Below are 56,417 nucleotides of genomic sequence, written 5' to 3' on the forward strand. Positions count from 1 at the left end.
CGCGCGCTTTCTCTTCCGGCGCGCCGTCAATCTGGTCATACGCCTTGAAGTCACCAAAATACTTGGTGATCGCTGCGGTCAGCGTCGTCTTACCATGGTCAACATGCCCAATCGTGCCGATGTTGACGTGCGGTTTTGTACGCTCAAACTTTTCCTTTGCCATGATGGCCTCCTTTTTCTGTAATGAAGGGAGCCCCGGAACGGCGCTCCCTCAAATCGTCGCTTATGCGTATTTCGCCTGGATCTCGTCCGAGATGTTTTGCGGAACCGGATCGTAGTGGTCGAACTGCATGGTGAACTGGGCACGGCCCGACGACATCGAACGCAGGGTGTTGATGTAGCCGAACATGTTCGCCAGCGGAACAAACGCGTCGATCGCGATTGCGTTGCCGCGGGATTCCTGACCCGACACCTGGCCCCGACGCGAAGTCAGGTCACCGATGATACCGCCGGTGTATTCTTCCGGGGTGATCACTTCGACCTTCATGATCGGTTCCAGCAGCTTCGCGCCAGCTTTGCGCATGCCTTCACGCATACACATACGGGCCGCGATTTCGAACGCCAGAACGCTCGAGTCTACGTCGTGGAACTTACCGTCCAGTAGGGCAACCTTGAAGTCGATTACCGGGAAGCCAGCCAGAGGGCCGCTGTCCATGACCGAGTTGATGCCTTTTTCAACACCGGGGATGTATTCCTTAGGAACGGCACCACCCACGATGCGGCTTTCGAACGAGTAACCTTCGCCTGCCTCGGTGGGCTGGATCTCCAGCTTGACTTCAGCGAACTGACCCGAACCACCCGACTGTTTCTTGTGGGTGTAGGTGTGTTCGACCGGCATCGAGATGGTTTCACGATAAGCCACCTGAGGCGCACCGATGTTGGCTTCGACCTTGAACTCGCGCTTGAGACGGTCCACCAGGATGTCCAGGTGAAGTTCGCCCATGCCCTTCATGATGGTCTGACCCGATTCCAGGTCGGTTTCCACGCGGAAGGACGGGTCTTCGGCGGCCAGACGGGCCAGACCCTGAGACATCTTTTCCTGGTCGCCCTTGGTTTTGGGCTCGACCGCGATCTCGATCACCGGATCGGGGAAGGTCATGGTTTCCAGAACCACCGGATCCTTCGGATCGCAGAGGGTGTCACCGGTGGTGGTGTCTTTCAGACCCGCCAGCGCGATGATGTCGCCTGCAAACGCTTCTTCGATCTCTTCCCGGTTGTTGGAGTGCATCATCATCATACGACCGATGCGCTCTTTCTTGCCTTTGGTCGAGTTCAGGATCGAGTCGCCCTTCTGCATGGTGCCCGAATAAACGCGGGTGAAGGTCAGCGAACCGACGAAGGGGTCGTTCATGATTTTGAACGCCAGACCCGAGAAGGCCATGTCGTCATCGGCACGACGTGCGATGTTACGAACTTCTTCCTCGTCGCCGGGTTTGAAGCCCATGTAATCAACAACGTCCAGCGGGCTGGGCAGGTAGTCGATCACAGCGTTGAGCAGCGGCTGAACGCCTTTGTTCTTGAACGCCGAGCCACCCAGAACCGGAACGAAATGCAGCGCCAGCGTACCTTTGCGCAGCAGTTTGCGCAGGGTCGGAACGTCGGGCTCTTCGCCTTCCAGATAGGCCATCATCGCGTCGTCGTCTTCTTCGACGGCCGCTTCGATCATCTTGCCGCGCCATTCGTCAGCCATGTCTTTCAGGCTGTCACGGATCGGAGCTTTGACCCAGCTTGCACCAAGGTCTTCGCCCTGCCACAGCCACTCTTCCATGGTGACGAGGTCAACCAGGCCTTCCAGCTCGGTTTCGGCACCGATCGGAATACCAACCGGAACAGCACGTGCGCCGGTGCGGTCTTCGATCATGCGAACGCAGTTGAAGAAGTCTGCGCCGATCTTGTCCATCTTGTTGACGAAAACCATACGCGGAACCTTGTAGCGGTCAGCCTGACGCCACACGGTTTCGGTCTGGGGTTCAACACCGGCGTTTGCGTCCAGAACGCAGACGGCACCGTCGAGAACCGCCAGCGAGCGTTCAACTTCGATGGTGAAGTCAACGTGGCCGGGGGTGTCGATGATGTTCAGGCGGTGCTTAGGCGTGTCAGCATTCTGACCGTCTTCGGTGCGTTCCCAGAAGGTGGTAGTTGCAGCCGAAGTGATGGTGATGCCGCGTTCCTGCTCCTGCTCCATCCAGTCCATGGTGGCTGCACCATCGTGCACCTCACCGATGTTGTGGGATTTACCAGTGTAATACAGGATACGCTCCGAGCAGGTGGTCTTACCTGCGTCGATGTGCGCCATGATACCGAAGTTACGGTATAGTTCGAGCGGATATTCGCGTGCCATTTGGATAAGCCTCTGGGATTACCAACGGTAATGGCTGAAGGCTTTGTTCGCCTCGGCCATCTTGTGGGTGTCTTCGCGCTTCTTCACGGCGGTACCGCGGGACTGTACAGCGTCCAGCAGCTCACCGGCGAGGCGTTCTTCCATGGTGTTTTCATTGCGGCCGCGCGCAGCGGTGATCAGCCAGCGGATGGCCAGTGCTTCGCGGCGCTCGGGGCGGACTTCGACCGGAACCTGATAGGTTGCACCACCAACCCGGCGCGAGCGAACCTCGACCGACGGTTTGATGTTGTCGAGTGCTTCGTGGAACACTTCGACGGGCGCGCGCTTGATCTTGCTTTCGACGCGGTCAAAGGCGTTGTAGACGATGCGCTCGGCGACCGACTTCTTGCCGTCGATCATCAGGTTGTTCATGAATTTGGTCAGAACCTTATCGCCAAACTTGGCGTCAGGCAGGACTTCGCGTTTTTCGGCGGCGTGACGACGTGACATATCAGCCTCTCCTTCTTACTTGGGACGCTTCGCGCCGTATTTCGAACGGCGTTGCTTACGGTCTTTGACGCCCTGAGTATCCAGAACACCGCGCAGGATGTGGTAACGCACACCGGGAAGGTCTTTCACACGGCCGCCACGGATCAGAACAACCGAGTGTTCCTGAAGGTTGTGGCTTTCACCGGGGATGTACGAGATGACCTCGAACCCGTTGGTCAGGCGCACTTTGGCAACCTTACGCATAGCCGAGTTCGGTTTCTTCGGTGTGGTGGTGTAAACACGTGTGCAGACGCCGCGTTTCTGCGGGCACTGCTCCAGGTGCATGGACTTCGAGCGTTTTACTTTGGGCTGCCGCGGTTTGCGGATCAGCTGTTGAATAGTTGGCATTCCGGTTTCTTCCCCGTTTGCAACACACATGACATGCACGCAACTGGCGTGCGGCTAACTTCGCTGCGCTGATGCGTCCACAAGCGCAAAACCCACGAGCGTTCCCATTCCGAGGTGAACGTCGCGGTTGTTTCTCAGAGGGCGCGAACTGCAAAATTGTCCGGGCCTTGACCAGCTCATTACTGGAATCGGCTATGGGGCGGCCCCCGGCACCGAGATGACGCGCGTAATAGGGGGAGTCGGCCCGAGTGTCAACAGCACGATACCGGTTGCCCGGCAATTGGCTGATCCGGGCCGTGCCGATATGGGTGCGCAGGCTCAACCGGGTTCATAAACCGTCCTGCACCAGAAGCGCCAATGTTGAGCTGAACCCGCAACCGGAGGCCGGGTTTCGCCTTCGGATAACCAGTGTTCAGAGCTTTGTCACGCAGGTTCACGCCGCTTCCCGACGCGCGCGTTCCCGGAACAGCGTAAACAGTCCGGCGGCCACGATCAGTGTCGCACCCAGCATGGTCAGGCCGTCGGGCCATTCATCGAATACGGCCCAGCCCAACCCCAGGGCCCAGATCAGGCTGGAATAGCGAAACGGCGCGATGAACCCGACATCGCCCTGACGCATGACCATGACGCTGAACAGATAGCCCATCAGGACGAACACGGCCGCCGCTGCAACCAAAGAACCCGCAGCGCCGGAAACCGGAACCCATCCTTCGAACACCGAAGCAATCGCGGCGGCCACCGTGATGGAAAGAGACGTCGCCAGTGTCACCACCATTGACGGAACTTGGGGCGACATGCGTCGCGTCACCAGATCGCGAACCGTGATCGAAGCCACTGCGATCAGCGCGTAGATGGAATACAGGCTGAAGCCGTCAGGACCGGGTCTGACGATCAGAACCATGCCGCCAAAACCAATGGCAATCGCCAATATGCGCCGCCAGCCGACCTGTTCGGAAAAGACCAGCGCCGCGCCCAGCGTCACGGTCAGGGGCAGCGCCTGCAGAATGGCCGTCACATTGGCAAGCGGCATGTTCTTGAGCGCTGTCAGGAAAAAGAAGGTGGCCGACAGTTCGGTCAGGCTGCGCAGCGCAACCAGCCACCGGTCGTGGTTTGAGAAATTGAGGTGCAGCGCCCCCAGATAGCGGGCAAGACCGTAGACAAGGAAAACGGCCAGTACGCCCCGCATGGCCACCAGTTGGAACAAAGGCAGTTCCCGAAGCGCGACCTTGACCAAAGTGTCGTTCAGGGTGAAGGCCGCCATGCTGCCCATCATCAGCAAGGCACCTTTGGTGTTTGGGTTCATGTCAGATATGGCCCTGCGCAGAGTGATCGGGCCATTGGCCCAATCGGACAGCCGCCTGTCAACGCATCAAATCAGATCAGCGCAAGAATTGCGCTCTGACGCGTGCGGAGCGTGTCGAAACCGCCCGCTGTGCCCGTATCAAAGACCGGAGACCCGACCGCCTCCGATACCTTCCACAGCCACCCCGGCGCTGAGCGTGTGCGTTGCAATCAACCCACCGGACATGTCCAGAACGCCAAGCTGGTTGCCGTTCTGAAGGGCGACATAAAGCTCGCGGCGTTTGGAGTTGATGCCAAGGCCAAAGCGTTCGATCTGCACCGCTGCGCCGACCGATGGATTGGTCGCGCGGATCGTCCTTAGAACCGTGCCGTTCAAATCCACCTCGGCGATCAGGCGATTGCGGATGAACAGTACATAAAGCGTGCCGGTCGTTTCATCAAAGGCCAGCCCGCCAATCGGCCCCTGTGGCTGGCTGAGGGTTATGTTGCGCACGAATTGGCCGTCGCGGGTCAGTTCCGCGATCATCACCCCGTTCGGATGGTCGAGGAACAGATGGCCGTCGCTGCCCCGAATGGCCAGCCCGCATTCCTTTATGGGGAACTCGTCAGGTGTGATGCCACCGCATCCGGCCGGAACCCGCTGTGCCGCAAAGGTACGCAGGACACGGCCATTTCGGTCAAGCTCCTGTAGCTGGGTACCGGGAAGATTGCGCAGAAAGATCCGCCTTCTCGGCTCATCATAAGCCAGCCCGACGATCGAGCCGGATATCGGGATCAGGCGCGTCGTGCCGTTCGGGATCACGATCTCACGCGATGGCTGGCCCGGCGGCATCCCCACATAGGCATAATCCGTGCAGGCGGCCATCAGGCCCAGACCGAAAACCGAAAATACGCGCGACAGCTTTGTGACAGCTCTCATCATCCACCCCCGTCACCTGTGTGAATTCAAGGCGGATGGTAGCACAGTTTAGCCTAAATCAGAAAAACCCTGCTGTTATTGTAGGTCTCATACGGCAAGCGCGATATGCCAGTGGTCTGGAACTGCCCTAAGCGTGGCGTGCGTTTCAACCCTGAAAAAAAAGGCCCCGCGAAATCGCGGGGCCTTCCTTAACTTGTCAATCGGGCGATTACTCGCGGCTTTCGGGTGTTTCCACCAGAACATCCAGCTCATCCCCGACCAGATCATCATCCATGATCGGCGCAGCCAGGGCAGCGGCCGCTTCGGCCTCTTCCCGGCGGGCTTCGATCACCACATTGTCGCGCGACTGCGCGATGTGGCGGACGGCCTGTGTGGCCCCACCTGTACCGGCAGGGATCAGGCGACCAACGATGACGTTCTCTTTCAAACCAACCAGCTTGTCCTTTTTGCCCTGCACGGACGCTTCGGTCAGTACGCGGGTGGTTTCCTGGAACGACGCGGCCGAGATGAACGAACGCGTTTGCAGCGAGGCCTTGGTGATCCCCAGAAGGATCGGCTCGCCCTGTGCCGGACGACCACCGCGAGCGATGGTCTTTTCGTTGGCTGCGTCGAACTCCTGCTTGTCGACATGTTCGCCTTTCAGCAGGGTGGTGTCGCCTGAATCCAGGATCTCCCACTTCTGCAGCATCTGGCGCACGATGACTTCGATGTGCTTGTCGTTGATCTTCACGCCTTGCAGACGATACACATCCTGCACTTCGTCGATCATGTAGTTCGCCAGCGCCTCGACACCCATGATGGACAGGATGTCATGCGGAGCCGGGTTACCGTCCATGATGTAGTCGCCCTTCTGTACGAAGTCGCCTTCGACAACAGGGATGTGCTTGCCCTTGGGTACCATGTACTCGATGGGCTCCAGTGACTCGTCAGCCGGTTCGATGGTGATGCGGCGCTTGTTCTTGTAGTCGCGGCCAAAGCGCACGTAACCATCGGCTTCTGCGATGATCGCGTGATCTTTCGGACGGCGGGCTTCGAACAGTTCGGCCACACGCGGCAGACCACCGGTGATGTCCTTGGTCTTGGCACCTTCACGCGGAATACGCGCAACAACGTCACCGGCTTCGATCTTCTGGCCATCTTCGACCGACAGGATCGCATCCACCGACATCGGATAGTGAACCGGGTTGCCCGCATCGTTGCGGACCGGTTCGCCATCGTCACCGACCAGAATGATCTCGGGCTTCAGGTCGCTGCCACGGGGGGCCGCGCGCCAGTCAATCACGATCTTCTGGGTCATGCCGGTTGCTTCGTCGGTCTCGTCACGGACGGCAAGGCCCGAAACCAGGTCGACGTATTTGGTGGTACCGGCTTTCTCGGCGATGATCGGCAGGGTGTAGGGATCCCATTCGAACAGCTTGTCGCCACGGGACACTTTCGCGCCTTCCTTGACGAACAGCTTGGAGCCGTAGCCCAGCTTGTGGTTGGCACGCTCTTCGCCGTGATCGTCCTTGATCACCAGCTTCATGTTCCGGCCCATGACGAGGCTTTCGCCTGCGGCATTCACCAGGATCTGCGGGTTCTCGAAGGATACGTTGCCGGCTTGGCTTGCTTCCTGGAACGACTGCTGACCACCTTGCGCAACACCGCCGATGTGGAAGGTCCGCATCGTCAGCTGTGTACCGGGTTCACCGATGGACTGGGCGGCGATGATGCCGACAGCCTCACCCGTGTTCACCATGGTACCGCGAGCAAGGTCACGACCGTAACAGGTGGCACAGACGCCTTCCTCGGACTCGCAGGTCAGAGGCGAGCGGATACGGGTCGACTGAACGCCAGCCTCATCGATGATGTCCGCCATCCGTTCGTCGATCAGCTGACCCGCGGCCACGAGCACCTCTTCCGTGCCCGGACGCAGGATGTCATCGGCAGCCACGCGGCCCAGAATACGCTCGGCCAGCGAGGCGACAACTTCACCGTCGTTGACCGCAGCTTCGGCCGTGATCGCGCGTTCAGTGCCGCAGTCGATCTCGCGAACGATGCAGTCCTGTGCCACGTCCACCAGACGACGGGTCAGGTAACCCGAGTTCGCGGTTTTCAGAGCGGTATCCGACAGACCTTTACGGGCACCGTGGGTCGAGTTGAAGTATTCAAGAACGGTCAGACCTTCCTTGAAGTTCGAGATGATCGGCGTCTCGATGATGTCACCGTTCGGCTTGGCCATCAGGCCCCGCATACCGCCCAGCTGTTTCATCTGAGTGACCGAGCCCCGCGCACCGGAGTGAGCCATCATGTAAACCGAGTTCGGCTCCATGTCCGACCCGTCTTCGGCCTTGGCGACGTTCGAGATGGTGCTCATCATCGCCTCGGTCACGCGGTCGTTACACTTCGACCAGGCATCGACAACCTTGTTGTACTTTTCGCCCTGAGTGATCAGGCCGTCCATGTACTGCTGTTCGAAATCTTTCACCTGATCGCGGGTGTCATCAACGATGCCCCACTTGTCATCAGGAATGACCATGTCGTCCTTGCCGAACGAGATGCCCGCCCTGAACGCTTCTTTGAAGCCCATCGACATGATCTGGTCACAGAAGATAACCGACTCTTTCTGACCGCAGTAGCGGTAGACGGTGTCGATCACCTGCTGCACTTCTTTCTTCCGCAGCAGGCGGTTGACCAGATCGAACGGCGCCTTGTTGTTCATCGGCAGCAGGGCCCCCAGACGCAGACGGCCCGGAGTGGTTTCATAGCGCTTCTGAACTTCGTTGCCTTCTTCGTCGATCTGCGTGATCCGCGCGGTGATTTTGGTGTGCAGATGCACCTCACCCGCGTCCAGCGCGTGCTGAACTTCGTCGATCGAACCAAAGACCTTGCCTTCGCCCGGCATGCCGGCACGTTCCAGCGACACATAGTACAGGCCCAGGATCATGTCCTGCGACGGAACGATAATCGGCGCGCCGTTTGCAGGCGACAGAACGTTGTTCGTCGACATCATCAGAACGCGGGCTTCCAGCTGTGCCTCAAGGCTCAGCGGGACGTGAACAGCCATCTGGTCGCCGTCGAAGTCGGCGTTGAAGGCCGAACAGACCAGCGGGTGCAGCTGAATGGCTTTGCCTTCGATCAGAACCGGTTCGAACGCCTGAATGCCAAGACGGTGCAGCGTCGGCGCACGGTTCAGCATGACAGGGTGTTCGCGGATCACCTCGTCGAGAATATCCCACACTTCGGGACGCTCTTTCTCGACCAGCTTCTTCGCCTGTTTCACGGTCGAAGACAGACCCTTGGCTTCAAGGCGCGAGTAGATGAACGGCTTGAACAGTTCCAGCGCCATCTTCTTGGGCAGGCCACACTGGTGCAGCTTAAGCTCCGGACCAGTCACGATGACCGAACGGCCCGAGAAGTCGACGCGTTTCCCCAGAAGGTTCTGACGGAAGCGGCCCTGCTTGCCTTTCAGCATGTCCGACAGCGATTTCAGCGGGCGCTTGTTGGCGCCGGTGATCACGCGGCCACGACGGCCGTTGTCAAACAGAGCGTCCACGGATTCCTGCAACATCCGCTTTTCGTTGCGGACGATGATGTCAGGCGCACGCAGTTCGATCAGACGCTTGAGGCGGTTGTTCCGGTTGATCACGCGACGATACAGATCGTTCAGATCCGAGGTCGCAAAGCGGCCACCATCCAGCGGAACCAGTGGGCGCAGTTCCGGCGGGATGACCGGGATCACGGTCATGACCATCCATTCAGGTCGGTTGCCCGACTCGAGGAAGGATTCAACAACCTTCAGACGCTTGATGATCTTCTTGGGCTTCAGTTCGCCTGTGGCTTCGGCCAGATCAGCGCGCAGCTGCTCGGCTTCGGCTTCCAGATCGATCTGGGCCAGCATCTCACGGATGGCTTCGGCACCGATATTGGCGGTGAACGCGTCCATGCCAAAGGCATCCTGCGCGTCCATGTACTCTTCTTCGGTCAGCATCTGGCCGTAGGTCAGGTCGGTCAGACCGGGCTCGATAACGACGTAGTTTTCAAAGTACAGAACGCGTTCCAGATCGCGCAGCGTCATGTCCAGCATCAGACCGATGCGGGACGGCAGCGATTTCAGGAACCAGATGTGTGCAACGGGCGCGGCCAGTTCGATGTGGCCCATACGCTCGCGGCGGACTTTTTGCAGGGTGACTTCCACGCCGCATTTTTCGCAGACAACGCCGCGATACTTCATCCGTTTATATTTGCCGCACAGACATTCGTAATCTTTGATCGGGCCAAAGATACGTGCACAGAACAGACCGTCACGTTCAGGCTTGAACGTCCGGTAGTTGATGGTTTCGGGTTTCTTGATCTCACCATAGGACCAAGACAGGATCCGTTCGGGCGACGCCAGCGAGACTTTGATTTCGTCAAAGACCTTCGGGGGCGTCAGCGGGTTGAACGGGTTGTTGGTGATTTCCTGGTTCATTTTGATACCTCAAATTTTGCGGAAGGGGGGACGGGAGGAAGGGCTGAGGCCCTTACTCCTCAACCTCCGCATCCAGGAGTTCCATATTCAGGCCGAGGCCGCGGACTTCTTTCACCAGAACGTTGAACGATTCCGGTACGCCCGCTTCAAAGTTATCCTCGCCCTTGACGATCGACTCATAGACCTTGGTCCGACCGGCGACGTCATCCGATTTCACCGTCAGCATCTCTTGTAGGGTGTAGGCGGCGCCATAAGCTTCCAGAGCCCAGACTTCCATCTCACCAAAGCGCTGACCACCGAACTGCGCCTTACCACCCAGCGGCTGCTGGGTCACCAGGCTGTAGGGCCCGGTCGAACGCGCGTGGATCTTGTCGTCCACAAGGTGGTGCAGTTTGAGCAGGTACTTGATGCCCACGGTGACCGGACGCGCAAATTGCTCGCCCGTACGACCGTCGAACAGGATCGACTGACCGCTCTGTGAGAAACCGGCACGCACCAGCGCGTCGTTGACGTCAGCCTCTTTGGCACCGTCAAAGACCGGGGTTGCGATCGGAACACCGCGGGTCACGTTGCCCGCTGCTTCGACCAGCGTCTCCTCGTCCATGCCGGTGATGCCTTCTTCGTAGACATCTTCGCCATAGGCCAGCTTCATCGCCTCGCGCACCGGGGTCAGGTCGCCGGACCGGCGGTACTCACCCAGAGCCTCATCGATGTTCAGGCCCAGACCGCGCGCGGCCCAACCCATGTGGGTTTCAAGGATCTGACCAACGTTCATACGCGAAGGCACACCCAGCGGGTTCAGACAGAAGTCGACCGGCGTACCATCGGCCAGGAACGGCATGTCTTCCATCGGAACAACCTTGGAAATCACACCCTTGTTCCCGTGACGACCGGCCATCTTGTCGCCCGGCTGCAACTTGCGCTTTACGGCAATGAAGACTTTGACCATCTTCATCACACCCGGCGGCAGGTCGTCGCCACGGCGGACCTTCTCGACCTTGTCTTCGAAACGGGCGTCCAGAGCGCGCTTTTGCACTTCGTACTGCTCGTTCAGGGCCTCGACGATCTGTGCGTCCTGCTCGTCTTCCAGAGCCAGCTGCCACCATTGACCACGGGTCAGGGTGTCCAGCAGCTCCTCGGTGATCACCGACCCTGCCTTGACACCTTTCGGGCCTTTGACCGCAGTTTTACCCAGGATCAGACCTTGCAGACGCGCATAGATGTTGCGGTCAAGGATCGCCAGCTCGTCGTCCCGGTCACGGGCCAGACGTTCGACTTCCTCACGCTCGATCTGCAGCGCACGCTCGTCTTTCTCGACGCCGTGACGGTTGAAGACGCGCACCTCGACGACCGTACCGTAATCGCCCGGCTTCACGCGCAGCGAGGTGTCGCGCACGTCAGATGCTTTTTCGCCAAAGATGGCGCGCAGCAGCTTTTCTTCCGGGGTCATCGGGCTTTCGCCCTTCGGAGTGATCTTGCCGACCAGAATATCGCCCGGCTCGACATCCGCACCGATGTAAACGATGCCCGCCTCGTCGAGGTTGCGCAGCGCTTCTTCACCGACGTTGGGGATGTCGCGGGTGATCTCTTCCGGGCCCAGCTTGGTGTCACGGGCGGCGACTTCGAATTCCTCGATATGGACCGAGGTAAAGACGTCATCACGCGCGATACGTTCTGAGATCAGGATCGAGTCTTCGTAGTTGTAGCCGTTCCACGGCATGAACGCGACGACCACGTTCTTGCCAAGGGCCAGTTCACCCATATCGGTCGACGGACCGTCGGCAATGACCTCGCCCTTCTGGACGGTGTCACCCACCTTTATCAGCGGACGCTGGTTGATGCAGGTGTTCTGGTTCGAACGCTGGAATTTGCGCAGACGATAGATGTCAACGCCAGCGTCGCCCAGTTCCAGATCCTCGGTGGCGCGGATAACGATACGCTGGGCATCGACCTGGTCGATGATACCGGCGCGTTTCGCCTGGATCGCAGCGCCCGAGTCGATCGCAACCTTTTCCTCGATGCCCGTCCCGACCAGCGGTGCCTCGGCCCGCAGCAGCGGAACCGCCTGACGTTGCATGTTCGAGCCCATCAGAGCGCGGTTGGCGTCGTCATTTTCAAGGAACGGGATCAGCGATGCAGCAACCGAGACCAGCTGCTTCGGCGACACGTCGATCAGGTCCACATTCTCGCGCGGGGCAAGGGTGTAGTCGCCTGCCTGACGGGTCGAAACCAGATCGTTGATGAACTTGCCGTTCTTGTCCAGTGTCGCGTTCGCCTGCGCCACGGTATGACGCATTTCCTCGGTCGCGGACATGTAGTGAACCTCATCAGTCACCTCGGCGTTCTTGACAACACGGTAAGGTGTTTCGATGAAGCCATACTTGTTCACGCGGGCAAAGGTGGCCAGCGAGTTGATCAGACCAATATTCGGGCCTTCCGGCGTTTCAATCGGGCACATCCGTCCATAGTGGGTCGGGTGCACGTCGCGTACCTCAAAGCCCGCACGTTCACGCGTCAGACCACCGGGGCCAAGCGCCGAGAGACGGCGTTTGTGGGTGACTTCCGACAGCGGGTTGGTCTGGTCCATGAACTGCGACAGCTGCGACGAGCCGAAGAATTCGCGCACAGCAGCAGCAGCCGGTTTCGCGTTGATCAGGTCCTGCGGCATGACGGTGTCGATCTCGACCGACGACATACGCTCTTTGATCGCGCGCTCCATACGCAGCAGACCGACGCGGTACTGGTTTTCCATTAGTTCGCCGACCGAACGCACACGACGGTTGCCGAGGTGGTCGATGTCGTCCACGTCGCCCTTGCCATCGCGCAGTTCGACCAGAGCCTTGACGCAGGCCACGATGTCTTCGCGGCGCAGGGTGCGCAGGGTATCCGGTGCGTCCAGTGCCAGGCGCATGTTCATCTTCACGCGACCAACAGCGGACAGGTCATACCGCTCGCTGTCGAAGAACAGGGTGTCGAACAGAGCCGACGCCGCTTCGACGGTGGGCGGCTCACCTGGACGCATGACGCGGTAGATATCCATGAGCGCGGTTTCACGGCCCATATTCTTATCTGCGGCCATGGTGTTGCGCATGTAGGGACCAACATTGACGTTGTCGATGTCGAGAACCGGGATATCGGTGATGCCCGCGTCGATCAGTTCCTTCGCGGTACCGCCGATCAGGTCGCCGTCCTTGTCATATTCCAGCGTCAGTTCGTCACCGGCTTCGACATAGATCGCGCCGTTTTCTTCGTTGATGATGTCCTTGGCGACAAACTTGCCAACGATGTGATCGAACGGAACCAGCAGTTCGGTGACGGTGCCCTCGTCGATCAGCTTTTTGACCGCGCGCGGGGTGACTTTCTTGCCTGCCTCGGCAATCACCTCACCTGATTTCGCGTCGATCAGGTCATAGGTCGGGCGGGTGCCGCGAACACGCTCGGGGAAGAACGGCGTGACCCAGCCCTTCTTCTTTTCCAGCTTGTAGGAAACGGTGTTGTAATACGCGTCCATGATCGCTTCCTGATCCATACCCAGCGCATAAAGCAGGGTTGTCACAGGCAGTTTGCGGCGGCGGTCGATACGGGCGAACACGATATCCTTGGCGTCGAACTCGAAGTCCAGCCAGCTGCCGCGATACGGGATGATGCGGCAGGCAAACAGCAGCTTGCCCGAGGAATGGGTTTTACCCTTGTCGTGATCAAAGAACACGCCGGGCGAACGGTGCATCTGGGAGACGATCACACGCTCGGTGCCGTTGACGACAAAGGTGCCATTCGGGGTCATCAGGGGCATATCGCCCATGAAGACATCCTGTTCCTTGATGTCTTTTACCGATTTCGCGCCGGTGTCCTCATCGACATCGAACACGATCAGGCGCAGGGTAACCTTCAGCGGTGCGCTGTAGGTCATGTCACGCTGCATGCACTCTTCGACGTCGTATTTGGGTTTTTCCAGATCGTATTTCACGAACTCCAGAACGGAGGTTTCGTTGAAATCCTTGATCGGGAAAACCGACTGGAACACGCCTTTGATGCCTTCGCCGTCTGTGGGCTGTTCTGCATCGCCGGAGCGCAGGAAAAGATCATAAGAAGATTTCTGTACCTCAATGAGGTTCGGCATCTCCAGCACTTCGCGGATTTTGCCGTAATATTTACGAAGACGTTTCTGGCCAAGGAACGTTTGAGCCATGTCAGATGTCACCTTTCGATGTTCTCAGCGGGCAAAGACACCGTCGGGCCCCGGCATCTTGCACAATCGAGACAACACGTCCGGATCAATTCGTGGCCACCGTCCCGAAGGCGGCCTCCCGATCCGAAAACCGTGTCTTAGAAAACTCCCCATTCTGTGAGGCCCTTTCTAAGACAGGTTCGGCTGGACCCGGATTTCTCCGGATCCAGCCAAAATTTTCGGCGCATCAGCGATGCGCCTGAGACCAGGCTTAGGCCAGCTCGACTTCGGCGCCAGCTGCTTCCAGCTTGGCTTTGACGTCTTCGGCTTCGTCTTTCGACACGCCTTCTTTGATCTTGCCGCCAGCTTCGACCAGTTCCTTGGCTTCTTTCAGGCCCAGACCGGTGATGCCGCGAACTTCTTTGATCACGTTGATTTTCGAAGCGCCGGCGTTCTTCAGAACGACGTCGAATTCGGTTTTTTCTTCCTCAGCTGCGCCACCGGCGTCGCCACCAGCTGCTGCGACCATTACGGCGCCGCCAGCTGCGGGCTCGATGCCGTATTCGTCTTTGAGGATGGTTTTCAGTTCTTGTGCTTCCAGCAGGGTCAGACCCACGATGCTTTCTGCGAGTGCTTTCAGATCAGCCATTTTATCAGCTCTTTCCGTTTACAATGTGTGTTCCAACGTCAGGGTAGGTACCCTACGCAGATCATTCAGTGCCAACCGCTTACGCAGCTTCCGCCTTCTCTTCGATGGTGGAAAGGATGCTTGCGATATTGCTTGCAGGTGCGCCAATCGCGCCGGCGATGTTCGAAGCAGGTGCGCCAATGCAGCCCACGATCGAAGCAATAAGCTCCTCGCGAGACGGCATTTTCGAAACGGCTTCAACGCCTTTGCGGTCCAGAGCGTTCTCGCCCATAGCACCGCCGAGGATTTCAAATTTCTTGTTATCCTTGGCGAAGTCCTCGGCCACCTTGGCTGCTGCCACGGGGTCCTCGGAATAGGTCAGAACGGTCATCCCTGTCAGCAGGTCGGCCATGCTTGCACACGGCTTACCCTCGAGGGCGATTTTGGCGAGCCTGTTCTTGGCAACACGCACGGAGCCACCCGCGTCACGGGCACGTGCGCGAAGGTCCTGCATCTCGGCAACTGTCAGACCGGCGTAGTGAGCAACCACTACGACGCCAGAGCTTTCGAAGATTTGGCCGAGTTCCTCGACCACTTTCTCTTTCTGGGCTCTATCCACAGTTCTCTCCAAGTTAGGGGTGAGATCTCACCCCGGCTCATATTTGCCGCGGCTTGCGCCCCGGCGTTCAGGTCCGTTGTTACGGGATTGGCCAAAATTCGCCCGAGGGTGGGACCCTCAGAATTCTTTGGTCTTACCCGTCTCAGGCAGGGAATTAAGGGGCCATATGGCACCACCCACCGTCTTGGACGAAACAAAATAAAGCGCACGACGAATCGCACGCTTTATTCCGCAGGTCTACTTAGGACAGATGGCCGGGGTTTCCAAGAGGTAAATTGTGATAAATCAAACGCAACAAGGGATGACCAAGACAACAAGATAAAGTGCGCTGACGAGCAATTGATTAGGTCGAATTACAGGGTTGAGCGCAAAATAGTTCGTGACATTGTTCCAACTTCAAGACTATAACCCGACAATTTTTCTCAGAAACAAGACGAAGCAGAAAAAATGTGTAGAATTGCCGCCTATTGCGGACCAAGTATTCCGCTTGAAAACATCGTCATCCGGCCCCAGCATTCATTGCTGGAGCAAAGCCAGCACGCGGCCGAGGCAAAGCTTGCCGTCAATGGCGATGGCTTCGGTATGGCATGGTACGCGGATCAGGATCGTCCCGGCCTGTACAGGGATGTCCTGCCCGCGTGGTCGGATGGTAACCTGGTCGATCTTTGCAGGATGATAAAATCCTCGCTGTTTTTGGCCCATGTCCGCGCGTCGACATTCGGCGAAGTGTCGCGCGCAAACTGCCACCCTTTTACATTTGGCAAATGGTCCTTCATGCACAATGGTCAGATCGGAGAGTTCGGGCGTTTGCGCAGACGGCTAGAATCCTCACTGCCGGACGAGCTTTATGCGGCGCGGCGCGGGTCGACGGATTCAGAGCTTCTGTTTCTGCTGCTGCTGGCCAACGGGCTGGATGATGCGCCGCAGGACGCTGTTGTCGCAACTCTGCGTCAGATCGATGCGCTTGACAGTCATCGGACGCAACCGGATCGCATGGCCGTCGCCTTTTCGGATGGACAGAGCCTGTATGCGTTTCGATATTCCAGCGACCAGCGCAGCCCGTCCCTGTATTTCGGGGAAGGGCTGGACCACGGCGGCAAGGTCATTGCATCCGAACCTCTGGACAAGGGCACAGGAAAATGGACGCCCATTGAAGACCGGAGTTTCTTTACCCTGACCGGCGAAACAGCCAGCCATACCGCGTTGCCGTTCAGCTAATCGAAAACGGGCGGTCCGATTGGACCGCCCGCAACATTGCTTTGGCGTGGATCAGGCTTATTCGCCCGAAGCTTCTGCCACATCAACGGTCACACCGGGGCCCATGGTCGAGCTCAGCGCGATTTTCTTCATGTAGGTGCCTTTGGCGCCCGACGGCTTGGCCCGGGCAACAGCCGAGACGAAGGCGCGAATGTTTTCGGCCAGCTTGGCGTCATCGAACGATGCTTTGCCAACGCCTGCGTGCACAACGCCGCCTTTTTCCGCCTTGAACTGAACTTCACCGCCTTTGGCTGCTTCCACGGCTGCTTTCACATCCATGGTCACGGTGCCAACCTTGGGGTTCGGCATCAGGTTACGGGGGCCCAGAACCTTACCCAGACGACCGACGATCGGCATCATGTCCGGGGTTGCAATGCAACGATCGAATTCGATGGTGCCGCCCTGAATGGTTTCCATCAGGTCTTCTGCGCCAACGATATCCGCGCCTGCTTCTTTCGCTTCGTCAGCCTTCGCGCCACGTGCGAACACAGCAACGCGCATGTCTTTGCCTGTGCCGTTCGGCAGGCCGACAACGCCGCGCACCATCTGGTCTGCGTGACGGGTGTCAACGCCCAGGTTCATTGCGATTTCAATGGTCTCGTCGAATTTCGAAGTTGCATTGGCTTTGACCAGAGCAACAGCTTCGTCCACCGACAGGTTTTCCTTGCCAGCGACGGCTTCGCGCGCAGCGCGGGTACGTTTACCGAGTTTTGCCATCTTACTTCACCTCGATGCCCATGGAGCGGGCCGAGCCCAGGATGATCTGCATTGCGCCTTCGATGTCGTTGGCGTTCAGATCTTTCATTTTGGCTTCGGCGATTTCACGAACCTGCTTCGAGGTCACGGTTGCGATCGTTTCACGACCGGGATTCTCCGCTCCACGAGGGCGGTTCCGCTTGCCAACCGGCTTCAGACCAGCTGCTTTTTTCAGGTAATAAGACGCCGGCGGCGTCTTGATGTCCATGGTGAAGGACTTGTCCTGATAGTAGGTGATCACGGTCGGGCACGGCGCGCCGGGCTCCATATCTGCGGTCTTGGCGTTGAACGCCTTGCAGAATTCCATGATGTTGATGCCGCGCTGACCCAGCGCCGGACCAACCGGCGGCGACGGGTTCGCCTGACCTGCAGGAACCTGCAGTTTCATTGTACCAGCAAGCTTCTTGGCCATTTGGTTTTCCTTTCAACTAAGGTGAAACGCGTCTCACCCGGATTATGTTGCGTGGTCCGGCCCGGGATCGCGATCCCGGTAACCTCCCACGAGAGAATCTCGCCCGAAGACGATGGGGCGGCGTTTACAGGGGATCATGGGGGTTGGCAAGTGGCCCGCCATTCAATTCGGGATCACCGAATCGAGTTTCAAATCGATAAACACCGGCGTCGACGCGCCATGGCGGGAAATTGCTGGTCATTCCGGTCAAACCCAGGAAATCCCAGGTGGCCTGTAAAACGAGGTTTCGCGCTGTATTAAGGGTTTATTTTGCTTGAAAAAACCGGAGCGAACCCGGCGCCCGACCGACAGACTGCTGTGGCTTCGTTCCTTGCGCCGCATAAATAACCGCGCCATGCTGTGGCTGTGCTATAATCGGGGAAAACAAATTTGTTCGGAGGTTCGTCATGATTATTCGTTTATTAACTATGCTTGTCGCCGCACTGTCTTTTGCGGCGTCCGTTCCCCAGACCGCACGGGCCGATGCGGGCGACTTCATCGGCGGCGCTGTCGTTGGCGGGGTCGTCGGATACGCGATCGGCAAGGACCAGCAAAAGAAAAAGTCCCGGTCTTCAAGCCAGACCTACCGGTCAGGCATTCCGTCCACCTCGCAAGGGGCGCAGACACAGACCGCGCTCAACTATTTCGGCTATAATGCCGGGCGTGTCGATGGGCAGGTCGGGCATGGGACCCGGTCGGCGATCGAACGCTATCAGGTGTCCATGGGCTATCCTGTGAATGGCTATGACTTCCAGCCCTATCAGTATGACTTTCTGATGCAGGCCTATTACTGGGCGACAAGCGGTGGGCAGGCGGCAACCCAGCTTTCGGGTCAACCGCTTTTGATGGCCTATCGGCAACAGGTGCAAACCGGCTCTGCCTTGGCGGCGGCGCCTCAGACCCAGGCCCCGGCCATCCCGGTTATCACGCCTCAACAGGCCGAACCCGCAACAAGCGCCGCTGAAGCTACGACAGCCAGCCTGCCGAGCCTGTTTTCCGGCGGTACCGGAGGCCCGTCGCTGGCCAATCGGTGCAGCGGGGTCATGCTGCAAACGTCGACCAATGGCGGCTATACGACCCTGTCGAACATGTCCGATCCTGACTTTGCGCTCAGCGAGCAATTCTGCCTTGCCCGCAGCTATGCGATGGCACAGGGTGAAGAACTGATGCAGGACATCCAGGGCCTTACACCCGATCAGGTCGCAGCCCAGTGCGCCGCCTATGGCGACATGCTGGCACCGCAAGTTGACGCGCTGTCTATCAACTCGAAATCAGAGGCTGAAACCCAGGTGCGCAAGCTTGCCTTGGATTCGGGTCTAAGCCCTGCTGATCTTGCCGCGACCAGCAAGGTCTGCCTTGCGATGGGATATCGTCAGGACAACATGGATACCGCGGTTGGCTCCGCGCTGATGCTGGTTGCCATGGGTGAACCCGCATACGGAGAACTGGTCGGTCACCACCTGCGCGAAGGCTTTGGTGTCCAGGCGCGCCGCGACCTTGCGATGCAGTGGTATGATGCAAGCCTTTCGGCGCTGGATTCCGGGTCGCAGGCGGTTTTCCTGCCATCCCAGACCGACCGCCCGCAGCTTTTGCGCGCAGCCATGGTTCAGTCGCAGTAAGCCCATTTGAAAACTGTATCGGCCCGTGTAGGGCTGAAACTGAAAACGCCGCGATGCTTTGACATCGCGGCGTTTCGAATTTCTCTGGCAGAACGCTTAGCTTTGCTTGGTGACCTGCGTGAAGTCCAGCTCGACCGGGGTTTCGCGGCCAAAAATCGACACCGAAACCTTCAGCTTTTGCGCTTCGTCGTCCACGCCTTCGACCATGCCGTCGAAATCCTCGAACGGGCCGTCGTTGACCTTGACCTTTTCGCCGATCTCGAAGGTGATCATCAGCTTGGGCGCTTCTTCGCCTTCCTGAACGCGGTTGAGGATCTGGTTCACCTCGGCGTCGCGCATCGGCATCGGGCGACCCTGCGGACCCAGAAAACCGGTGACGCGGTTGATCGAGTTGATCAGATGATAGCCCTGATCCGACATTTCCATATGCACCAACACGTAACCCGGCATAAAGCGGCGTTCGGTGGTGACCTTCTTGCCCCGGCGCACTTCGATCACCTCTTCGGTGGGCACCAGAACTTCGTCGATATCGTTCTCAAGGCCCTGTTCAGCCACCGACGTGCGGATCTGCTCTGCGATCTTCTTTTCGAAATTCGAAAGAACGCTGACCGAGTACCACCGTTTCGCCATGAACCTGTCGTCCTTGTTTGTCTTCGGGGCATCACATCTTGCGGACACACCCGTCATTTAAATCCTGTCACGTCATCCGGAATAAAAAGCGGCGCGTGACCCGAATCGCCACACGCCCATTCCGAATATGCGTCACCTACTCTGACATCGCGCGAGGTGCAAGGGGCAGTCGTATTTGCCCCCGCCTGAACCGGCTTAGCCGAAAGCGCCCAGAACCAGCTGAAGGCCGCCCCGGATACCCAGATCGACCAAAGCAAAAAACACAGCTGTCAGCGCCGCCATGATGAAGACCATGACCGTGGTCAACAGCACTTCGCGCCGGGTCGGCCAGACGACCTTGGAAACTTCGGCACGGACTTGCTGAATGAACTGGATCGGGTTGGTGGTGGCCATTTGGCGTGTTCTCTCTGCTTGCGGATGGGCCGGACATAGCCGGGCATTGCGGCAATTTCAAGGGCGCTTGGATGAACTCTGCGCATATCGGGCGATTGGTCAGGGTTTGGGTTTGTCGTCCCACTCGTCACTCAGGATGCGGCGCGCGTCGCCATCGGGGTCTTCGTACTGATTGGAACGAACGGTATAGATAAAGGCGACCAGACCAACGCCCCCCAGAAACAGGGATATCGGGATCAGATAGGCAAGCACTTCCATCAGGGTTACCTCAGCCGCAATGCGTTCAGCGATACGGTAATTGACGAGGTCGACATCGCCAAGGCCGCGATCAGCGGTGTTGCCAGTCCGATCACGGCCAGCGGAACGGCAATCACGTTGTAAACGGTTGCGATCTGGAAGTTCTCGCGGATGCGACGGGTGGCCTTGATGGCCGTATCGCAGGCATCCGCAATGGGCAGAAGGTCATTGCCCAGAAGAACGATGTCCGAGGCAACCCGCGCCGCATCCAACGCCGAGGCCGGAGAGATCGACACATGTGCCGCCGCCAATGCAGCCGTGTCGTTCAGGCCGTCCCCCACCATCAGAACTTTGCGGCCCTGATCCCTGAGGTCCTGAATGCGCTGTGCCTTGTCCTGCGGCAAAGCCTCGGCGACCCAATCCGTTATTCCCAGCTTCTCGGCCAAAGATTGCACGGCGCCCTTCGAATCCCCCGAGATCAGCAGCACATGCTTGCCTGACGCCCGCAACGCTTCCACCGCCTCGGCCGCGCCTGGGCGCAACGCGTCCGAGAAGCGGAACGCCAAGGGCGCATCGTCGCCAATTGCAAGCCAGGCAGACGTTTCCGCGCCCTGCTGTGCGCCGAGCCATGCGGCCCGGCCCAAACGAACGCGTTGACCGCGGTATTCCCCTTGGGTGCCGTATCCCGGCACTTCGGTTATGTCCCGAACATTTGCAGGCTTGATCCCGGCCTGTCGCGCGGCTTTGGCCAATGACACGGACAAGGGATGCGCAGAGGCCTCGGTCAGGGCCAGCGCAACCTCGACCTGCGCGCGGGCGTGATCGCCAAGATTGACCAGTTCCGGCGCACCCGAGGTCAGCGTGCCCGTCTTGTCGAACACCACGGTGTCGGTCTCGGACAACCGTTCGAGCGCGGTTGCGTGCTTGATCAGCATACCCTTGCGGAACAACCGGCCCGAGGCAGCGGTGGTCACTGCCGGAACAGCCAGACCCAAGGCGCAGGGACAGGTGATGATCAGAACCGCCGCGGCGATGTTCAGAGCGGTGCGCAAATCGCCCGAATAGATGTACCACCCCACAAAGCTGAGCGCCGAAAGGATGTGGACACCGGGCGCATAAAGCTTGGCGGCCTTGTCGGCCAGCGAGGTATAGCGGGACCGCCCCGATTCAGCGATGGCCACCAGATCCGCCATCCGGTGCAGCGACGTATCCTGCCCCACTGCTGTGGCGCGCAGGGTCAGCGGACCTGTCAGGTTGACCTCGCCCGCGCTGACCAACTGGCCGGCTTCGGCAAACACCGGCAGGGTTTCCCCCGTCAACAGCGAACGGTCCAGTTCGGATTGGCCAGACACAATCTGACCGTCCACCGGCATTCGGCCACCGGGGCGCACAAGGATCAGATCACCAACCTTCAGATCGGCCACCGCAACTTCGGCCTCTAGCCCGTCCACGATGCGAATGGCGCGCGGCACTTCCAGAGCGGTAAGCTCTTCTGCCGCGGATCGGGCTGCGGCGCGGGTGCGGTAGTCCAGATATCGGCCCGCCAGCAGGAAGAATGTCAGGGTCAGCGCGGCATCGAAATAGGCATGCTCTCCGCTCAGTGCGGTCTCCCACAGGGATGTGACCAGCGCCAGCAGGATCGCCAGCGTGATCGGCACATCCATGTTCAGCCGCCGCACCCGCAGGGCGCTCCAAGCGTTGGCAAAGAACGGTTGCGCCGAAAAGGCAATGGCGGGCAGCGCGATTGCAGCGGAGATCCAGTGGAACATGTCACGCGTCGCGTCTGTTGCGCCGGACCAGACCGACACCGACAACAGCATCACGTTCATGGAAGCAAACCCGGCGACGGCCAGTCGCATCAGCAGGTCACGTCCCGCCTTGTCCGCCTGTGTTGCCGACAAAGCGCCGGGGTCAAGCTCGTGCGCTTCGAAACCTGCCCGTTCAAGCACCGGGATCAGATCGGCCGCTCGGGTTTCCGGCGCGGCTTTGATCATCGCCCGTTTCAGAGTCAGGTTGACCCGCGCGTCTTCGACACCGGGATGGGCGTTCAGTTCACGTTCGACCGTCGTGATACAGGCCGAGCAGTGGATGCCCGGCAAGGACAAGGCAATCTGCACATCTTCCGGAATCGGGCGCGCGGGTTCTGCTGGTGCTGCCAGACACCCCGGGCAGGCCGCCGTACCGGATGAAAGCTGCGCCGTCATCGGCTACCCTTTCACATACAGCGGAACGCGCTGCGAAAACTCGGCACCATTGCCGTCACGCGCGACCAGCCGGATATTCCAGTTGCCCTTGCCCAGCGTGGCCGGAGTGGCATAGGCCGCGCCATCAAAGGTGAAATCCGGTGCGAAATCGTCCCGCACATGGGTTGCGCGGCCAACCACCGCCTGCAATTCGCTGACCTGAACCGGCGCGCCGGTCGCGTCCGTAATATGCAGGATCAGAAGGCCACCTTTGGTTTCTGCCCGAACCGTCCAGCCCAATGCCTGCTGCTCTTTCAGGCGATCGTTGAACTCCTGGCTGGCAACGTAGGAATTCTTGACCTCCAGCCCCGGAAACGTCTTCACCGCATTATAAGCCAGCACGAGGTTCACCGCGATGATCACGCCAAAGGCACCGACAAACACCGCCAAAGCGTGCTTTCCGGTGAATTTACGTTCGGCCATGATCAGTTCCCCCGTCCGTTGAACGTGGTGTCTTTGTAAGCACGTTCGCCGCTGCTGAGGTCTTCGACCCAGATCCGCACTGGCGTCGCTTCTGCTGCCGCCGGACCGCTGTCACGGGATGCCACGATATATACACGGGTCAATTGTGCCGTATCCGCCGTGACATTCACAGTATCTATCTTGGTTCCCTCAATTTCCAATCGCATCGACGGATCGCCCGCCAGAGACAATTTGAACAGGCGGTCTTCACCGTGCTTGTTGCGCAGCCTGACGTCATAGGTGTTTCGAATGGTGCCATCCGACAGGGTGACAAAGGTCGGGTTGCGCACGGGTGCTACGGTCAGATCGATGTCAGAGCGAATGAACAGGGCGAACAGCAGCGCAACCCCCACCAGTGACCACAACGAGGTGTACAGGATCGTACGGGGCCGGAAGATGTGTTTCCAGACATTCTTGGGCGGTTGTCCCGAGCGTTCACGCGGCTCGTCGCTGAGCGCCATATAATCGATCAGCCCGCGCGGTTTGCCGATCTTGGCCATCATGTCGTCACACGCGTCGATACACAGGGCACAGGTGATACATTCAAGCTGCTGACCATCGCGGATATCGATTCCGACAGGGCAGACATTGACGCAGGCCATGCAGTCGATGCAATCCCCCAACTCGGAATCAGCTGTCCGCTTGCCTTTGCCGCGCGGCTCACCACGCCATTCGCGGTATCCCACGACCAGCGTGTCTTCATCCATCATCGCGGCCTGAATGCGCGGCCAAGGACACGCGTAGATACAAATCTGTTCGCGGGCGAACCCGCCGAAAAAGAAGGTCGTGCCAGTCAGAACCAGCATCGTCGTGTAAGCGACGGGATGCGCGTTGCCCGTCACAAGATCGCGGAGCAACGTCGGCGCATCCGCAAAATAAAACACCCAGGCACCGCCGGTGGCCAGGCCGATCAGGAACCAGGTCATCCATTTCGTCAACCGGAGCCGAGCCTTGCGGAAATCCAGCTTTTCCTGACGATGCAGGCGCAATCGGGCGTTTCTGTCACCTTCGATCCAGCGCTCGACCAGAATGAAAAGGTCAGTCCAGACCGTTTGCGGGCAGGCATACCCGCACCAGACCCGCCCCAGCGCAGATGTGAATAGAAACAGACCCAGCCCCGCCATGATCAGCAGGCCCGCCACGAAATAGAATTCGTGCGGCCAGATTTCGATCCAGAAGAAATAGAAGCGCCGGTTTGCCAAATCCAGCAGGACGGCCTGATCCGGCAAGCTGGGGCCGCGATCCCATCTGATCCAGGGCGTTACATAGTAAATGCCCAGTGTCACGATAAGGATGATCCATTTCAGGTTCCGAAATGGCCCAGAAACGCGCCTTGGAAAGATCGGTTCTCGTGCGGCGTATAGGCTGGGGGTGGGGTTGGAATCGCTCACAGGCTGGCTCCGGTACTGGCTCTTCTGAGTGTGTGTTCTTCCAGATCACGCGCATAGCAACTTTGACATGGGTCAAAACGCGCATCGTACAGACACCTTTTATCACATTTCCCGTGCCTGACGCCTCAACCACGTCACAAAAGTTCTGACAGCTGGTCTAAGTGGCGAATTTGGCGTCACAATATGGTATCCGCGCGTATCCGGCTCTGCATAAAGCTCAACGATGCGACCGGCCTTGATGTCAGGCTCGACGAAATGTCGCACCGTGACAGTGACCCCCTGCCCGGCCCGCAGACCGTCCAGTACCAGGTTTCCCGGCAGCTCGGTCCGGCCCGCACCGCGTTCAGGACCGGCACCATGTTCGGCCAGCCAGGTCGTCGCCTCGGTGGTGCCGATTTCCTCGAGCCAGGGCAGTTGGGCCAACTCGGTCGGCGTCCATGACGTCTTTTCACCCAGCAGTTTCGGAGCGGCGACGATGACCACCGGCGACTGCAACAGCATCTCTGATTGCACACCGGTCCAACCGCCGGGGCCGTACCGAATGGCAATGTCGATCCCACCCGGTCGCAGTTCAACAACTTCGGCAGTGGGATCGAGGATCAGGTTCACCTCGGGATGGGTTTCGCGAAAAGCCGGTAGACGCGGCATCAGCCAAGAGGCCGCAAAAGAGGATGTCAGCGACACGTGGACCGGGCGGTCCTGACCAGACCGCACCAAATCCCCCACTGCCGCCTCGATCGCGCCAAACCCAAGTTGCAGGGCTCGGGCCAGATGTTCACCATCGGCGGTTAGGGTCAGGGCCTTGCCTGTTCGATCAAGCAAGGCAGCACCCAGATGGTTCTCAAGTACGCGCAACTGCTGGCTAATCGCCGCATGGCTTACGTTCAACGCAGCACCAGCTTCGACGACATTGCGTTTTTCAGCAAATGCCGCAAACGCCCTCAGCGCGGCCAATGGGGGAAGCGACAACCAATTCATATGTAACCCTGACTTACACTATGGAATGGTATTTGAGTCGCATTCAGCACTTCAAAGGTCAATCTTTATTGCAGAGATACCCTTGCAGAGGAGACCAACCATGCTGACCGTTTTTGCCAGATCTTTCATGACCGCAACCCGGATCAATGCGCCGCATATTCGCGATGTGCCAAAACCGGGTCGCCACAAACGCCGTTGGCTGCCGGAAGGTCATTGGTGGATTAAAAACCCGCGCGAGGTGGATCCGAACAACTTTTGACGCAGGTAACAGTAAACCTGAATCTGGACCACAGGTTTAAGTGGCCTTATTGTGGGAAAAAAGCACCGGCTGTTCAGGAAACGCGCGAACAGATGGAACAGCCGGTGCCCCAGCCTTCGGGCGGCGAACCGCCCGAAGGTGTTCTTTAGATCTTACTGACCGCCGCCCAACTGGTGGACATAGGCAGATACGGCGCGAATCTGCGCCTCGGTCAGGCGGGTATCCCAGTTCGGCATGACACCAAAGCGGCTGTAAGTTACGGTTTCCGTCAGCATTTCTTCACTGCCACCGTAAAGCCAGATCGCGTCAGTCAGGTTCGGCGCACCCTGGAAGATATCGCCTGTGCCATCCTCGCCGTGGCAGGCCGCACAGTTGTCTTCGAAGACAACTTTACCTGCCTGCGCTGCCGCATCGTCGGTCTGGGCATTGCTCAGCGACATGACGTACTGGACCACCTGCGTGATTTCCTCATGTTCGAGGATTTCGCCAAATGCCGGCATCTCGGAATAGCGCGCATCGGCGCTTTCTTCGTTCCGGATACCGTAGCTGACGGTGTAAACGATATCGTCCAGCGTTCCGCCCCACAGCCAGGCATCATCCAACAGGTTCGGGAAACCCGGCGCACCCTGCGCACCCGAACCATGGCATTGTGCGCACCAGGTCCGGAACACCGCACCTCCCGAGTTCACGGCATATTGCTGCAGTTCTGCATCCTTGGCGATGTCTTCCAGCGAAGTTTCCACCAGCTTGGCGTTCCAGGGCGCGTTTGCCTCTTCGAAGGCAACCATGTCCTGCTGAACGTTTTCTCGGGTTGACCATCCCAGCACACCGGCTGTCGCGCCGTGGACCAAGGGCCAGGCCGGAAACATGATCGTATAGATCACGCCCCAGAAGATGGTGGCGTAGAAGGTCCATAGCCACCAGCGCGGCATAGGATTGTCGAATTCCTCAATCCCGTCCCAGCTGTGCCCGGTTGTATTTGGATCGCCCGGCTGTTTATCAGGTGTCTTGCTCATTGCCGCGCCTCCTTGGGTGTGGCGGGTTTGTCTTGATGCCGGAAGGGGATGTTGGCAGTGTCCTTGTATTCCTTGCTGGCACCGGGGCGGAAAACCCAGATCACGATGCCAACGAAGAAGGCAAACAACACAAGCAGCATCCAGCTATCCGCGAACTGTCGAAGAAGTGTGTATTCTTCCATCCCACCCTCCTGTTAACGGCTTGCATCCGGGGTAAAGGTCGAGAAATCGACCAGCGTACCCAGCATTTGCAGATAGGCGATCAGCGCGTCGGCTTCGGTCAGTTCAGGCTGACCATCGAAGTTGCGTACGTTGACCTTGTCACCGTACCGCTCCAGCAGACCGTCGTAGTCACTGTCCGGGTCGGCCTGCGCGCTGAAATCGGCAACCGCGTTTTCCAGCATCTCGTCGGTATAAGGGGTGCCGACAACCGCATTGGTCGCCATGATGTCACCGATATACTTGCCGTCGATCTTGCGATGTTCGAGGAAGCCGTATTTGGGCATCACCGATTCAGGCACCACAGACTGAGGGTCGCGCAGGTGGTCCATCTGCCACTGATCCGAATAGCGGCCACCGACACGCGCCAGATCAGGTCCGGTACGCTTTGATCCCCACTGGAACGGGTGGTCATACATCGATTCAGCCGCCAGCGAGTAGTGGCCATAACGTTCGACCTCGTCCCGCATTGGGCGGATCATCTGGCTGTGGCAGACATAGCAGCCTTCGCGGATGTAAATCTCACGCCCTGCCATTTCGAGAGGGGTGTAAGGGCGCATGCCCTCCACCTTCTCGATGGTGTTCTCAAGATAGAACAGCGGGGTGATCTGCACCAGGCCACCGATGGTCACGACCAGAAAGCTGAAGATCAGCAGGAGGGTCGCGTTGGTCTCGAGGATCTTATGTTTGTCGAGAATTGCCATTACTCCGGCCCTCCCTCTATTCAGCAGGGACCGCGACGGTCAGGCTGGCCTCTTTGGCCGGCGCTTTCCGCACAGTCATCCACAGGTTGTAGCACATGATCACGGCGCCAGCGACGAACAGAACGCCACCCAGAGCACGCACCACATACATCGGGAACTTGGCGGCCACGGTGTCAGCGAACGAGTTCACCAGGAAGCCATTTGCATCCACTTCACGCCACATCAGGCCTTCCATGATACCGGTGACCCACATCGACGCGGCATAAAGCACGATGCCGATCGTGGCGAGCCAGAAGTGCCAGCTGACCATCTGCAGCGAGTACAGACGCTCGCGCTTCCAAAGCACGGGCACCAGGAAGTACAGCGCGCCAAAGGTGATCATGCCGTTCCAGCCCAGCGCGCCCGAATGCACGTGACCAATGGTCCAGTCGGTGTAGTGGCTGAGGCTGTTCACAGCACGGATCGACATCATCGGACCTTCAAAGGTGGACATGCCGTAGAAGCCGACCGAGATGACCATCATGCGGATCACCGGATCGGTGCGCAGCTTGTCCCAGGCACCCGACAGCGTCATCAGACCGTTGATCATACCGCCCCAGGACGGCATCCACAGGATCACCGAGAACACCATACCCAGCGTCGACGCCCAGTCAGGCAGCGCAGTATAGTGAAGGTGGTGTGGACCGGCCCAGATATACAGGAAGATCAGCGCCCAGAAGTGGATGATCGACAGCTTGTACGAAAACACCGGACGCTCGGCCTGTTTCGGGATGAAATAGTACATCATGCCAAGGAAACCCGCAGTCAGGAAGAAGCCCACAGCGTTGTGGCCATACCACCACTGGATCATGGCATCCTGCACGCCTGACCAGACGATGACCGATTTCGAACCCCAGATGCTGACCGGGATGGTCATGTTGTTGACCAGATGCAGCATGGCAACGGTGACGATAAAGGCCAGGTAGAACCAGTTGGCCACATAGATGTGGGGTTCTTTCCGCTTGATGATCGTACCCAGGTAGACCGCCAGATAGGCGACCCAAACAATGGTCAGCCACAGATCGACATACCATTCAGGTTCGGCATATTCCTTGGACTGCGTTCCGCCCAGCACATAGCCGGTTGCGGCCAGAACGATGAACAGCTGGTAGCCCCAGAACACGAACCACGCGAGGTTGCCGCCCCAAAGCCGCGCTGCGCTGGTACGCTGAACCACATAGAACGAGGTTGCGATCAATGCGTTACCGCCAAAGGCAAAAATGACCGCCGAAGTGTGCAACGGACGCAGACGACCAAAATTCAGATAACCCTGCGCCCATTCGAAGTTCAGTACCGGAAACGCCAGCTGAAACGCGATAAACGTCCCGGCGAGGAACCCGATCACGCCCCAAAAGGCAGTTGCGATCACGCCATAGCGGATCACGCCATCCATGTATTCGCCCGAGCGGTCGATCTGAATATCTGGCTCGTCAGTGTTTCGAAGCGTCCAGATGAACAGGCCACCGGCGATGAGCATCACCAGCAGCGCATGTACCTGATACGCCAAATCGCGTGCATAATTGGTTCCGATCGCTGCAAACAGCGCGATCAGACCAAGCACGATCAGCTTGATGTAATTCGACATATTGCGTCCCTTTGCCATGCTCCGCGCGCTTTTGATTCTTATGACGCGCGAAACCCATTTGACTGGCTGCCGTTCTGAAGCACGGCCACCTTCATTGCTTTGATCTGTATCAAGACAGTCCAGCGTTTTCTATGACACGCATGGTAGTAGAAAAGGGCTAACAGGTCACATGAGACCAATTGCCCGAACCATGAGGTCAAAATGGCGTACAAATCTCTTCTCACAGTCATGACCGAAACGCAGACTGCACAGGCTGCTTTGGCGCAGATTGTGGCCCTGGCCGAGGCTCAGGATGCCCATGCCGAAGTCCTGTGTCTGGGCGTCGATCGCAGTCAGACAGGTTACTATTATGCGGGTGCCAATGCTTTGATCGTTCAGGAAACGCTGAACCGGGCCAATGCCGAGGCACAGGATTTGCTGGCCTTTGCCAATGACTATCTCGGCAAATCCGGCGTGCGTTGGTCCGCCGAACACGGCGTTGCACAAATTGCCGATATCGGGCGCCACGTCGCGCACCGGGCCCGGTTTTCCGACCTTGTGATCCTGCCACATCCGTATGGTGAAGGTCGGGGGGCCGAGGCCGAGCCCATTATCGAAGCGGCCATGTTCGAAGGACATTGCCCGGTTCTTGTGGTTCCCGACAGCAGTGCGCCGTTGAAAGCGCCGGGCAACATCATGATCGCCTGGAACGAAAGCGTCGAGGCCATGTGCGCCATCCGGCGGGCCCTGCCCTTCCTCAAACGGGCCGAGATCGTCCGTATTGTGGTTATTGACCCACCACAGCATGGGCCAGACCGGTCGGACCCGGGTGGGATGCTGTCCCAGATGCTGGCCCGTCATGGTGTCAAATGCGAGATCGATGTGCTCAGCAAGACCATGACCCGCGTCTCGGATATCCTTAATCGCCACGCGACGGATACCGAATCGGACATGATTGTGATGGGCGCTTATGGCCACTCCCGCTTTCGCGAAGCCATTCTGGGCGGGGCGACCCGGAACATGCTGGAACAATCCTCGGTTCCGGTGTTCTTGGCGCACTGACCTAAACAAGCAAAAAGCCGCCTCGACAGGCGGCTTTTTTCACCCCCGACGAATGAGGCCGATCAGGAACAACAGGATCACGGCCCCAATTGTTGCGAAAAGGATCGACGACAACAGGCCCCCGCCAACAGAAAATCCTAGCGCCGGAAAGATCATGCCCGACAGGAACGCACCGACGATGCCGACGATAATGTTGCCGATCAGGCCGAACCCACGGCCCTCCATGATCTTTCCCGACAGCCATCCGGCGATTGCGCCAATGAACAGCATTGCCAACAGACTGCTGAACCCCATGCCACACTCCTATGTTAGTTCGTGAACCGACCGGATGGTCGCGGTAAGCGAGTTCTGCCGAGCGAAAGACCGGTCAGACCAGAAACCCGCCATCGGAATCGTCGCCTGCTTCTTCCATGAGCCGGCCAAGATCGGGGATGGTCACGTGACGTTTGCCTTCCAGCAAGATCAAACCGTCCTTTTTCAGAGCTGAGATCTGGCGGCTGACCGTCTCAAGCGTAAGTCCCAGATAATCCGCCATGGCCTCTCGGGTCAGGGGCAGATCGAACACGATCGGTCCCGACAGGCCCTTTTGACCAATCGACGCATCCCGGCGGGCAATGATCGATATCAGGCTGGCGATTTTTTCGCGCGCTGTCTTGCGACCCAGAACCAGCATCCATTCACGGGCAGCATCAAGCTCGTCCAACGTCATCTGTAGCAGGCGATGCGCGATGTGTGGCGTTTCGTCCATCAGCTCTTCAAATGGTTTCTTGCGGAAACAGCACATCACGACATCCGTTGTCGCCTGCACATCGTAAGGCGCAATGTCGCGCCCCGGGCGACCGACGAAATCGCTGGGCAAGAGAAGACCAACCATCTGGGTGCGCCCGTCTTCCATCGTTTGTGTCAGCGACGCGATTCCCGCGACGACTGAACCGACAAAATTCATCTGGTCGCCCGACCAGATGATGGTCTGACCCGCTTCGAAACTGCGGTAATACTTAATGGCATCAAGCGCTTCCAGCTCGTCAGCGTCACAGCGGGCGCAGACCGCGCGATGTCGTATCGGGCAGTCTGCGCAATTTGAATGATCGAACTGTGCTTTTATTGTCATCTGCGTTTCCACTTGATCTCCGTCAAAGCACCTAAGTCGCCTGCCCCCTAAGGGTATCGTCATGATAGTGAAACCACAATTGGCAAAGCTTGGACTTTTTGACGCGAAAGTACCGCGTTACACAAGCTATCCCACAGCGCCCCATTTCAACAATGACGTGGGGGCGGACATGTTTGGCGACTGGATTTCGGGAATCGAGCCCGGCAGCGCCATATCCCTTTATATCCACGTCCCGTTCTGCCGCAGGCTGTGCTGGTTCTGCGCCTGCAGGACGCAAGGCACACAAACCGACAATCCGGTGATTGCATATGTGGATGTTCTAAAAGCCGAGCTGGACCTGCTGGCGGCGCGCCTGCCCGCGGATGTGGTGCTGTCGCGCCTGCACTGGGGCGGCGGTACGCCAACGTTGTTGAACGCCCAGCTGATGCGCGATCTGGCACAGCACATTCTGGGGATCATCCCCATGGGGCCGGACGCCGAGTTTTCGGTTGAAATCGATCCGAACGAGATTGACGAGGCGCGTCTGGATGCGCTGGCAGAGGCAGGCATGAACCGCGCCTCGATTGGAGTGCAGGATTTCGACGATGAAATCCAGAAAACCATTGGCCGCATTCAAAGCTACGATACAACGCGCGACGCGATCGACATGATCCGCGCACGTGGCATTGCCAGCCTGAACGCGGATATCCTTTACGGGCTGCCCCATCAGACCAAGGCCCGGATGACGGAAAGCGTGCAGAAGCTTTTGTCGCTCAGCCCGGACCGCGTGGCGCTTTATGGGTACGCCCATGTGCCGTGGATGGCCAAACGGCAGCAGCTGATCCCGTCGGACGCACTGCCAACGCCCGAACAACGGCTGGAACTGTTCGACACCGCCCGCCGCCTGTTCCTGTGGGACAACTACGCCGAGATCGGCATCGACCATTTTGCCACGCAGGATGACGGGCTGACTCAGGCCCTGCGCGCGGGTCGTCTGAAGCGGAACTTCCAGGGTTATACCGACGATCAGGCCGATGTGTTGATCGGTGTCGGGGCCAGCTCGATCTCGCGCTTTCCACAAGGCTATGCGCAGAATGCCCCGGCCACATCCGCCCATACAAAAGCCATCCGCAACGGGCAGTTTTCGACATCCCGCGGGCACCTGTTCAAAGGTCAGGATATTCTGCGCGCCCGTCTGATCGAAGCGCTGATGTGCGATTTCCGGATCGATTCGGCTGAAATCCTGCGCGATCACGATATCTCGGCCGCAGCGCTGAATGAGATGTATCGTGCCGCCAACGCCTCATTCGACGGGCTGCTGCAAATCAGCGAGGAAGGGCTGTTCATCCCCCCCGAGGCGAGGGCGCTGACCCGGATGGTTGCCCGCAGCTTCGACGCATACGACCTCAGCAAAGCCGGGCACAGCTCGGCGATCTGACCTTTTTTTCGGGCAACATTCAGCCCGTTGAGTACAAAACACATCGGGGGCTTGACGCACGCCTGCGGTTTTTTCCACACTCAAGCTGTGGGGTGATGTTTCGCCCTGCGGCCTGAGGCGGGCAAATTACAGACAGTCCTAGCTGACGCGACTGCGTCGGACGGCCCTTTTCGTGCAGCCATTCTGCAACCTGAAAGAGGGACAACACTCATGCGCGTATTCACCGTCCTCGGGCCCAGCCAGTCGGGCAAATCTACCCTGGTCGAGGCCATCAGCCGCCTCGACGGGCGCCCGACCACATTCGATGTTTCCGGAACCGTGCACTTGCACGGTTTTTCTTACCTGGACGAGCCCTGGTGCGCGATCGACGTGGATGGGGGTGGCGATTCCCTCGCGTATGTCGGCCCAGCCATGGCGATCTCGGATGCTGCCGTTATCGTGGTACCGCCCGATCCAAATGCCGCCGTGCTGTGTGCGCCGTATCTTCGGCTGGTGGAAGAGGCAGGCATTCCCTGTTTTCTTTTCATCAACCGCATGGACAACCCCAATGGCCGCATCCGCGACATCATCGCGGCGCTGCAAACCTACTGCACGCACCACATCGCCCTGCGTCAGGTTCCGATCCGCGAGGGCGACACGATCATCGGCGCGGTCGATCTGATCTCGGAACGGGCGTGGAAGTATCAGGAGGGCCAGCCGTCGGCCCTGATAGAGCTGCCCAAATCTGTCGAGGATCGCGAGCAGGAAGCCCGGACCGAGTTGCTTGAGACACTTTCCGATTTCGATGACCACCTGCTGGAACAGTTGATTGAAGACAAACAGCCCCCAAGCGATGAGGTTTATGAGCTGGCCGCGCAGGTTTTGCAGAATCATCAGTTGATCCCAGCCTGTCTGGGCGCCGCAAGCCACGGCAACGGGCTGACGCGCCTGATGAAAGCGCTGCGTCATGAGGCCCCCGAGTTTGATATCGCCGCCGGACGAGACGAGGCCGCCGAAAACGCCCGTGCCATCGCGGGCTTTGCGGATGTCAAAAAGCATATCGGAAAGATCATCGTTCTGCGCGGCCTTGGGGACGGGGTAAAAGCCCATGAGGCGTTGGGCGGTGAAACGGTCGGCAACCTGACAACACTGGACGCCAAGACCCAGATCGCCGCGCTGGAGGCCGGGCAGATCGGACTGGCGGTCAAATCCGATCACCTCAACCCCGGATACATTTATGACAGTTCCTCTGCGACAGAGTTGCCGGAATGGGCGTCTTCTCATCCGGTTGCGCATCGTCAAGTCGTCTCGCCCGCGCATGAGCGGGACGATGTGCGCCTGTCAAACGCCCTGAGCCGTCTGGCCGAAATCGATCCGGGCCTGCATCTGCAACAGGATGAGATGAGCGGCCATTCGATTCTGGGCTCGCAAGGTCCGCAACATATGCGCCGCGTGACCGCCAAGCTGGCAGAGGATTTCGGGATCGAGATCGAGGCGGAACAGGTGGAAACCGCCTATCGCGAAACCATCCGCGCAACGGTTGAGCATCGCCATCGCCATCGCAAGCAATCCGGCGGCGCGGGGCAATTCGCGGATGTGGTAATATCGGTCGCGCCATTGCCGCGCGGATCGGGGTTCCAGTTCGATGAGGTGGTCAAGGGCGGTGCCGTTCCCAAGAACTACATCCCGTCTGTGGAACACGGAGCCAAGGACGCATTGGAACAAGGCCCCGAAGGCTTTCCCGTAGTTGATGTCAAAGTGACCCTGAGCGATGGCAAACACCACAATGTGGACAGTTCGGATTATGCCTTCCGGACCGCAGGCAAGAACGCCGTGCGCGAGGCATTGCCGCAAGCCAAACCTGTGGTCCTGCAACCGATCCTGAGCGCCGAGATACACTTACCCTCGGCCTTTGTGGGCGATCTCGTACCAACGATCAGCACCCTTCAGGGGCAGGTTCTGGGATTTGAGGGCAACCCGAATGCAACGGGCTGGGAGATATTCAACGCCCAGTTGCCCGCCGTTGCCGAGGACGAGCTGCACCGCACCCTTGCCAGTGCCACACGTGGAACTGGGTGGGTCAAGCTGAGCTTTGATCACTATGAAGAACTGCGCGGGCCTGTGCCCCAGTCATCGGCGCGAGAAAAAGCCAGCGCCTGACTCACGACACCGGGCGGGCTGTTCTCAGCCCGCCGCTGCGATCAATTCGCGGGTATAGTCGGTCTGGGCGTTTTCGAACAAATCCTCTGCCGCGCCCATTTCGACCACATCGCCGTTTCGCATGACGATCACGTTGTGCGACATGGCACGGACCACTTTCAGGTCATGGCTGATGAACAGATAGGCCAGCCCGTATTTCTGTTGCAGATTGCGAAGCAGATCGACGATCTGAACCTGAACGGTCATATCCAGCGCACTGGTCGGCTCGTCCAGAACCAGCAGTTTGGGACGCAGAACCATCGCGCGCGCAATGGCGATGCGCTGACGCTGACCGCCAGAAAACTCGTGCGGGTATCGATCCATCGTCGCCGGATCAAGCCCCACTTCGGTCATCACCTCGGCCACAAGTTCGCGTGGCGCGCGGTCCGGGTCGACTTTGTGAATGGCCAGACCTTCCGCAATGATCTGCTGGCAGGTCATCCGCGGGCTGAGGCTGCCAAACGGGTCCTGAAACACGATCTGCATGTCCTTGCGCAACCGGCGCAGTTCCCGCGTGGACCATTTGCGCACGTCCTGATCGCGAAAGGTGATGCCACCCTCGGACGCGATCAGCCGCATCATGGCCAGCGCCAGCGTGGTCTTGCCTGACCCGCTTTCGCCAACAATCCCCAACGTCTCACCCGCGCGCACGCTAAGGGTCGCGTCGTTCACCGCTTTCACATATCCAACCGTTCGCTTCAGAAACCCGCGCTGGATCGGAAACCAGACCTTAAGGTGGTCGGTGCGTGCGACCTCTTCCGCATCTGAGGCAACGGGTTCAGGCCGACCCGACGGCTCCGCCGCCAGAAGTTTGCGGGTATAGGGGTGCTGCGGGTTTTCGAATATCTCGGCCGTCACGCCGGTTTCGACAATCTCGCCGTCTTTCATCACACAGACCCGGTCGGCGATGCGGCGCACGATGCCCAGATCATGGGTGATAAACAGCATCCCCATGTTTTCCGATTTCTGCAATTCAGCCAGCAGTTCGAGGATCTGCGCCTGAATGGTCACATCCAGAGCCGTTGTCGGCTCATCCGCGATCAGGATGTCCGGTTTGTTGGCAAGGGCCATTGCGATCATCACCCGTTGCCGCTGACCGCCCGACAACTGATGCGGATAGCTGTCCAGCCGGTCTTGAGGATCGCGGATACCGACCTTGGTCAGCAACTCGACAATCCTGTCCCGCGCCACATCGCCCGCCACACCCTGATGCAGGGCCAGCGATTCAGCCATCTGTTTCTGGATCGTGTGCAACGGGTTCAGCGAGGTCATCGGCTCCTGAAAGATAAAGCTGATGTCGTTGCCCCGCACATCCATCAGACGCTGTTCCGAGGCGCCAATCATCTCTTGCCCGTCATAGGTGACCGAGCCGTCGACCAACGCGCTGTCGCCCAGCAGGGAAACGGTCGATAACGCCGTCACGGATTTTCCTGATCCGGATTCGCCCACCAGCGCGACGGTTTCACCCCGGTCCACAGTGAAGGACACGCCTTTGACCGCCGCGTTGACCTGCCCATCCTGACGGAACGAGACCTTGAGGTTTTTCACATCCAGCAAGCTCATGAGAAGGTCTTTCTGGGATCAAACGCATCGCGAACGCCTTCGAAGATGAAGACCAGCAGCGACAGCATAATGGCAAAGGTGAAGAAGGCGGTGAAGGCCAGCCACGGGGCCTGAAGGTTCTGCTTGGCCTGCAAGGTCAGCTCTCCCAGCGAGGGGGCCGAGGACGGCAGACCAAAGCCCAGATAATCCAGCGAAGCCAGCCCGCCGATGGTTCCGGTGACGATGAACGGCATGAAGGTCAGCGTGGCCACCATCGCATTGGGCAGCATATGACGGAACATGATCGTCATGTTGCCAACACCCAGCGCCCGCGCGGCGCGCACATATTCAAGGTTCCGCGCCCGCAGGAACTCGGCGCGCACCACGCCAACCAGCCCGGTCCAACTGAACAGGATCATCAGCGCGACCAGCAACCAGAAACTTCGCCCCAGCACCGCAAACATGATGATGATGACGTAAAGCGACGGGGTTGCGGACCAGATTTCGATGATCCGCTGAAAGATCAGGTCCAGCCACCCACCAAAGAACCCTTGTATGGCCCCGGCGAAAATCCCGATCAGGCTTGCCGCGCCCGTCACAAGCAGCGTGAACAGGATCGACAAACGAAAGCCGTAAATCACGCGGGCCAGCACGTCGCGCTTGGTATCATCGGTACCCAGCAGATTCTGGCCGTTGGGCGGCAGGGGCGCCGCGCCGGGGCGGTCCACCGAGGTATTGAAGGAATAGGGGATCAACGGCCAGAGCGACCAGCCGCGTTCAAAACCCTCAGCCTGGAACGTTCCGGCGTCGATCTGTTCGATGATGCCTTCGGGATCATCGAAACAGTCTTCCAATCCACCGCTGTCGATCAGGCACTGAACTTCGGGGTCTCGATAGATCGCTTCGGTCTGGAAATCGCCGCCAAATTCGGTTTCGGCGTAGAAGTTGAAGATCGGCGTAAAGTACTCTCCCCGATATTTCACAAGGATGGGTTTGTCGTTGGCGATAAACTCGGCAAAGAGCGACAGGCCAAACAGGATCGAGAAGATGATCAGCGACCAGAAGGCCCGTCTGTTGCGGCGGAAGTTGCTCCAGCGGCGCTGGTTCAGCGGGGACAAAGCCATTTACCCCTCCCGCTTTTCGAAATCGATGCGCGGGTCGACCAGCACATACATCAGGTCGCTGATGATGCCGACGACCAGCCCCATCAGACCGAAGATGAACAGCGTGCCGAAGATCACCGGATAATCGCGCGCAACGGCAGCCTCGAACCCTAATCGGCCCAGACCATCCAGCGAAAAGATCGTCTCGATAATGATCGACCCCCCGAAGAACACACCGATGAACACGGCCGGGAACCCTGCGATCACGATCAGCATCGCGTTTCGGAAGACATGATTATAGAGCACCTTGCGCTCGCTCAACCCTTTGGCGCGGGCAGTCATGACGTACTGTTTCTTGATCTCGTCCAGAAACGAGTTCTTGGTCAGCAAGGTCAGCGTCGCAAAGGCCGAGATCGTCAACGCAATCGTCGGCAGCGCTATGTGCCAGAAATAATCCGTGATCTTGCCAAAGAAACTCAGGCTGTCCCAATTGTCCGACGTCAGACCGCGCAGCGGGAAGATTTGCCAATATGATCCGCCAGCGAAGAGCACCAGCAGCAGGATCGCAAACAAAAAGCCCGGAATGGCATAGGCCACAATAATCGCCCCGCTTGTCCAGGTATCGAATTGCGATCCATCCTTGACCGCCTTTCGAATACCCAGCGGGATCGAGACCAGATAGGCAATCAGGGTCGACCACAGCCCCAGCGAGATCGAGACCGGCATCTTTTCAAGCACCAGATCGATCACGCTGATCGAGCGGAAATAACTCTCGCCAAAATCAAACGTCAGATAGTTGCCCATCATATTCAGGAACCGTTCCAGCGGGGGCTTGTCGAAGCCGAATTCTTTTTCCAGCTCGGCAATAAACTCGGGCGGAAGGCCGCGTGCGCCGACATATTTGTCGTCGAAGACACCGCCCGCCGGTTCGGAACCCGCTCCGGCGTCGCCCCCCCCGGCAAACCCGGCGAATACGTCACCTTGACCTTCGATTTGCGCGATGATCTGTTCGACCGGCCCACCAGGTACGAACTGGACCAGCGTGAAGTTGACGATCATGATACCCAGAAGAGTCGGAATGATCAGCAATAAGCGTCTTAGAATATAGGCGCCCATGTTATCGCAGCGCGCCTTTCGCTTTCAACGCAGCCTGTTTTTCCGGATTGATCCACCACAAATCCAGATAACCCAGCGAATAGGGCGGCAGGTTTTCCGGGTATTCGTACATATCGTAATATGCTGTCCAGTATTCTGCGATGTACCCCACGGGGATTACGAAAAACTCGTACCTCAAGGCGCGATCCAAAGCCATTAACGCCGTGTCCTGATCGGCCTGATTGTCAGTTTCAAAGGACGCCTCGATGATCGCGTCGACCAAGGGGCTGGCCAGACCTGCCGGATTGAACAGGCTAAAAGCCGCTTCTTCCGATCCGTACATCTGGCTCAGACCGCCCCCGGTAGACAAAAACGACCCGTAGCGCGTGGAATAGACCATGTCATAATCCCGCTCGCGGCTGCGCAACGTGTATTGCGCCGGGTCAACTTTCTCGGTCGAGGCATCCACACCGATGGATTGCAGGTTTTGGACATAGGTTTCGATCATCGTTGCGGTCGAGGTCGGCAGGTTTGAAGGATATGGAATATTCACCTTCAAAGTCTGCCCTTCGGTATTGCGGCGAATATTGCCTTCGCCGACGGACCAGCCTGCCTCGTCCAATAACCTGGCAGCTTTGCGCAGGTTTTGTCGGTCATTCAGGCGTGCAGGGTTTGATTCGTGCGCCACTACAGCGGGTTCCGTCAGGACATCTTCGGGAACGACGCCGCCCAACGCCTGCAGGAACGCCAGCTCAGCCCCTTCGGGCAGGCCTTGCGCCTCGATCGGGGTTCCTTGCGTGAAAGAATTCCGCGGCGTGTTCAGGCCGAACAACAATGACTCGTTCGTCCATTCGAAATTGAAGGCCAAGGCCAGGGCCTTGCGGACATTCTTGTCGGCGAATTGCGGTTTCCCAAGGTTGAAGACAAAGCCCGAAGGTGTCGGCGGGCTGCCATCTGCGATCTCATCCCGAATAACGGTGCCTTCATCCAGCTTCGGGAAATCATACCCGGTCGCCCAAAGCTTGGGATCACTTTCAATCCGAAATGTATATTCACCCGCCTTGAAACCTTCGAACGCTGCCGTCTGATCGGCGAAATACTCGACCCGAATTGTATCGAAGTTGTTGCGTCCGACATTGAAAGGCAGGTCCTTGCCCCAATAATCGTCCCGGCGTTTGTAAACGATGCGGCGATTGATGTCGTAGCTGTCGAGCTTGTAGGGGCCAGAGCCCACCGCCACTTCCAGCCGTGGTTCATCCAGGCGCCGTGTCTCATCTGCCTCAAACCATGCTTTTGAGAAAACAGGAGTTGAGCCGACGGTTTCGATCAGGCTGCGGCGAGTGACTTCGGGATTGAATGTAAATTTTACGGTATGGTCATCCAACGCCTCGGCTCCTGTCACCATACGGCCAACGGCCTGCGCGTAAGATGGCAGGCCCTGTTCGATGAACAAACGGTGGCTGTAGACAACATCTTCCGCCGTGACAGGCGTGCCATCCCAAAAAGTTGCTTCGGGGCGCAAATGGAAAATGACGTAATTGCGCCCTTCGTCATATTCCAGACTTTCCGCAACTACGCCGTAATACTGCCCGACACTGTCTTCGGCACTTTCAAACAGACGGTCATATTGCAATGTGGTCAGCGCACCGGCGCGCCCTTTGCGTGAATAGGGGTTGAGGGAATCGAACGTTCCAGAGGCTGCCAGCGAAAGCTCGCCGCCTTTGGGGGCGTCGGGATTCACATAATTCAGATGCGCATAGTCCGCCGGGTAATCCAGATTTCCGAAATACGAATACCCGTGGCTGCGGGTGACGCCTTCATCCAGCGCCTGTGCTGCATGCGGAGCAATCAGAGCGGCACAGAGCCCCAAAATGCCAACCCATGGCCTTACCTCGAGATCACGTGCAGCAGGCATCAGGGATTTCATGTGGCTCATCCTCTCGGTCATTGTCACCGTCAATGTCGTAACCGCTAGCTAAAGTGCCAGCACGTGCAGATTCAAGTTTAGAATGCGTGAGCACTTTGTGAAGGTTTCTTCAGACAAAAAAGCCGCTGCGTTGCGGCAGCGGCTTTGAATGGTTCTGATCGCTCAGGCAATCAGTTGCCGATTGTCTGCAGATAGGCAATCACGTCGGCGCGATCCTGCGGCTTTTTCAGGCCGGCAAAGCTCATCGATGTGCCCGAGATATAATTGCCCGGCTTGGTCAGGAAGGCATCCAGCGCTTCGGGTGTCCAGTTGCCGCCATGCGCCTGCATACCGGCCGAGTACCCGGTGAAACCGTTGGCCGAGGCGACCGGGCGATTAACCACACCGTACAGGTAGGGGCCGGTGCCGTTTGCGCCGTCTTCCAGCTTGTGGCACGCGGTGCATTTGCGGAACACTTTTGCGCCGCTCTCGATGTCTGCGGCGGCCAGCAGGTCTTCGAAGACCACTTCTTCACCGTCGGCGCTTTCGCCCGAGCTTTCGGTTTCGATAATGTAGGCGGCCTCAGCCGAGCCATGGCCACCGGAATAATAGAGGACATCCGCCCCCCACTTGGCCAGAAGCAGCACCAGGAATGTGCCGAACAGGCCTGCGGCGGCCTTGGTTACTGTCATCGTGTCGAACATTGATCGCGAGTCCATTTCAGCTGTCTGGGCAGCTGTCTAAGGCTTCCCCTTGCGAGAGGCAAGGTATAGACACCGCGACGAAACGACCAAATCGCGAACTTGTTGCATGGAATCGACCAAATGACCAATCGCATTGCCTTTCAGGGGGAACCCGGCGCCTACAGTCACGAGGCTTGCCGCAACGCTCGGCCAGATATGGAAGCCCTGCCCTGCCGCACTTTCGAGGATGTGATCGAATCGGTCCGCTCGGGAGCTGCGGATCTGGCAATGCTTCCGGTCGAGAACACGACCTATGGACGGGTGGCCGATATTCACCGGCTGTTACCTCACAGCGGGCTGCATATCATCGATGAGGCCTTTGTCCGTGTGCACATCAACCTTCTTGCCGTACCGGGTGCAAAACTGGAAGACATCACCGAGGCGCATTCGCATCTGGTACTGCTGCCGCAATGCGCGGGCTTTCTGAAGGAACACGGCATTCGCGGCCGCGTCAGCCCCGATAACGCCCGCGCCGCCCGCGAAGTGGCTGAGGAAGGCAATCCGCATTCAGCCGCGCTGGCCAGCGAGCTGGCCGCTGAGATCTATAACCTGAACGTTCTGGCCCGCCATATCGAGGATAATGACGACAACACGACCCGCTTTCTTGTCATGTCGCGCGAAACGGATTTGTCCCGCCGGGGCGATCATGGAATGATCACCAGCTTTGTGTTTCAGGTCCGCAACATCCCTGCCGCGCTTTACAAAGCGATGGGCGGGTTTGCTACCAATGGGATCAACATGACCAAGCTGGAAAGCTATATGGTCGACGGCTCCTTCACCGCGACGCAGTTTTACGCGGATATTGTCGGGCATCCCGAAGACCGCAACGTGCAGCTGGCCATGGACGAGCTTGAGCATTTCACGACCAATGTCGAGGTTCTGGGCGTCTATCCGGCAGCACATCCGCGCGGATAATCACGGTTCGCGACGGCATTCCTTTGGGCTTGATGCGTTGTTGCCCGTTTTTTCGAAGCTGTTTGGCAATGCCGGTGGCCTGTTCACTCTTCGCGCCGCTGCGCCTGGAATCGTCGCTCTCTAGCGGTTAATCCGGTAGACCTTTGACACAGACCCATCTTGTGTGCGGTACGTCCGGAAACCCATGGCTTCGTAATAGGTCAGACCTTCAGTATTACCTGCGCCAATTGTTGCATCGATAGCGGTAAGACCGCGCGCAAGGGCCGCGTCCAAAGTGTGCGCGAAAAGTGCGCGCCCGATCCCAAGCCGGGCGGCTGATGGTCGGATATGGGTTCCAATCACGCCCTACCCCACTGACACGCCGTAGGGGTTGTTTTCGACCGCATATTTCAGGGATTGGAACCCGAGCACGTGACCATTCGGGTCCGTGGCGATTGTACATCGTAATTGATCCGGGTGGCGAATATAGTGCCTTAGGGCAAAATCGACATCGTGGGCTTTGCGCCGCTTGCCAGCCAGGACCAGATCGTGAAGGACGCCAGCGACCCCTTCGGCATCGGTTTCGGATGCGGGTTTAAAACTCAGGTGGTCCGATCCCTTCACACCTGCAGTGCGATCTTGTGTCTTACCCGCCATGCAGGTGCCTCTGCTCCAACTCGCGTGCGAATTCGCTGAGACGCACCTGAAACCGCTTGCGAAACCTCGACTGCCCCAGCTTCATGGATTGCAACAGCAACCGTGCCGGCAGGGACTTGGCGGCCAGGGACATCTCGATGCTCAGGCGTGTCCGGCGCGGGGACAGGGCCAGAAAATCCACGGTCGTGAACCCGGTAATGCCCTTGCTGGCAGCGTCAAATCGCATTTGCGAAGGCCTGTCGAAATCAGTCATAACCACTGACATCTGACGCGGCTTTCCGCGCAGTTTGAACTCCGTATTCCACTCGGTTCCGGCAGTCACCGCTGCGCCACCGCCCAAACGGCGCACATCGATGCCGCGGCGCATTGCCATACGCTCGAACCGTTCGAAATCCGACACCATGTCGAATACCGATTGGATGGGGGCTTCGATATCTTCGCGCGCTGAAAACTGCATACTGACCTTTGCTGTCGTAATTACTGAGCCAATGTTTCCTCAGTCCAGAGTATCTGCAAGCCAGTTCTGAAGCAGAAAATGAGCGACTGCCCCCTTGCGCGCTGGCAATAGCCTAGGATGATCGCCTGCAAAGGCCTGCATCATTTCGGATTTGCTGACCCACATCGCCTCTTCTATTTCGACCGGATCGATCACGATGTCGCGTGACAGTGCCTCACCTGCACACCCAAACATCAATGAGGCCGGAAACGGCCAGGGCTGGCTGGACAGGTACGAAACCGCACCCACCGGCACGCCCGCCTCTTCCATCACTTCGCGGCGCACTGCTGCCTCAAGCGTTTCGCCGGGCTCAACAAATCCCGCCAGCAAGGAGAACATCCCGTCAGGCCAGCCCGGAGACCGGCCCATCAGCACGCTGTCACCATGCGTGATCAACATGATCACAACCGGATCGGTGCGCGGAAAGTGCTGCCCGCCACAGGACGGGCAACTGCGCTGCCATCCCCCTTGCGACACCTCGCTGGCGGCACCGCATCGTGCGCAATAGCGATGTGTTTCATGCCAGCCGATTATTGCCTTAGACGTGGCCGCCAGTTCCGCGTCGCGTGCCGACAGCCGTGTCATGATCCGGCGCAGTTCGGCAAACACGTGGCCTTGCGGTAAATCCGGGTGTTGTTGTTCGGACTTGTCCACGAAGGCGCCCAGACTGGTCAGATCCAGCCCCTCGGCTGCCCATGCGGAAATATCAACGGCAAACACGGGGGCGCTGTCAGCGCTCAGACCCAAAAACACCGGGGATTCAATGACGCCGCCAGGACCATTGCTGATCAGCGGGTGCGTCATCGGGATCATGGCAAGCTGGTCCAGCCCCTCACCCTGTACCAGCAGTTTTCCACGCCACAGCAAGACACACCGCGCGGCCGGGTCGCGCATCGCCTCGGCCAGCTTGTTCGCATCTCCGCGATACTGCGCCGCCCGATCAAGGCCCGACCCCCCGAAGGTTACGTGCTCTGCGTTTTTCATTGGATTTCCTTTTGATCTTGCGCACAGGGCTGCCACGTCTCGGCCTGTGTTGCAATGGCTATTCAGGGACGGAAAATCCACCACCCTGCCGCTGAAAAGCCGCATGGTGGCCTCGGAAAAATCATCTAGAGTGAATTTTGATGGATTTAATCAATACCCACATTCAATAGCAGAATACTCAAAGTGAAGATCCCCTTCTCGACGCAGGTACAGCCCATTGGTGACAGTGGGAAAATTCGCATTCTGGCCACAACTGACCTGCATATGAACCTGACCGGTTTTGACTATTACACCGACACGCCAGACCAGACGATTGGATTGACGCGCACCGCCAGCCTGATCCACGCAGCCCGACAAGAGGCCAAGGACGCGCTGGTGCTGATGTTTGACAACGGGGATTCGTTGCAGGGAACCCCAATGGGCGATTGGGCCGCCAAAAGTGGCACTGCCCATCCGATGATGACGGCGTTCGAAGCCCTGGATTATGACGCGATCGGGCTGGGCAACCATGATCTCGGGTTCGGGCTGGCGACATTGGGCAACATCCTGACGCAAGCCCCCTGCCCAGTTATTTGCAGCAACCTGCATCGCACGCGCGGACCACTGCCCTGGCAGCGATACACCGTTCTGGACCGCACCGTGCTTTTGAACGGAGAAGACATTCCCGTTCGCATCGGCATCTTCTCGGTTCTTCCTCCGCAAACGGCCTGTTGGGAGGCGCATAATCTGGATGGCGGTATCGTCGTCGAGGATATCCTGCTTGCGGCTAAATCCCTGACGCAGACATTGCGCAACGAGGGTTGTGATATCATCGTGGCGCTTGCCCATTCCGGCCTTGGGGGCAGCGAGCCGGTAGCGGGGATGGAAAACGCCGTGATACCCTTGGCCGCGATCAAAGGCATCGATGCCATTGTGGCCGGGCACACCCACCTGACACTTCCAGGAGAGGGCCACGCCAATACCCCGATGGTCGATCACCTGACGGGGCTGGTACATGGAACGCCCGTTGTCATGCCGGGATCAGCGGGCTCTTACCTGGGGGTTATCGATTTGGCCGTGACCGCCGGGCTGGACGGCAAAGTGCGAATCCGGGATAGCCGCGTCGAACTGCGCCCGGTTGTCAGCAACGGCACAGCCGTCGGGGAAGACCGTGAAATTGCGGGCTTGTGTGAGGTGGCGCATCGTATGACCCGTCAATCCGTTGCGGCACCGGTGGCACATATCCCGGATACATTGCACAGCTATTTCAGTTGCTGTGCGCCGGATCGCGGGCTGAACCTTGTAGCTGCGGCGCAAGCCGCCGCACTGCGCCCGCTTTTGCAGGGAACAGACCTGGCGGATCTGCCGATTCTGTCGGTTGTTTCGCCTGCCAAATCCGGCGGGCGCTCAGGCCCCCGCCATTATACCGAGGTACCCGCCGGAGAAATATGTTTGCGTCATGTCGCGGATCTGCATGTGTTTCCCAACGAGCTGCGCGCAATCCGGATCAGCGGTGCGCATCTGCTGGACTGGTTGGAGATGTCGGCCAGCGTATTCAACCAGTTAAAGCCCGGTTCCGAGCCCGAACTGATCAACCCTAAACGGGCCGGGTACAATTTCGACATCGTGTTTGGACTGTCTTATCAGATCGACCCTACTCAGCTGCCTCGATACGATGCGCAGGGGAAAATGATCCATCCAGACCACAGGCGGATCAGCGATCTGACATATGCAGGCCGCCCCGTACGACCGGAGCAGATGTTCGTTATGGCGCTGAACAATTACCGCGCCAGCGGAGGCGGGCATTTCCCGCATGCGACAACGTCTGAGTTCATCAGCCTGCCACCGCTGAGCATCAAGGACCTTGTGCGGGATTACCTGGCGCAGCACCTTCCGCCCGATCCGATCGTCACGCAGCCCTACCCGTTCTCGCTGATGCCGCAGCGGGGCGTGACAACAATTCTTCGAACAGGTCCGGGCGCCCCGAAATATTTGGATGAGTTGCGCAGGTTCGATCCCGTGTTGCTGGGCTCGGATGGCAGGGGATTTGAACGCATCCGCCTGACGCTCTGACGGGTTGTCTTTTCCCGTTGCCTTCCCTATATCCGGACTCGAGAGGTTGGCGCGGGCGAGCGCCTCGCCAACCTGGTCAGGTCCGGAAGGAAGCAGCCACAACGAGCCCCGCTTGGGTCGATGTCCAACCTCTCACTTCGTGAACCACAGCCACAGGAGGGCTTTATGATTGTAGTGAAAACCCTTCGGGCAGACTGGTTCTGATTCACCGGAATCACCGGACTGCCTGAACACACGACCTGCGGATGCGCGCTTGCCATCCGTTGGCATTGCTGTTTCTGAAAACAGGCAGATAAATGTCTTATACGCTTTCGGACCTGGGATGGTCCTCTTACTTTGCCGCGCAGCATGCGGTTTTTCCTTCTGACACGCCCTTTCGTATCGCATCGGTACATCGGGACCGTCTGATCGGGCTGAGCCCGGATGGTGATATCCCTTTGCTGACACCGGATAATCCGACCGGTTCATATGCCGTTGGTGATTGGGTCCTTGCCGACGCCGAAAACCGCGTGCGTCACATTCTGGACCGGCGCAGCCTGCTGCAACGCAGGGCTGCCGGTACAGGTGCCGCAACACAACTGATAGCAGCCAATGTCGATGTGTTGTTCATCGTCAGCTCGTGCAACGCCGATTTCAACCTGCCCCGGCTGGAACGTTATCTGGCGCTGGCACATCAGGCCGGATGTTATCCTGTCGTTGTCCTGACGAAAGCTGACCAGTCGGATGACCCCGGCAGTTTCTCGGGACAAGTGCAATCTCTGGACCCTTTTTTGTCGGTACTGGCGATCAATGCGCTGGACCCGGCAGATATCGAAAAGGTTCTGGCATGGTGCCCCAAAGGCCAGACCGGCGCGCTGGTCGGGTCGTCGGGCGTGGGTAAAACGACGCTCAGCAACGCCATGACGGATCAAAACCTCGCCACCTCTGGAATTCGCGAAGACGACGCACGGGGCAGGCACACGACAACGGTGCGCGCGTTGCACCGGATGGGTAACGGTGGCTGGCTGATTGACACGCCGGGAATGCGCGCATTGCGTTTGTTGGACGCTCAGGACGGGATCGACAACGTGTTCTCGGACATCACAGAGCTTGGCCAAAGCTGCCGCTTTTCGGATTGTCAGCACGAGACCGAGCCCGGCTGTGCCGTGCAGAACGCAATAGGCAAGGGCGTTCTTGATCCGGCGCGGCTGGACCGTTGGCGCAAGCTGCGGCGCGAAGATCAGCGAAACTCGGAAACCGTTGCGCAATCGCGGGCGCGGGACAAGGCGTTCGGCAAGATGGTCCGCGGTGTCATGCAGGACAAGAAGCTTCGCAAACGGCCATAGCTGCAAGGTGTTATGGAAAACCTGCGTCGCGTCTGATCAGGCGATCAGGCGCGGCCAGACCGCTGCATTGCGCCGGGCAAATGCGCCTATGTGACCAATCTCCGGCAGCCCAAATTCGGCAGGCTTCAGAAGGTGGCGTCTGGCCCCGGGGCCATACAGATCGGCAAGGCGCCAAACCGCCTCGGGCGGAACCATCTGGTCGTCTTCGAACGTGAACAGATCCACAGCTGTTCCAGAACTGCCCCAATGCGCATCAGGCAAATTCTGCCCGATCTCGGGAACGTAGCTAAGAGGAGCTGTGCACCATTTGCGCCATTGCCAGTAGACCGAGGCGGGCAGGTCCGAGCCAAACCCAATTGCTTTGCCAGGCAGATAGCCAAGCGCCCGCACCATCAGCGGTGCATGGCCATACCAGAACAGCCCCGCCAACCCCCGATAGGGCCATGGGTGATCTTTCAAAGTCACCAGCCCCGAACACACACAGATCATACGGTCAATCTGGTTGATATCCGGCTGCACCGGCCCCAGCATCGCACCGACCGAATGGCCGATGGTCCAGTGCTGCGCCTTTGGAAACCGCCTGCGCATCTCGGCCCGTGCCGCCGGCATATCGATCAATGCCCAATCCGCCATTGTAGCACGCGCGTCTTTCAGGCGGCCGACCAACGAAAGCCCGTAGTCCCGATAGTCATAGGTCAGGCAAGCCATCCCCCGCTTGGTAGCCAGCCATCGCGCAAAATGGCGATAATAGTCACGCGGCACACCTGTAGCACTGTTCAGCACAACAACGGTTTCCGGCTCACCCACAGGCCGGTACAACCGCGCCGACAAGGTCACGGACCCTGACGGAAAGCTGAAATCTTCGATCAACACCGTCTGTTCCGTATCCAACATGATCCCCGGCTTTCACTGAAACAATCGGTTTGCCTGCCTTCAATGCCGACGACACTAGGCCGGAACATAATCCGCATCCAGCATGACCAAACGTCCGGCCTAAAGATCGGCTTGACTCGGAACGCGATCAGACGCTAGCGGTTGTGTGATGGTTTCCGGCCCCCACAAGAGGTCGGGATGAAAAGGGAACACGGTGCGGTTTGTCTGGTCACACAGACATCAACCAAGTCCGCGACTGCCCCCGCAACTGTAAGCGGTAAGCAATGCCGAAATACCACTGGCCTATGGGCTGGGAAGGTCGGCAGAGCAATGACCCGCAAGTCAGGAGACCTGCCATCGGAACTGAAACCGAAACTCGGGCGGGGTGTCCGGGCAGGTCCTGACGGCGAAATGCTGTCCCACCTGCCCCAATATTCCAGCCCACCACGCGCGGAGGGCGCAGGATGATCTGGAAGACAAAGTCACACGAATACAGCGCAACAGTGTGCCAGCGTACGGGCAAAACCTGCCCGGCTTTGGCGCGACTGGCCCGCTCGATTTCCGAAGCCATGGCGCAGGCGGTTTCGGCCACCAGCGAGGATTTCGAATTTGAAGGCAGCAGCGCGCTATCACATTGCGCGGAAGGGTGCATGGCAACGATCCGAGCGCGATCCGACAGCGTTCGCGTTTTCTGCGGGGCGCACCCTGATACGGCAATTCGGGACCTTGATGCCTATGCCGATTTGATCTTCGGACCTACATTCAGCACGCTGCCCTCGGGCATTGTCGCGAACCCGCCTTGCGCCATGATCGAGGTTTCAACGATCCGGCCTCGGAAAACCGGCTACGCACCCCAGCAGCTGTCAGCTTGATCCCACTTCCACCTGTGCCGGGGTGATCCGGGACGCCCAGGCCAGCTGCGCATCGGTTTCGACAGCGCAGGGGCGCACGGCCCGCAGGCGGTCCAGTGCGTCGCTGGCGCGTTCACCGCATTCAACCATCAGTCGCAGAACAATCATCCCGGATCTGCCGCACCCCCCACGGCAATGCACAAGAACCCGGCCACCGCCCGACAGCGCATGTCGGGCCGTGGCGCTGACCTCTGGCCAGGCCTTCTGAACCGCCTGCGTCGGTGCTCCAAAATCTTCGATCGGCAGGTGAACCCACCGGCTGGCACGGCTTTGGATGTCGCTGCCAAAGTGCTGCGCGCCATCCTGAAGCATTTCAACATCCGTCGTCATTGAAATCACAAGGCCCGGTTTCCACGCCGCAATCATATCCAGATCGCCGACGTAATCCCCGCCACGCCCGGGCATCGAAGTAAGGGCAAGCGTTCCGCCTCCGACCTGCAGAGCAAAAATGACCAGCTGCGACATGAAGTGCGTCCTCCCCCAAGCTACTCTTTACAAAATGAGTCATTAAATCCGCTGGTCCAGTTTAGTTGGAAACCAGTCCGTTTCTGAAACAAAAAATCATCTCGCCCCACAGTGGACGCGGACTGCCGCCGCCACTACGCTGTGCCGAAGCACCGAATCCGAGCGAGTAGACATGACAGACACGCCCAGCCCCGCCTATCAGGTTCTCGCCCGCAAATACCGCCCGGAAACCTTTGCCGACCTGGTGGGTCAGGACGCCATGGTGCGCACTCTGAAAAACGCTTTTGAGGCCGACCGGATTGCGCAGGCCTTTGTCATGACCGGCATTCGCGGAACGGGTAAAACCACCACGGCACGGATCATCGCCAAGGGCATGAACTGCATCGGACCGGATGGAACCGGAGGGCCGACAACAGAGCCTTGCGGTCAGTGCGAGCATTGCATCGCGATCATGGAAGGCCGCCATGTCGATGTGATGGAAATGGATGCCGCCAGCCGTACCGGCGTCAACGATATCCGCGAGATCATCGACAGTGTCCGCTATCGCGCAGCCAGCGCGCGCTACAAGATCTACATCATCGACGAGGTTCACATGCTCTCGACCAGCGCATTCAACGCGCTGCTCAAGACGCTCGAGGAACCGCCCGCACATGTGAAGTTCATCTTCGCGACCACCGAGATTCGCAAAGTGCCGGTCACGGTTCTGTCGCGGTGTCAGCGCTTTGACCTGCGCCGGATTGAGCCCGAAGACATGATCGGTCTGCTGCGCAAGATCGCCGGGGCCGAGGGCGCGCAGATTGCCGACGACGCACTGGCGCTGATCACCCGCGCTGCAGAAGGGTCGGCCCGCGACGCGACCTCATTGCTCGATCAGGCAATCTCGCACGGGGCCGGTGAGACGACGGCAGATCAGGTCCGTGCGATGCTGGGTCTGGCGGATCGAGGTCGTGTTCTGGACCTGATGGACATGATCCTGCGCGGTGACGCGGCAGGAGCGCTTACTGAACTGAGCGGGCAATATGCGGAAGGCGCAGACCCTCTGGCTGTGCTGCGCGATCTGGCCGAAATCACGCATTGGGTGTCCGTCGTAAAGATCACACCCGACGCGGCCGAAGACCCGACGGTTTCCCCCGACGAACGCACACGGGGCCAGCACATGGCCGAGGCTTTGCCGATGCGGGTTCTGACCCGGATGTGGCAGATGCTGCTGAAGGCGCTGGAGGAAGTCTCTGCGGCGCCCAACGCGATGATGGCCGCCGAAATGGCTGTTATCCGACTGACACATGTCGCCGATTTGCCCAGCCCCGAAGAACTGATCAAACGGCTGCAAGACGCCCCACCTTCGCCACCCGGCGGGCCGGGCGGGGGCATGTCAATGTCCCGGCAGGCCCCGGTGGCAACGCAATCCAACGCGACCCCGCCGCCTGCCTATGCATCGCCCCCGCGCGGCGCGGGTGGCGCACCGGTTGCCGCGCTGGCGCAGGATGCCCAGACGGCCCTGGCCCGCTATCCAACCTTCGGGCATGTAGTGGAACTGATCCGCACAAACCGCGATGTGAAACTGCTTGTCGAGGTGGAAAGCGGCGTGCGCCTTGTGTCGTACCAGCCCGGCCGGATCGAATTCACCCCGACGCCTCAGGCACCGTCGGATCTGGCGTCGCGATTGGGCTCTGCCCTGCAACGCTGGACTGGCAATCGGTGGGCCGTCTCCATTGTCTCGGACGGGGATGCGGCGACCATCGCGGAAGTGCGGGACCGGGCCGAACTGGCCCTGAAAGCCGAGGCCGAAGAACACCCGCTGGTTCAGGCCGTGCTGACGCAATTCCCCAAGGCAAAGATCATTCGGATCGAAACACCTGAACAGCGTGCCGCCAAGGTTGAGACCGAGGCCCTTCCCGAAGTCGAAGATGAATGGGACCCCTTCGAAGAGGATTAGCCCTAAGCTTGTGGGTCCAAGTTTCAAGAAACCGGCATACTCACGCCCCTCCACGAAACAACTGAGGGTGGGAATGCAGGCGCATGACTGATCGGTCGGCGACGCTCTGATCTGGACAGGCGGGAGACCTCTTGTGCCGCCTGCCTGCGGTCCGTATTTAGAACCAAACAGAAACACAGGAGACGACTGATGCTGAAAGGACTCGGCGGGCTTGGCGGACTGGGCGACATGGCCAAGATGATGAAATCCGCACAAGACTTGCAAACCAAGATGACCGAAATGCAGGAAGAGCTGAACAACATGATGGTTGTCGGCGAATCCGGTGCGGGGCTGGTCAAGGCAACGGCCACAGCCAAGGGTGAACTCAAGGGGCTGGACATCGATCCGTCGATCTTCAACGGCGACGACAAGGAAGTGGTCGAAGACCTGATCCTGGCCGCCATCAAGGACGCTCAGGCCAAAGCTGCCGAACGTTCACAGGAAGAGATGGGCAAGCTGACCGAAAGCATGGGCCTGCCGAAGGACATCAAGCTACCGTTCTGAGCTTCATCTTTTCCCAAATACTCCCGCCGGAGGCTCCCTCCGGCGCAAAGCAGGGCAGGCCATGGGCACGAACAGCGAAATCGACAATCTGATCGACCTGATGGCCAAACTGCCGGGGTTGGGCCCGCGCTCGGCCCGCCGTGCGGTGCTGCATCTGATCCGCAAACGCGCTCTGCTTCTGACGCCCCTGTCAGACGCCATGCAGCAAGTGGCCATCACCGCTCGCGAATGCCTGAATTGCGGCAACGTGGGCACCACCGATATCTGCGATATCTGCAATAGCGAGGCCCGAGCGAACGGCGAACTCTGCGTGGTTGAGGACGTCGCCGACCTCTGGGCGATGGAGCGGTCAGGGGTCTTCAAAGGCCGCTATCACGTGCTGGGTGGCACACTGTCTGCACTGGACGGCATCGGCCCGGACGAGCTGCGTATTCCCCGCCTCAGGGATCGGGTTCTGGCCGAAGGGATCACCGAAGTGATACTTGCCCTGAACGCCACTGTCGACGGCCAGACCACCGCCCATTACATCGCGGACCAGCTGGAAGGTCAGGTGCGCCTGACCTCACTGGCGCAAGGCGTGCCCATCGGCGGAGAGTTGGATTATCTGGATGATGGGACGATTACGGCGGCGCTCAGGGCGCGCAAGGAAATGTAGCCTAACGAAGGATGATATACCAGCTGCACGAGTCTGTCACCTGGCTGTCATTTGTAAGCTTATTCAGGGTTAACTGCTTCAAAAAAGTTTAACTTTGCGGGAATACCAACGCCCTCCGGATTCTCGAATACCCTGAATTTTTCCATAACGGCTTCTTGTATTGCCGCGACATCCGCATCCGTTCCACAATACTTTTTTAGAATTCGCGCTGCTGGTCCTATGTTGGAAGCCAAATCAGAAACTTTCTTGAGCGGTCCTTGATGTTTTAGTGTGATCGCCGAAACCTCTCCTTTCACATTTCTGAACCCTGCTTTTTTCAACACATCGACAACGTAGTCGATATCCTGAAAACCCAGAGGTCCCGGTGCGTTGGGATCAGCAGGATCAGGTGGCCCCAAACGTGAAACTGCCGCTTTGCATGGAGCATCGAACCAAGGGTTTATTGCCATTGGAGCCCAAGCCGCTGCAATCAAACGCCCCTGTGCCCGCATGTGTTTTCGTATATTGGCAAACGCAGCGTTCGGATCGGAAAAGAACATGACGCCAAAGCGCGAAATCACAAGATCGAATGGCGCGCTTGGGATCGCACCTTGTTGCGCGTCCATCAAAAAATACCTTGATTTTACGGGAAGCTTACCAGCTTTCTCTTGAGCGTGCTCTAACAGCGGTTTGGAAATATCCAACGCCGTCAGTGTTCCATTTGGGGTCAGCTTTTTCGCAAAAGCACGGCTCGTGGCGCCGGTTCCGCAACCAACATCAAGTACATCCGCATCATGGATATCACCCGCTCGCCGGATGAGTTCTTGGTCCACCGCTTCAAAAACAGCGTCCAGTTCTTCTTCGAACCTGATCCACTGAAGTCCCGGAGCTGAACTCCAGTAATCCGCCTGCGCTTTGTTGGCAGTCATAGCGTTTCTCACATTCTTGAACGCAATCACTGTAGCATAGTTGCCGCGCAAAACTGTCGTACTTTGAAACTGCTGAAGCATCTGGACCAGGTTTCAGAGAATACTGTTTGCCTGAAACAGAGTTACAGTTAGATACAGCCAACCACGTTTTTTAGATGGGAGTGATTAACTTGACCCGCCTTCTCGCCTTTACCTTCGCCGCCTTCACCGCAACCGCTGCCCTGTCGCAGGAGCTGGTCGACAAGGGCTTTGTCGAAGGCTGGAACATCATGATGGACCCCGCGCTTGGGAACGGGTGTCTGATCCAGACGGTCTATCAGGACCTCTCGGTCGTGCGGCTGGGCTATGACGCATTGGATAATCGCGGGTACTTCGCCGTTTACAACAAGGCCTGGGGCAATATTGAACAGGGTAAAAGCTATCCCATCCGGTTCGAACTGGACGGCAAGAGCTTTGATGCCACCGCTATCGGGTTCAATGAACGCAAAGTGCCCGGTGCGACGGTTTTTTTCACCGACCGGAATTTCGTCACCGCGATTGCCCAGAACAAGACGATGACGGTTTACAATCCCGCAGGCGAGGTGGTGATGGCGATTAATCTGAAAGGCACCGCCAAGGCGCTGGACTATGCGCGGGACTGCCAGAACAAAAAACTTTAACGAATCGGATCGAACAGCGCGTCCTTGGCGGTGCAGTCGCGGATCACATCGCGGCTGCATGGCACCGGATCAAGATCGCGCGACAGGCACAGGCGGACCTCTTCGATATAGCCCTGTTTGCAGGTGACCGTGATCATATCGCGCTCAAGCCCCGGATTGGCCGTCAAAAACGCATCCTCAACCACCGAAGCCGGCAGTTTGACGGATGCGTCCAGCTTGCGGAAGACCTGCGGGCGTTCTACCGCATCATAGGCACGCCGGGACAGGGCGAAATAGTCGGGCGCAGATAGCCCCGAACAGGTGCCGTGTTTCTTCCACTGATGCCATGCAAGGCCAGCACTACCCTGAATATCTTCCATTTCCCGCGTCATGCGGCGCGATGGCGGCGCCTCGGGTGAGCGGCAGAAGGATGGCCAGCCCTGATGAAATTGCGGCCAGAGCCCGTGCAGGATCCATCCGTGGTCGTGCCGGTCGTCACATTGGTCTGACCCGCGCGCGTCCCCTTCCCGGGCGCACCAATTGGGCGACCAGCTAAGCGACAAGACGTAATAGTCGAACTCACCCGCTTTTTCACCATCGGCCAGCGCTACCATCGCGCTGAAAACCCACAATACGACCCAGCGCATTCGCCTCTTCCCTTCTTGCTGCGTGGCGACTATATACGGGCCAAGTTCCCCGACAACGGAAACCTGCCCCAAAACCAAGGGGCCGCCGAATTCCGGCGACGGGAAAGATGTATGTATAGGAGACGGGCTGATGGCAAAACCGCTTATGGCCAAGGCAACCGCCGTATGGCTGGTGGACAACACCACGATCAGCTTCAAGCAGATCGCGGATTTCGTAGGGATGCACGAACTGGAAGTGCAGGGCATCGCCGATGGTGATGTGGCCGCAGGCGTAAAGGGCTTTGACCCAATCGCAAACAACCAGCTGACCCAGGATGAGATCGACGCCGCGCAGAACAACCACCTGCACAAGCTGAAGCTCAAGTTCAACCCGGCGGCATCCGGCGAAGAAAAGCGCCGTGGCCCGCGTTATACCCCGCTGTCCAAGCGTCAGGACCGTCCGAACTCGATCCTGTGGCTGGTCAAGTTCCACCCCGAACTCAGCGACGGCCAGATCGCCAAGCTGGTTGGCACCACCAAGCCGACCATCCAGTCGATCCGCGAGCGCACGCACTGGAACATCTCGAACATGCAGCCGATCGACCCGGTTGCGTTGGGCCTGTGCAAACAGTCCGAACTGGATGCGATCGTGCAGAAGGCCGCAGCCAAGAAAGCGGCCGAAGGCGGCGTGATGAGCGATGACGAGCGCCGCAAGCTGGTTTCGACCGAGCAGTCGCTGGAAATGGACGCCGCGCCGAAAATCCCGACTGCGATTG

Annotated in this window: 53 protein-coding genes, 1 other RNA gene and 1 riboswitch (1 of these 55 running past the window's edge); of the genes, 16 read left to right on the forward strand and 38 right to left on the reverse strand. The window is 58.7% G+C overall.

The features are described 5' to 3' along the window. From ACR0NZ_RS18295 to rplJ, 10 genes are all read right to left on the reverse strand, one after another. On the reverse strand, positions 1 to 163 hold a 163-nt coding region (locus tag ACR0NZ_RS18295), incomplete at its 3' end, for a GTP-binding protein (protein ID WP_293573406.1). Between the two features lie 60 nt (positions 164 to 223). Then, entirely contained in the window at positions 224 to 2,341 is a 2,118-nt protein-coding gene (gene fusA / locus ACR0NZ_RS18300; RefSeq protein WP_480474062.1) for an elongation factor G, read from the reverse strand. Between the two features lie 18 nt (positions 2,342 to 2,359). Further along, a complete protein-coding gene (gene rpsG, locus ACR0NZ_RS18305) occupies positions 2,360 to 2,830 on the reverse strand; it encodes a 30S ribosomal protein S7 (RefSeq protein ID WP_093964348.1) in 471 nt (156 codons plus the stop codon). Positions 2,831 to 2,845: 15 nt separating this feature from the next. After that, positions 2,846 to 3,217 carry a 30S ribosomal protein S12 gene (gene rpsL, locus ACR0NZ_RS18310; RefSeq protein ID WP_005621086.1) on the reverse strand — a complete coding sequence of 124 codons (372 nt, stop codon included), beginning with the start codon at positions 3,215 to 3,217 and terminating at the stop codon, positions 2,846 to 2,848. A 433-nt stretch (positions 3,218 to 3,650) separates the two neighbouring features. Then, positions 3,651 to 4,520, reverse strand: a complete 870-nt coding sequence (locus ACR0NZ_RS18315; protein WP_480520910.1) for a DMT family transporter — start codon at positions 4,518 to 4,520, stop codon at positions 3,651 to 3,653. 138 nt (positions 4,521 to 4,658) lie between these two features. Further along, entirely contained in the window at positions 4,659 to 5,438 is a 780-nt protein-coding gene (locus ACR0NZ_RS18320; RefSeq protein ID WP_209598267.1) for an SdiA-regulated/phytase-like domain-containing protein, read from the reverse strand. Positions 5,439 to 5,646: 208 nt separating this feature from the next. Beyond that, entirely contained in the window at positions 5,647 to 9,888 is a 4,242-nt protein-coding gene (gene rpoC / locus ACR0NZ_RS18325; RefSeq protein WP_480474064.1) for a DNA-directed RNA polymerase subunit beta', read from the reverse strand. A gap of 52 nt (positions 9,889 to 9,940) precedes the next feature. Next, entirely contained in the window at positions 9,941 to 14,077 is a 4,137-nt protein-coding gene (rpoB, locus tag ACR0NZ_RS18330) for a DNA-directed RNA polymerase subunit beta (RefSeq protein ID WP_480520912.1), read from the reverse strand. Positions 14,078 to 14,327: 250 nt separating this feature from the next. Further along, the gene (rplL, locus tag ACR0NZ_RS18335) at positions 14,328 to 14,705 is read right to left on the reverse strand and encodes a 50S ribosomal protein L7/L12 (protein ID WP_209507787.1); all 378 of its coding nucleotides are present in this window, start codon (positions 14,703 to 14,705) and stop codon (positions 14,328 to 14,330) included. Positions 14,706 to 14,784: 79 nt separating this feature from the next. Continuing rightward, positions 14,785 to 15,303, reverse strand: a complete 519-nt coding sequence (rplJ, locus tag ACR0NZ_RS18340; protein ID WP_209507785.1) for a 50S ribosomal protein L10 — start codon at positions 15,301 to 15,303, stop codon at positions 14,785 to 14,787. A 447-nt stretch (positions 15,304 to 15,750) separates the two neighbouring features. On the opposite strand from rplJ, the gene ACR0NZ_RS18345 reads away from it, so the two are divergent. Then, complete coding sequence (locus tag ACR0NZ_RS18345) at positions 15,751 to 16,521, forward strand: class II glutamine amidotransferase (protein ID WP_480520914.1); 771 nt, start codon at positions 15,751 to 15,753, stop codon at positions 16,519 to 16,521. Positions 16,522 to 16,578: 57 nt separating this feature from the next. Here ACR0NZ_RS18345 and rplA read toward each other — a convergent pair whose 3' ends face one another. Further along, positions 16,579 to 17,277: a 50S ribosomal protein L1 gene (gene rplA, locus ACR0NZ_RS18350; RefSeq protein WP_480474068.1), complete on the reverse strand. Its 699-nt coding sequence runs from the start codon at positions 17,275 to 17,277 to the stop codon at positions 16,579 to 16,581. A 1-nt stretch (position 17,278) separates the two neighbouring features. Next, positions 17,279 to 17,728: a 50S ribosomal protein L11 gene (gene rplK / locus ACR0NZ_RS18355; protein WP_480474069.1), complete on the reverse strand. Its 450-nt coding sequence runs from the start codon at positions 17,726 to 17,728 to the stop codon at positions 17,279 to 17,281. 446 nt (positions 17,729 to 18,174) lie between these two features. On the opposite strand from rplK, the gene ACR0NZ_RS18360 reads away from it, so the two are divergent. Continuing rightward, positions 18,175 to 19,386 carry a peptidoglycan-binding domain-containing protein gene (locus ACR0NZ_RS18360; protein ID WP_480474070.1) on the forward strand — a complete coding sequence of 404 codons (1,212 nt, stop codon included), beginning with the start codon at positions 18,175 to 18,177 and terminating at the stop codon, positions 19,384 to 19,386. Positions 19,387 to 19,482: 96 nt separating this feature from the next. On the opposite strand, the gene nusG is transcribed toward ACR0NZ_RS18360, so the two are convergent. The 7 genes from nusG to ACR0NZ_RS18395 all read right to left on the reverse strand — a co-directional run bounded on the left by nusG (position 19,483) and on the right by ACR0NZ_RS18395 (position 25,720). Continuing rightward, complete coding sequence (gene nusG / locus ACR0NZ_RS18365; protein WP_209507773.1) at positions 19,483 to 20,016, reverse strand: transcription termination/antitermination protein NusG; 534 nt, start codon at positions 20,014 to 20,016, stop codon at positions 19,483 to 19,485. A gap of 195 nt (positions 20,017 to 20,211) precedes the next feature. Further along, positions 20,212 to 20,409: a preprotein translocase subunit SecE gene (secE, locus tag ACR0NZ_RS18370; RefSeq protein ID WP_480474071.1), complete on the reverse strand. Its 198-nt coding sequence runs from the start codon at positions 20,407 to 20,409 to the stop codon at positions 20,212 to 20,214. 99 nt (positions 20,410 to 20,508) lie between these two features. Further along, entirely contained in the window at positions 20,509 to 20,667 is a 159-nt protein-coding gene (gene ccoS, locus ACR0NZ_RS18375; protein WP_209507770.1) for a cbb3-type cytochrome oxidase assembly protein CcoS, read from the reverse strand. Positions 20,668 to 20,672: 5 nt separating this feature from the next. Further along, complete coding sequence (locus tag ACR0NZ_RS18380) at positions 20,673 to 22,850, reverse strand: heavy metal translocating P-type ATPase (RefSeq protein ID WP_480474072.1); 2,178 nt, start codon at positions 22,848 to 22,850, stop codon at positions 20,673 to 20,675. Positions 22,851 to 22,853: 3 nt separating this feature from the next. Beyond that, positions 22,854 to 23,312 (reverse strand): FixH family protein, encoded by a 459-nt coding sequence (locus ACR0NZ_RS18385; protein WP_480520916.1) that lies wholly within the window; start codon positions 23,310 to 23,312, stop codon positions 22,854 to 22,856. A 2-nt stretch (positions 23,313 to 23,314) separates the two neighbouring features. Further along, a complete protein-coding gene (gene ccoG, locus ACR0NZ_RS18390; protein ID WP_480520918.1) occupies positions 23,315 to 24,742 on the reverse strand; it encodes a cytochrome c oxidase accessory protein CcoG in 1,428 nt (475 codons plus the stop codon). A gap of 102 nt (positions 24,743 to 24,844) precedes the next feature. Beyond that, positions 24,845 to 25,720, reverse strand: coding sequence for a LysR family transcriptional regulator (locus tag ACR0NZ_RS18395; RefSeq protein WP_480520920.1), 876 nt, complete (start codon positions 25,718 to 25,720; stop codon positions 24,845 to 24,847). A 100-nt stretch (positions 25,721 to 25,820) separates the two neighbouring features. On the opposite strand from ACR0NZ_RS18395, the gene ACR0NZ_RS18400 reads away from it, so the two are divergent. Beyond that, positions 25,821 to 25,979 (forward strand): hypothetical protein, encoded by a 159-nt coding sequence (locus ACR0NZ_RS18400; protein WP_480474077.1) that lies wholly within the window; start codon positions 25,821 to 25,823, stop codon positions 25,977 to 25,979. A 152-nt stretch (positions 25,980 to 26,131) separates the two neighbouring features. Here ACR0NZ_RS18400 and ccoP read toward each other — a convergent pair whose 3' ends face one another. Genes ccoP through ccoN form a run of 4 tightly spaced genes read right to left on the reverse strand, consistent with a single transcriptional unit; the run spans position 26,132 to position 29,542 of the window. After that, entirely contained in the window at positions 26,132 to 26,995 is an 864-nt protein-coding gene (gene ccoP / locus ACR0NZ_RS18405; RefSeq protein WP_480474078.1) for a cytochrome-c oxidase, cbb3-type subunit III, read from the reverse strand. After that, entirely contained in the window at positions 26,992 to 27,177 is a 186-nt protein-coding gene (locus tag ACR0NZ_RS18410) for a cbb3-type cytochrome c oxidase subunit 3 (protein WP_209507756.1), read from the reverse strand. Before ACR0NZ_RS18410 ends, ccoP begins: the two co-directional genes overlap by 4 nt. A gap of 12 nt (positions 27,178 to 27,189) precedes the next feature. Beyond that, on the reverse strand, positions 27,190 to 27,918 hold the full coding sequence (gene ccoO, locus ACR0NZ_RS18415; protein ID WP_480474079.1) for a cytochrome-c oxidase, cbb3-type subunit II: 729 nt from the start codon (positions 27,916 to 27,918) through the stop codon (positions 27,190 to 27,192). Between the two features lie 16 nt (positions 27,919 to 27,934). Then, a complete protein-coding gene (gene ccoN, locus ACR0NZ_RS18420; protein ID WP_480520922.1) occupies positions 27,935 to 29,542 on the reverse strand; it encodes a cytochrome-c oxidase, cbb3-type subunit I in 1,608 nt (535 codons plus the stop codon). 201 nt (positions 29,543 to 29,743) lie between these two features. Between ccoN and ACR0NZ_RS18425 the strand changes: the two genes are divergently transcribed. Further along, positions 29,744 to 30,583, forward strand: a complete 840-nt coding sequence (locus ACR0NZ_RS18425) for a universal stress protein (protein WP_480520924.1) — start codon at positions 29,744 to 29,746, stop codon at positions 30,581 to 30,583. Positions 30,584 to 30,622: 39 nt separating this feature from the next. Here ACR0NZ_RS18425 and ACR0NZ_RS18430 read toward each other — a convergent pair whose 3' ends face one another. Then, on the reverse strand, positions 30,623 to 30,877 hold the full coding sequence (locus ACR0NZ_RS18430) for a GlsB/YeaQ/YmgE family stress response membrane protein (protein ID WP_209507747.1): 255 nt from the start codon (positions 30,875 to 30,877) through the stop codon (positions 30,623 to 30,625). Positions 30,878 to 30,950: 73 nt separating this feature from the next. Beyond that, positions 30,951 to 31,694 (reverse strand): transcriptional regulator FnrL, encoded by a 744-nt coding sequence (gene fnrL / locus ACR0NZ_RS18435; RefSeq protein ID WP_480520926.1) that lies wholly within the window; start codon positions 31,692 to 31,694, stop codon positions 30,951 to 30,953. A 61-nt stretch (positions 31,695 to 31,755) separates the two neighbouring features. Here fnrL and hemN point away from each other — a divergent pair, with 61 nt between their 5' ends. Next, a complete protein-coding gene (hemN, locus tag ACR0NZ_RS18440) occupies positions 31,756 to 33,111 on the forward strand; it encodes an oxygen-independent coproporphyrinogen III oxidase (protein WP_480520928.1) in 1,356 nt (451 codons plus the stop codon). A gap of 210 nt (positions 33,112 to 33,321) precedes the next feature. Next, a complete protein-coding gene (locus ACR0NZ_RS18445) occupies positions 33,322 to 35,250 on the forward strand; it encodes an elongation factor G (RefSeq protein WP_480474084.1) in 1,929 nt (642 codons plus the stop codon). Between the two features lie 24 nt (positions 35,251 to 35,274). Here the strand turns inward: ACR0NZ_RS18445 and ACR0NZ_RS18450 are convergent, their stop codons facing one another. From ACR0NZ_RS18450 to ACR0NZ_RS18470, 5 genes are all read right to left on the reverse strand, one after another. Continuing rightward, positions 35,275 to 36,852: an ABC transporter ATP-binding protein gene (locus ACR0NZ_RS18450; protein ID WP_480474085.1), complete on the reverse strand. Its 1,578-nt coding sequence runs from the start codon at positions 36,850 to 36,852 to the stop codon at positions 35,275 to 35,277. Then, a complete protein-coding gene (locus tag ACR0NZ_RS18455) occupies positions 36,849 to 37,955 on the reverse strand; it encodes an ABC transporter permease (RefSeq protein WP_480520930.1) in 1,107 nt (368 codons plus the stop codon). Before ACR0NZ_RS18455 ends, ACR0NZ_RS18450 begins: the two co-directional genes overlap by 4 nt. Beyond that, complete coding sequence (locus ACR0NZ_RS18460) at positions 37,956 to 39,050, reverse strand: microcin C ABC transporter permease YejB (RefSeq protein ID WP_480495962.1); 1,095 nt, start codon at positions 39,048 to 39,050, stop codon at positions 37,956 to 37,958. Between the two features lies 1 nt (position 39,051). Then, on the reverse strand, positions 39,052 to 40,956 hold the full coding sequence (locus ACR0NZ_RS18465; RefSeq protein WP_480520932.1) for an extracellular solute-binding protein: 1,905 nt from the start codon (positions 40,954 to 40,956) through the stop codon (positions 39,052 to 39,054). Between the two features lie 170 nt (positions 40,957 to 41,126). Beyond that, on the reverse strand, positions 41,127 to 41,639 hold the full coding sequence (locus ACR0NZ_RS18470) for a c-type cytochrome (RefSeq protein ID WP_480520963.1): 513 nt from the start codon (positions 41,637 to 41,639) through the stop codon (positions 41,127 to 41,129). 120 nt (positions 41,640 to 41,759) lie between these two features. Between ACR0NZ_RS18470 and ACR0NZ_RS18475 the strand changes: the two genes are divergently transcribed. Beyond that, complete coding sequence (locus ACR0NZ_RS18475) at positions 41,760 to 42,593, forward strand: prephenate dehydratase (RefSeq protein WP_480495966.1); 834 nt, start codon at positions 41,760 to 41,762, stop codon at positions 42,591 to 42,593. Positions 42,594 to 42,713: 120 nt separating this feature from the next. On the opposite strand, the gene ACR0NZ_RS18480 is transcribed toward ACR0NZ_RS18475, so the two are convergent. From ACR0NZ_RS18480 to nudC, 4 genes are read right to left on the reverse strand one after another with little or no spacing between them, the layout of a single operon-like run. Then, positions 42,714 to 42,935, reverse strand: a complete 222-nt coding sequence (locus ACR0NZ_RS18480) for an N-acetyltransferase family protein (protein ID WP_480520934.1) — start codon at positions 42,933 to 42,935, stop codon at positions 42,714 to 42,716. Between the two features lie 3 nt (positions 42,936 to 42,938). Further along, a complete protein-coding gene (locus tag ACR0NZ_RS18485) occupies positions 42,939 to 43,229 on the reverse strand; it encodes a hypothetical protein (RefSeq protein WP_480520936.1) in 291 nt (96 codons plus the stop codon). Further along, positions 43,219 to 43,686: an SRPBCC family protein gene (locus tag ACR0NZ_RS18490; RefSeq protein ID WP_480520938.1), complete on the reverse strand. Its 468-nt coding sequence runs from the start codon at positions 43,684 to 43,686 to the stop codon at positions 43,219 to 43,221. Before ACR0NZ_RS18490 ends, ACR0NZ_RS18485 begins: the two co-directional genes overlap by 11 nt. A gap of 39 nt (positions 43,687 to 43,725) precedes the next feature. Continuing rightward, the gene (gene nudC, locus ACR0NZ_RS18495; RefSeq protein ID WP_480520940.1) at positions 43,726 to 44,709 is read right to left on the reverse strand and encodes an NAD(+) diphosphatase; all 984 of its coding nucleotides are present in this window, start codon (positions 44,707 to 44,709) and stop codon (positions 43,726 to 43,728) included. Positions 44,710 to 44,892: 183 nt separating this feature from the next. On the opposite strand from nudC, the gene ACR0NZ_RS18500 reads away from it, so the two are divergent. The 3 genes from ACR0NZ_RS18500 (at position 44,893) to rsgA (ending at position 48,086) form a co-directional block, all read left to right on the forward strand. Continuing rightward, complete coding sequence (locus tag ACR0NZ_RS18500) at positions 44,893 to 46,761, forward strand: bifunctional 2',3'-cyclic-nucleotide 2'-phosphodiesterase/3'-nucleotidase (protein ID WP_480520942.1); 1,869 nt, start codon at positions 44,893 to 44,895, stop codon at positions 46,759 to 46,761. Positions 46,762 to 46,800: 39 nt separating this feature from the next. Beyond that, positions 46,801 to 46,899, forward strand: an RNA gene (gene ffs / locus ACR0NZ_RS18505) — signal recognition particle sRNA small type. A 158-nt stretch (positions 46,900 to 47,057) separates the two neighbouring features. Continuing rightward, positions 47,058 to 48,086 (forward strand): ribosome small subunit-dependent GTPase A, encoded by a 1,029-nt coding sequence (gene rsgA, locus ACR0NZ_RS18510; protein WP_480520944.1) that lies wholly within the window; start codon positions 47,058 to 47,060, stop codon positions 48,084 to 48,086. A 36-nt stretch (positions 48,087 to 48,122) separates the two neighbouring features. Here the strand turns inward: rsgA and ACR0NZ_RS18515 are convergent, their stop codons facing one another. Continuing rightward, complete coding sequence (locus ACR0NZ_RS18515; RefSeq protein ID WP_480520946.1) at positions 48,123 to 48,980, reverse strand: alpha/beta hydrolase family protein; 858 nt, start codon at positions 48,978 to 48,980, stop codon at positions 48,123 to 48,125. A gap of 133 nt (positions 48,981 to 49,113) precedes the next feature. Beyond that, a riboswitch (cobalamin riboswitch) is annotated at positions 49,114 to 49,332 on the forward strand. A gap of 91 nt (positions 49,333 to 49,423) precedes the next feature. Between ACR0NZ_RS18515 and ACR0NZ_RS18520 the strand changes: the two genes are divergently transcribed. Beyond that, positions 49,424 to 49,831 carry a hypothetical protein gene (locus tag ACR0NZ_RS18520; RefSeq protein WP_480520948.1) on the forward strand — a complete coding sequence of 136 codons (408 nt, stop codon included), beginning with the start codon at positions 49,424 to 49,426 and terminating at the stop codon, positions 49,829 to 49,831. Here the strand turns inward: ACR0NZ_RS18520 and ACR0NZ_RS18525 are convergent. After that, on the reverse strand, positions 49,823 to 50,335 hold the full coding sequence (locus ACR0NZ_RS18525) for a protein-tyrosine phosphatase family protein (RefSeq protein WP_480488864.1): 513 nt from the start codon (positions 50,333 to 50,335) through the stop codon (positions 49,823 to 49,825). The genes ACR0NZ_RS18520 and ACR0NZ_RS18525 overlap by 9 nt on opposite strands. A gap of 172 nt (positions 50,336 to 50,507) precedes the next feature. Between ACR0NZ_RS18525 and ACR0NZ_RS18530 the strand changes: the two genes are divergently transcribed. The 3 genes from ACR0NZ_RS18530 to recR all read left to right on the forward strand — a co-directional run bounded on the left by ACR0NZ_RS18530 (position 50,508) and on the right by recR (position 53,469). Next, positions 50,508 to 52,271 carry a DNA polymerase III subunit gamma/tau gene (locus ACR0NZ_RS18530; RefSeq protein ID WP_480520951.1) on the forward strand — a complete coding sequence of 588 codons (1,764 nt, stop codon included), beginning with the start codon at positions 50,508 to 50,510 and terminating at the stop codon, positions 52,269 to 52,271. A gap of 189 nt (positions 52,272 to 52,460) precedes the next feature. Further along, positions 52,461 to 52,814, forward strand: a complete 354-nt coding sequence (locus tag ACR0NZ_RS18535; RefSeq protein ID WP_209507712.1) for a YbaB/EbfC family nucleoid-associated protein — start codon at positions 52,461 to 52,463, stop codon at positions 52,812 to 52,814. Positions 52,815 to 52,875: 61 nt separating this feature from the next. Continuing rightward, on the forward strand, positions 52,876 to 53,469 hold the full coding sequence (gene recR, locus ACR0NZ_RS18540; RefSeq protein WP_480474099.1) for a recombination mediator RecR: 594 nt from the start codon (positions 52,876 to 52,878) through the stop codon (positions 53,467 to 53,469). 59 nt (positions 53,470 to 53,528) lie between these two features. On the opposite strand, the gene ACR0NZ_RS18545 is transcribed toward recR, so the two are convergent. After that, positions 53,529 to 54,377, reverse strand: coding sequence for a class I SAM-dependent methyltransferase (locus ACR0NZ_RS18545; RefSeq protein WP_480520953.1), 849 nt, complete (start codon positions 54,375 to 54,377; stop codon positions 53,529 to 53,531). 161 nt (positions 54,378 to 54,538) lie between these two features. On the opposite strand from ACR0NZ_RS18545, the gene ACR0NZ_RS18550 reads away from it, so the two are divergent. After that, positions 54,539 to 55,036: a hypothetical protein gene (locus tag ACR0NZ_RS18550; RefSeq protein WP_480476833.1), complete on the forward strand. Its 498-nt coding sequence runs from the start codon at positions 54,539 to 54,541 to the stop codon at positions 55,034 to 55,036. On the opposite strand, the gene ACR0NZ_RS18555 is transcribed toward ACR0NZ_RS18550, so the two are convergent. Next, positions 55,033 to 55,662 (reverse strand): ribonuclease T2 family protein, encoded by a 630-nt coding sequence (locus ACR0NZ_RS18555; protein WP_480520955.1) that lies wholly within the window; start codon positions 55,660 to 55,662, stop codon positions 55,033 to 55,035. The genes ACR0NZ_RS18550 and ACR0NZ_RS18555 overlap by 4 nt on opposite strands. A 130-nt stretch (positions 55,663 to 55,792) precedes the next feature. Between ACR0NZ_RS18555 and ACR0NZ_RS18560 the strand changes: the two genes are divergently transcribed. Next, positions 55,793 to 56,417, forward strand: partial view of a DUF1013 domain-containing protein gene (locus tag ACR0NZ_RS18560; RefSeq protein WP_480520957.1) — the 5' portion only. The gene runs 137 nt beyond the window's last position; only the first 625 of its 762 coding nucleotides appear in the window; its start codon is at positions 55,793 to 55,795; its stop codon lies beyond the right edge, outside the window.

The sequence above is a fragment of the Ruegeria sp. AE3 genome, assembly GCF_056542225.1.

What these genes read in the sequence shown, in the direction of transcription:
- recR (WP_480474099.1), top strand. Translation starts at nt 52,876, where the DNA reads ATGGGCACGAACAGCGAAATCGACAATCTGATCGACCTGATGGCCAAA.
- fusA (WP_480474062.1), bottom strand. Translation starts at nt 2,341, where the DNA reads ATGGCACGCGAATATCCGCTCGAACTATACCGTAACTTCGGTATCATG.
- ACR0NZ_RS18345 (WP_480520914.1), top strand. Translation starts at nt 15,751, where the DNA reads ATGTGTAGAATTGCCGCCTATTGCGGACCAAGTATTCCGCTTGAAAAC.
- nusG (WP_209507773.1), bottom strand. Translation starts at nt 20,016, where the DNA reads ATGGCGAAACGGTGGTACTCGGTCAGCGTTCTTTCGAATTTCGAAAAG.
- ACR0NZ_RS18465 (WP_480520932.1), bottom strand. Translation starts at nt 40,956, where the DNA reads ATGAAATCCCTGATGCCTGCTGCACGTGATCTCGAGGTAAGGCCATGG.
- ACR0NZ_RS18455 (WP_480520930.1), bottom strand. Translation starts at nt 37,955, where the DNA reads ATGGCTTTGTCCCCGCTGAACCAGCGCCGCTGGAGCAACTTCCGCCGC.
- ACR0NZ_RS18400 (WP_480474077.1), top strand. Translation starts at nt 25,821, where the DNA reads ATGCTGACCGTTTTTGCCAGATCTTTCATGACCGCAACCCGGATCAAT.
- ccoP (WP_480474078.1), bottom strand. Translation starts at nt 26,995, where the DNA reads ATGAGCAAGACACCTGATAAACAGCCGGGCGATCCAAATACAACCGGG.
- ACR0NZ_RS18475 (WP_480495966.1), top strand. Translation starts at nt 41,760, where the DNA reads ATGACCAATCGCATTGCCTTTCAGGGGGAACCCGGCGCCTACAGTCAC.
- ACR0NZ_RS18555 (WP_480520955.1), bottom strand. Translation starts at nt 55,662, where the DNA reads ATGCGCTGGGTCGTATTGTGGGTTTTCAGCGCGATGGTAGCGCTGGCC.
- ACR0NZ_RS18485 (WP_480520936.1), bottom strand. Translation starts at nt 43,229, where the DNA reads ATGGCGGGTAAGACACAAGATCGCACTGCAGGTGTGAAGGGATCGGAC.
- rplA (WP_480474068.1), bottom strand. Translation starts at nt 17,277, where the DNA reads ATGGCAAAACTCGGTAAACGTACCCGCGCTGCGCGCGAAGCCGTCGCT.
- ACR0NZ_RS18425 (WP_480520924.1), top strand. Translation starts at nt 29,744, where the DNA reads ATGGCGTACAAATCTCTTCTCACAGTCATGACCGAAACGCAGACTGCA.
- ccoN (WP_480520922.1), bottom strand. Translation starts at nt 29,542, where the DNA reads ATGTCGAATTACATCAAGCTGATCGTGCTTGGTCTGATCGCGCTGTTT.
- ACR0NZ_RS18385 (WP_480520916.1), bottom strand. Translation starts at nt 23,312, where the DNA reads ATGGCCGAACGTAAATTCACCGGAAAGCACGCTTTGGCGGTGTTTGTC.
- ACR0NZ_RS18320 (WP_209598267.1), bottom strand. Translation starts at nt 5,438, where the DNA reads ATGAGAGCTGTCACAAAGCTGTCGCGCGTATTTTCGGTTTTCGGTCTG.
- nudC (WP_480520940.1), bottom strand. Translation starts at nt 44,709, where the DNA reads ATGAAAAACGCAGAGCACGTAACCTTCGGGGGGTCGGGCCTTGATCGG.
- ACR0NZ_RS18360 (WP_480474070.1), top strand. Translation starts at nt 18,175, where the DNA reads ATGATTATTCGTTTATTAACTATGCTTGTCGCCGCACTGTCTTTTGCG.
- ACR0NZ_RS18490 (WP_480520938.1), bottom strand. Translation starts at nt 43,686, where the DNA reads ATGCAGTTTTCAGCGCGCGAAGATATCGAAGCCCCCATCCAATCGGTA.
- rpsL (WP_005621086.1), bottom strand. Translation starts at nt 3,217, where the DNA reads ATGCCAACTATTCAACAGCTGATCCGCAAACCGCGGCAGCCCAAAGTA.
- ACR0NZ_RS18525 (WP_480488864.1), bottom strand. Translation starts at nt 50,335, where the DNA reads ATGTCGCAGCTGGTCATTTTTGCTCTGCAGGTCGGAGGCGGAACGCTT.
- ACR0NZ_RS18395 (WP_480520920.1), bottom strand. Translation starts at nt 25,720, where the DNA reads ATGAATTGGTTGTCGCTTCCCCCATTGGCCGCGCTGAGGGCGTTTGCG.
- rplL (WP_209507787.1), bottom strand. Translation starts at nt 14,705, where the DNA reads ATGGCTGATCTGAAAGCACTCGCAGAAAGCATCGTGGGTCTGACCCTG.
- ACR0NZ_RS18410 (WP_209507756.1), bottom strand. Translation starts at nt 27,177, where the DNA reads ATGGAAGAATACACACTTCTTCGACAGTTCGCGGATAGCTGGATGCTG.
- hemN (WP_480520928.1), top strand. Translation starts at nt 31,756, where the DNA reads ATGATAGTGAAACCACAATTGGCAAAGCTTGGACTTTTTGACGCGAAA.
- rpoB (WP_480520912.1), bottom strand. Translation starts at nt 14,077, where the DNA reads ATGGCTCAAACGTTCCTTGGCCAGAAACGTCTTCGTAAATATTACGGC.
- ACR0NZ_RS18460 (WP_480495962.1), bottom strand. Translation starts at nt 39,050, where the DNA reads ATGGGCGCCTATATTCTAAGACGCTTATTGCTGATCATTCCGACTCTT.
- rpsG (WP_093964348.1), bottom strand. Translation starts at nt 2,830, where the DNA reads ATGTCACGTCGTCACGCCGCCGAAAAACGCGAAGTCCTGCCTGACGCC.
- ACR0NZ_RS18315 (WP_480520910.1), bottom strand. Translation starts at nt 4,520, where the DNA reads ATGAACCCAAACACCAAAGGTGCCTTGCTGATGATGGGCAGCATGGCG.
- rplK (WP_480474069.1), bottom strand. Translation starts at nt 17,728, where the DNA reads ATGGCCAAGAAGCTTGCTGGTACAATGAAACTGCAGGTTCCTGCAGGT.
- ACR0NZ_RS18380 (WP_480474072.1), bottom strand. Translation starts at nt 22,850, where the DNA reads ATGACGGCGCAGCTTTCATCCGGTACGGCGGCCTGCCCGGGGTGTCTG.
- ACR0NZ_RS18470 (WP_480520963.1), bottom strand. Translation starts at nt 41,639, where the DNA reads ATGTTCGACACGATGACAGTAACCAAGGCCGCCGCAGGCCTGTTCGGC.
- fnrL (WP_480520926.1), bottom strand. Translation starts at nt 31,694, where the DNA reads ATGACAATAAAAGCACAGTTCGATCATTCAAATTGCGCAGACTGCCCG.
- ACR0NZ_RS18535 (WP_209507712.1), top strand. Translation starts at nt 52,461, where the DNA reads ATGCTGAAAGGACTCGGCGGGCTTGGCGGACTGGGCGACATGGCCAAG.
- ACR0NZ_RS18545 (WP_480520953.1), bottom strand. Translation starts at nt 54,377, where the DNA reads ATGACTGCCAACAAAGCGCAGGCGGATTACTGGAGTTCAGCTCCGGGA.
- rpoC (WP_480474064.1), bottom strand. Translation starts at nt 9,888, where the DNA reads ATGAACCAGGAAATCACCAACAACCCGTTCAACCCGCTGACGCCCCCG.
- ACR0NZ_RS18515 (WP_480520946.1), bottom strand. Translation starts at nt 48,980, where the DNA reads ATGTTGGATACGGAACAGACGGTGTTGATCGAAGATTTCAGCTTTCCG.
- secE (WP_480474071.1), bottom strand. Translation starts at nt 20,409, where the DNA reads ATGGCCACCACCAACCCGATCCAGTTCATTCAGCAAGTCCGTGCCGAA.
- ACR0NZ_RS18520 (WP_480520948.1), top strand. Translation starts at nt 49,424, where the DNA reads ATGATCTGGAAGACAAAGTCACACGAATACAGCGCAACAGTGTGCCAG.
- ACR0NZ_RS18530 (WP_480520951.1), top strand. Translation starts at nt 50,508, where the DNA reads ATGACAGACACGCCCAGCCCCGCCTATCAGGTTCTCGCCCGCAAATAC.
- ACR0NZ_RS18430 (WP_209507747.1), bottom strand. Translation starts at nt 30,877, where the DNA reads ATGGGGTTCAGCAGTCTGTTGGCAATGCTGTTCATTGGCGCAATCGCC.
- ACR0NZ_RS18445 (WP_480474084.1), top strand. Translation starts at nt 33,322, where the DNA reads ATGCGCGTATTCACCGTCCTCGGGCCCAGCCAGTCGGGCAAATCTACC.
- rsgA (WP_480520944.1), top strand. Translation starts at nt 47,058, where the DNA reads ATGTCTTATACGCTTTCGGACCTGGGATGGTCCTCTTACTTTGCCGCG.
- ACR0NZ_RS18450 (WP_480474085.1), bottom strand. Translation starts at nt 36,852, where the DNA reads ATGAGCTTGCTGGATGTGAAAAACCTCAAGGTCTCGTTCCGTCAGGAT.
- ccoO (WP_480474079.1), bottom strand. Translation starts at nt 27,918, where the DNA reads ATGGCAATTCTCGACAAACATAAGATCCTCGAGACCAACGCGACCCTC.
- ccoS (WP_209507770.1), bottom strand. Translation starts at nt 20,667, where the DNA reads ATGGAAGTGCTTGCCTATCTGATCCCGATATCCCTGTTTCTGGGGGGC.